Origin of the sequence: Arenimonas sp., from assembly GCF_044348765.1 — a bacterium.
In the GTDB taxonomy this organism is placed as follows: Bacteria; Pseudomonadota; Gammaproteobacteria; order Xanthomonadales; family Xanthomonadaceae; genus Arenimonas.
In genome coordinates this window covers 1-54,990 of record NZ_JBIKSE010000002.1, presented here as the reverse complement: position 1 = coordinate 54,990, position 54,990 = coordinate 1, and the positions used below count along the sequence as shown (strand labels likewise).

55 protein-coding genes, 11 tRNA genes, 1 other RNA gene and 1 pseudogene are annotated in these 54,990 nt (G+C 56.9%); 57 read left to right on the top strand and 11 right to left on the bottom strand.

The genetic code is table 11. The annotated features are described in order from the left end of the window. The first annotated feature begins 51 nt into the window (after window positions 1-51). The 6 genes from ileS to radA all read left to right on the top strand — a co-directional run bounded on the left by ileS (window position 52) and on the right by radA (window position 6,992). On the top strand, window positions 52-2,823 hold the full coding sequence (gene ileS, locus ACIQ0Q_RS00840; RefSeq protein WP_395771089.1) for an isoleucine--tRNA ligase: 2,772 nt from the start codon (window positions 52-54) through the stop codon (window positions 2,821-2,823). Beyond that, on the top strand, window positions 2,823-3,317 hold the full coding sequence (lspA, locus tag ACIQ0Q_RS00835; RefSeq protein WP_395771050.1) for a signal peptidase II: 495 nt from the start codon (window positions 2,823-2,825) through the stop codon (window positions 3,315-3,317). Before ileS ends, lspA begins: the two co-directional genes overlap by 1 nt. Further along, window positions 3,314-4,264: a 4-hydroxy-3-methylbut-2-enyl diphosphate reductase gene (gene ispH / locus ACIQ0Q_RS00830; protein WP_395771049.1), complete on the top strand. Its 951-nt coding sequence runs from the start codon at window positions 3,314-3,316 to the stop codon at window positions 4,262-4,264. The genes lspA and ispH overlap by 4 nt, the downstream gene beginning before the upstream one ends. A 44-nt stretch (window positions 4,265-4,308) precedes the next feature. After that, a tRNA-Thr gene (locus ACIQ0Q_RS00825) sits at window positions 4,309-4,384 on the top strand. 46 nt (window positions 4,385-4,430) lie between these two features. Further along, on the top strand, window positions 4,431-5,363 hold the full coding sequence (locus tag ACIQ0Q_RS00820) for a DUF808 domain-containing protein (protein ID WP_395771048.1): 933 nt from the start codon (window positions 4,431-4,433) through the stop codon (window positions 5,361-5,363). A 255-nt stretch (window positions 5,364-5,618) separates the two neighbouring features. After that, complete coding sequence (gene radA, locus ACIQ0Q_RS00815; protein ID WP_395771047.1) at window positions 5,619-6,992, top strand: DNA repair protein RadA; 1,374 nt, start codon at window positions 5,619-5,621, stop codon at window positions 6,990-6,992. Here radA and ACIQ0Q_RS00810 read toward each other — a convergent pair. Further along, on the bottom strand, window positions 6,989-7,780 hold the full coding sequence (locus tag ACIQ0Q_RS00810; protein WP_395771088.1) for an inner membrane protein YpjD: 792 nt from the start codon (window positions 7,778-7,780) through the stop codon (window positions 6,989-6,991). The genes radA and ACIQ0Q_RS00810 overlap by 4 nt on opposite strands. A gap of 90 nt (window positions 7,781-7,870) precedes the next feature. Between ACIQ0Q_RS00810 and ffh the strand changes: the two genes are divergently transcribed. From ffh to ACIQ0Q_RS00780, 6 genes are all read left to right on the top strand, one after another. Continuing rightward, complete coding sequence (gene ffh / locus ACIQ0Q_RS00805) at window positions 7,871-9,244, top strand: signal recognition particle protein (RefSeq protein ID WP_395771046.1); 1,374 nt, start codon at window positions 7,871-7,873, stop codon at window positions 9,242-9,244. 97 nt (window positions 9,245-9,341) lie between these two features. Then, window positions 9,342-9,596 carry a 30S ribosomal protein S16 gene (gene rpsP / locus ACIQ0Q_RS00800; protein ID WP_395771045.1) on the top strand — a complete coding sequence of 85 codons (255 nt, stop codon included), beginning with the start codon at window positions 9,342-9,344 and terminating at the stop codon, window positions 9,594-9,596. Window positions 9,597-9,612: 16 nt separating this feature from the next. Further along, window positions 9,613-10,137: a ribosome maturation factor RimM gene (gene rimM, locus ACIQ0Q_RS00795; protein WP_395771044.1), complete on the top strand. Its 525-nt coding sequence runs from the start codon at window positions 9,613-9,615 to the stop codon at window positions 10,135-10,137. Then, entirely contained in the window at window positions 10,137-10,904 is a 768-nt protein-coding gene (gene trmD, locus ACIQ0Q_RS00790; protein WP_395771043.1) for a tRNA (guanosine(37)-N1)-methyltransferase TrmD, read from the top strand. The genes rimM and trmD overlap by 1 nt, the downstream gene beginning before the upstream one ends. A gap of 82 nt (window positions 10,905-10,986) precedes the next feature. Then, window positions 10,987-11,346: a 50S ribosomal protein L19 gene (gene rplS, locus ACIQ0Q_RS00785; protein WP_297798873.1), complete on the top strand. Its 360-nt coding sequence runs from the start codon at window positions 10,987-10,989 to the stop codon at window positions 11,344-11,346. 60 nt (window positions 11,347-11,406) lie between these two features. Next, a complete protein-coding gene (locus tag ACIQ0Q_RS00780; RefSeq protein WP_395771042.1) occupies window positions 11,407-11,808 on the top strand; it encodes an RNA-binding S4 domain-containing protein in 402 nt (133 codons plus the stop codon). Window position 11,809: 1 nt separating this feature from the next. Here the strand turns inward: ACIQ0Q_RS00780 and mutS are convergent, their stop codons facing one another. Next, a complete protein-coding gene (mutS, locus tag ACIQ0Q_RS00775) occupies window positions 11,810-14,389 on the bottom strand; it encodes a DNA mismatch repair protein MutS (RefSeq protein ID WP_395771041.1) in 2,580 nt (859 codons plus the stop codon). 50 nt (window positions 14,390-14,439) lie between these two features. On the opposite strand from mutS, the gene ACIQ0Q_RS00770 reads away from it, so the two are divergent. From ACIQ0Q_RS00770 to ACIQ0Q_RS00660, 23 genes are all read left to right on the top strand, one after another. Then, window positions 14,440-14,946, top strand: a complete 507-nt coding sequence (locus ACIQ0Q_RS00770) for a CinA family protein (RefSeq protein ID WP_395771040.1) — start codon at window positions 14,440-14,442, stop codon at window positions 14,944-14,946. Between the two features lie 55 nt (window positions 14,947-15,001). After that, the gene (locus ACIQ0Q_RS00765; protein WP_395771039.1) at window positions 15,002-16,855 is read left to right on the top strand and encodes a glycoside hydrolase family 13 protein; all 1,854 of its coding nucleotides are present in this window, start codon (window positions 15,002-15,004) and stop codon (window positions 16,853-16,855) included. Window positions 16,856-17,012: 157 nt separating this feature from the next. Continuing rightward, entirely contained in the window at window positions 17,013-17,669 is a 657-nt protein-coding gene (gene lexA / locus ACIQ0Q_RS00760; RefSeq protein WP_395771038.1) for a transcriptional repressor LexA, read from the top strand. 149 nt (window positions 17,670-17,818) lie between these two features. Then, window positions 17,819-18,850, top strand: a complete 1,032-nt coding sequence (gene recA / locus ACIQ0Q_RS00755; protein ID WP_395771037.1) for a recombinase RecA — start codon at window positions 17,819-17,821, stop codon at window positions 18,848-18,850. Next, complete coding sequence (locus ACIQ0Q_RS00750) at window positions 18,850-19,341, top strand: regulatory protein RecX (RefSeq protein WP_395771036.1); 492 nt, start codon at window positions 18,850-18,852, stop codon at window positions 19,339-19,341. The genes recA and ACIQ0Q_RS00750 overlap by 1 nt, the downstream gene beginning before the upstream one ends. 72 nt (window positions 19,342-19,413) lie before the next feature. Further along, window positions 19,414-22,080, top strand: coding sequence for an alanine--tRNA ligase (gene alaS / locus ACIQ0Q_RS00745; RefSeq protein WP_395771035.1), 2,667 nt, complete (start codon window positions 19,414-19,416; stop codon window positions 22,078-22,080). Window positions 22,081-22,161: 81 nt separating this feature from the next. After that, the gene (gene csrA, locus ACIQ0Q_RS00740) at window positions 22,162-22,356 is read left to right on the top strand and encodes a carbon storage regulator CsrA (RefSeq protein WP_395771034.1); all 195 of its coding nucleotides are present in this window, start codon (window positions 22,162-22,164) and stop codon (window positions 22,354-22,356) included. A gap of 65 nt (window positions 22,357-22,421) precedes the next feature. After that, window positions 22,422-22,514, top strand: a tRNA-Ser gene (locus ACIQ0Q_RS00735). 115 nt (window positions 22,515-22,629) lie between these two features. Further along, the gene (locus ACIQ0Q_RS00730; protein ID WP_395771033.1) at window positions 22,630-24,399 is read left to right on the top strand and encodes a copper resistance system multicopper oxidase; all 1,770 of its coding nucleotides are present in this window, start codon (window positions 22,630-22,632) and stop codon (window positions 24,397-24,399) included. Then, a complete protein-coding gene (locus ACIQ0Q_RS00725; RefSeq protein ID WP_395771032.1) occupies window positions 24,396-25,208 on the top strand; it encodes a copper resistance protein B in 813 nt (270 codons plus the stop codon). Before ACIQ0Q_RS00730 ends, ACIQ0Q_RS00725 begins: the two co-directional genes overlap by 4 nt. A 97-nt stretch (window positions 25,209-25,305) precedes the next feature. Then, a tRNA-Arg gene (locus ACIQ0Q_RS00720) sits at window positions 25,306-25,382 on the top strand. Window positions 25,383-25,397: 15 nt separating this feature from the next. Beyond that, a tRNA-Pro gene (locus tag ACIQ0Q_RS00715) sits at window positions 25,398-25,474 on the top strand. Window positions 25,475-25,530: 56 nt separating this feature from the next. Beyond that, window positions 25,531-25,607: transfer RNA gene (locus tag ACIQ0Q_RS00710), tRNA-Arg, on the top strand. 12 nt (window positions 25,608-25,619) lie between these two features. Continuing rightward, window positions 25,620-25,696: transfer RNA gene (locus ACIQ0Q_RS00705), tRNA-His, on the top strand. Window positions 25,697-25,821: 125 nt separating this feature from the next. Beyond that, a tRNA-Leu gene (locus ACIQ0Q_RS00700) sits at window positions 25,822-25,906 on the top strand. An 87-nt stretch (window positions 25,907-25,993) separates the two neighbouring features. After that, entirely contained in the window at window positions 25,994-27,292 is a 1,299-nt protein-coding gene (gene tig, locus ACIQ0Q_RS00695; RefSeq protein WP_395771031.1) for a trigger factor, read from the top strand. Between the two features lie 36 nt (window positions 27,293-27,328). After that, a complete protein-coding gene (gene clpP / locus ACIQ0Q_RS00690; RefSeq protein ID WP_395771030.1) occupies window positions 27,329-27,952 on the top strand; it encodes an ATP-dependent Clp endopeptidase proteolytic subunit ClpP in 624 nt (207 codons plus the stop codon). A 77-nt stretch (window positions 27,953-28,029) separates the two neighbouring features. Further along, window positions 28,030-29,313 (top strand): ATP-dependent Clp protease ATP-binding subunit ClpX, encoded by a 1,284-nt coding sequence (clpX, locus tag ACIQ0Q_RS00685; protein WP_297798907.1) that lies wholly within the window; start codon window positions 28,030-28,032, stop codon window positions 29,311-29,313. Window positions 29,314-29,442: 129 nt separating this feature from the next. After that, window positions 29,443-31,905 (top strand): endopeptidase La, encoded by a 2,463-nt coding sequence (gene lon / locus ACIQ0Q_RS00680; protein WP_395771029.1) that lies wholly within the window; start codon window positions 29,443-29,445, stop codon window positions 31,903-31,905. A gap of 194 nt (window positions 31,906-32,099) precedes the next feature. Beyond that, entirely contained in the window at window positions 32,100-32,375 is a 276-nt protein-coding gene (locus tag ACIQ0Q_RS00675; RefSeq protein ID WP_188448939.1) for an HU family DNA-binding protein, read from the top strand. A 70-nt stretch (window positions 32,376-32,445) separates the two neighbouring features. After that, a tRNA-Val gene (locus ACIQ0Q_RS00670) sits at window positions 32,446-32,520 on the top strand. A 20-nt stretch (window positions 32,521-32,540) separates the two neighbouring features. Then, a tRNA-Asp gene (locus ACIQ0Q_RS00665) sits at window positions 32,541-32,617 on the top strand. Between the two features lie 101 nt (window positions 32,618-32,718). Further along, window positions 32,719-34,662, top strand: coding sequence for a SurA N-terminal domain-containing protein (locus ACIQ0Q_RS00660; RefSeq protein WP_395771028.1), 1,944 nt, complete (start codon window positions 32,719-32,721; stop codon window positions 34,660-34,662). Between the two features lie 59 nt (window positions 34,663-34,721). Here ACIQ0Q_RS00660 and ACIQ0Q_RS00655 read toward each other — a convergent pair whose 3' ends face one another. Next, the gene (locus tag ACIQ0Q_RS00655; protein WP_395771027.1) at window positions 34,722-35,489 is read right to left on the bottom strand and encodes a lytic transglycosylase domain-containing protein; all 768 of its coding nucleotides are present in this window, start codon (window positions 35,487-35,489) and stop codon (window positions 34,722-34,724) included. Further along, complete coding sequence (gene gloB / locus ACIQ0Q_RS00650; protein ID WP_395771026.1) at window positions 35,486-36,250, bottom strand: hydroxyacylglutathione hydrolase; 765 nt, start codon at window positions 36,248-36,250, stop codon at window positions 35,486-35,488. Before gloB ends, ACIQ0Q_RS00655 begins: the two co-directional genes overlap by 4 nt. 60 nt (window positions 36,251-36,310) lie before the next feature. Between gloB and ACIQ0Q_RS00645 the strand changes: the two genes are divergently transcribed. From ACIQ0Q_RS00645 to dnaQ, 3 genes are read left to right on the top strand one after another with little or no spacing between them, the layout of a single operon-like run. Beyond that, window positions 36,311-36,922 carry a class I SAM-dependent methyltransferase gene (locus ACIQ0Q_RS00645; RefSeq protein ID WP_395771025.1) on the top strand — a complete coding sequence of 204 codons (612 nt, stop codon included), beginning with the start codon at window positions 36,311-36,313 and terminating at the stop codon, window positions 36,920-36,922. Window positions 36,923-36,939: 17 nt separating this feature from the next. Further along, entirely contained in the window at window positions 36,940-37,374 is a 435-nt protein-coding gene (gene rnhA, locus ACIQ0Q_RS00640) for a ribonuclease HI (RefSeq protein ID WP_395771087.1), read from the top strand. A gap of 8 nt (window positions 37,375-37,382) precedes the next feature. Then, on the top strand, window positions 37,383-38,078 hold the full coding sequence (gene dnaQ, locus ACIQ0Q_RS00635) for a DNA polymerase III subunit epsilon (protein ID WP_395771024.1): 696 nt from the start codon (window positions 37,383-37,385) through the stop codon (window positions 38,076-38,078). Here dnaQ and ACIQ0Q_RS00630 read toward each other — a convergent pair. Then, window positions 38,075-38,737 carry a SpoIIE family protein phosphatase gene (locus ACIQ0Q_RS00630; RefSeq protein ID WP_395771023.1) on the bottom strand — a complete coding sequence of 221 codons (663 nt, stop codon included), beginning with the start codon at window positions 38,735-38,737 and terminating at the stop codon, window positions 38,075-38,077. The genes dnaQ and ACIQ0Q_RS00630 overlap by 4 nt on opposite strands. A gap of 114 nt (window positions 38,738-38,851) precedes the next feature. Between ACIQ0Q_RS00630 and ACIQ0Q_RS00625 the strand changes: the two genes are divergently transcribed. Continuing rightward, a tRNA-Ser gene (locus ACIQ0Q_RS00625) sits at window positions 38,852-38,941 on the top strand. 91 nt (window positions 38,942-39,032) lie between these two features. Here ACIQ0Q_RS00625 and ACIQ0Q_RS00620 read toward each other — a convergent pair. After that, entirely contained in the window at window positions 39,033-40,016 is a 984-nt protein-coding gene (locus tag ACIQ0Q_RS00620; protein WP_395771022.1) for a helix-turn-helix domain-containing protein, read from the bottom strand. A gap of 138 nt (window positions 40,017-40,154) precedes the next feature. On the opposite strand from ACIQ0Q_RS00620, the gene ACIQ0Q_RS00615 reads away from it, so the two are divergent. Genes ACIQ0Q_RS00615 through ACIQ0Q_RS00605 form a run of 3 tightly spaced genes read left to right on the top strand, consistent with a single transcriptional unit; the run spans window position 40,155 to window position 42,899 of the window. Then, window positions 40,155-41,105 (top strand): fatty acid desaturase, encoded by a 951-nt coding sequence (locus tag ACIQ0Q_RS00615; protein ID WP_395771021.1) that lies wholly within the window; start codon window positions 40,155-40,157, stop codon window positions 41,103-41,105. 13 nt (window positions 41,106-41,118) lie between these two features. After that, complete coding sequence (locus ACIQ0Q_RS00610) at window positions 41,119-41,283, top strand: rubredoxin (RefSeq protein WP_395771020.1); 165 nt, start codon at window positions 41,119-41,121, stop codon at window positions 41,281-41,283. A gap of 35 nt (window positions 41,284-41,318) precedes the next feature. Next, a complete protein-coding gene (locus ACIQ0Q_RS00605; RefSeq protein WP_395771019.1) occupies window positions 41,319-42,899 on the top strand; it encodes a hypothetical protein in 1,581 nt (526 codons plus the stop codon). Window positions 42,900-43,079: 180 nt separating this feature from the next. On the opposite strand, the gene ACIQ0Q_RS00600 is transcribed toward ACIQ0Q_RS00605, so the two are convergent. Beyond that, the gene (locus ACIQ0Q_RS00600) at window positions 43,080-43,871 is read right to left on the bottom strand and encodes a response regulator (RefSeq protein WP_395771018.1); all 792 of its coding nucleotides are present in this window, start codon (window positions 43,869-43,871) and stop codon (window positions 43,080-43,082) included. Between the two features lie 85 nt (window positions 43,872-43,956). Here ACIQ0Q_RS00600 and ACIQ0Q_RS00595 point away from each other — a divergent pair, with 85 nt between their 5' ends. Beyond that, on the top strand, window positions 43,957-44,643 hold the full coding sequence (locus tag ACIQ0Q_RS00595; protein WP_395771017.1) for a response regulator transcription factor: 687 nt from the start codon (window positions 43,957-43,959) through the stop codon (window positions 44,641-44,643). 168 nt (window positions 44,644-44,811) lie between these two features. Next, entirely contained in the window at window positions 44,812-45,210 is a 399-nt protein-coding gene (locus ACIQ0Q_RS00590; protein ID WP_395771016.1) for a DUF6165 family protein, read from the top strand. Window positions 45,211-45,221: 11 nt separating this feature from the next. Here the strand turns inward: ACIQ0Q_RS00590 and ACIQ0Q_RS00585 are convergent, their stop codons facing one another. Further along, entirely contained in the window at window positions 45,222-46,265 is a 1,044-nt protein-coding gene (locus ACIQ0Q_RS00585) for a glycosyltransferase family 9 protein (RefSeq protein WP_395771015.1), read from the bottom strand. Here ACIQ0Q_RS00585 and ACIQ0Q_RS00580 point away from each other — a divergent pair. From ACIQ0Q_RS00580 to ACIQ0Q_RS00555, 6 genes are read left to right on the top strand one after another with little or no spacing between them, the layout of a single operon-like run. Beyond that, window positions 46,231-47,013 (top strand): 3-deoxy-D-manno-octulosonic acid kinase, encoded by a 783-nt coding sequence (locus ACIQ0Q_RS00580; RefSeq protein WP_395771014.1) that lies wholly within the window; start codon window positions 46,231-46,233, stop codon window positions 47,011-47,013. The genes ACIQ0Q_RS00585 and ACIQ0Q_RS00580 overlap by 35 nt on opposite strands. Continuing rightward, window positions 47,010-47,765, top strand: coding sequence for an MBL fold metallo-hydrolase (locus ACIQ0Q_RS00575; protein ID WP_395771013.1), 756 nt, complete (start codon window positions 47,010-47,012; stop codon window positions 47,763-47,765). The genes ACIQ0Q_RS00580 and ACIQ0Q_RS00575 overlap by 4 nt, the downstream gene beginning before the upstream one ends. Continuing rightward, a complete protein-coding gene (gene moaA / locus ACIQ0Q_RS00570) occupies window positions 47,762-48,778 on the top strand; it encodes a GTP 3',8-cyclase MoaA (protein WP_395771012.1) in 1,017 nt (338 codons plus the stop codon). Before ACIQ0Q_RS00575 ends, moaA begins: the two co-directional genes overlap by 4 nt. Before the next feature lies 1 nt (window position 48,779). Continuing rightward, window positions 48,780-49,277 carry a cyclic pyranopterin monophosphate synthase MoaC gene (gene moaC, locus ACIQ0Q_RS00565; protein ID WP_395771011.1) on the top strand — a complete coding sequence of 166 codons (498 nt, stop codon included), beginning with the start codon at window positions 48,780-48,782 and terminating at the stop codon, window positions 49,275-49,277. Next, complete coding sequence (locus ACIQ0Q_RS00560) at window positions 49,274-49,510, top strand: MoaD/ThiS family protein (protein WP_395771010.1); 237 nt, start codon at window positions 49,274-49,276, stop codon at window positions 49,508-49,510. Before moaC ends, ACIQ0Q_RS00560 begins: the two co-directional genes overlap by 4 nt. Then, entirely contained in the window at window positions 49,511-49,921 is a 411-nt protein-coding gene (locus ACIQ0Q_RS00555; RefSeq protein WP_395771009.1) for a molybdenum cofactor biosynthesis protein MoaE, read from the top strand. It abuts the gene before it with no gap. 14 nt (window positions 49,922-49,935) lie between these two features. Here the strand turns inward: ACIQ0Q_RS00555 and ffs are convergent. Together ffs and ACIQ0Q_RS00545 are read right to left on the bottom strand one after the other, a co-directional pair. Continuing rightward, window positions 49,936-50,027: signal recognition particle sRNA small type (gene ffs / locus ACIQ0Q_RS00550), an RNA gene on the bottom strand. 38 nt (window positions 50,028-50,065) lie between these two features. After that, window positions 50,066-50,158, bottom strand: a tRNA-Ser gene (locus ACIQ0Q_RS00545). Between the two features lie 126 nt (window positions 50,159-50,284). Between ACIQ0Q_RS00545 and dnaX the strand changes: the two genes are divergently transcribed. From dnaX to ACIQ0Q_RS00525, 4 genes are read left to right on the top strand one after another with little or no spacing between them, the layout of a single operon-like run. Beyond that, window positions 50,285-51,904: a DNA polymerase III subunit gamma/tau gene (dnaX, locus tag ACIQ0Q_RS00540; RefSeq protein WP_395771008.1), complete on the top strand. Its 1,620-nt coding sequence runs from the start codon at window positions 50,285-50,287 to the stop codon at window positions 51,902-51,904. Window positions 51,905-51,911: 7 nt separating this feature from the next. Beyond that, window positions 51,912-52,232, top strand: a complete 321-nt coding sequence (locus ACIQ0Q_RS00535; RefSeq protein WP_395771007.1) for a YbaB/EbfC family nucleoid-associated protein — start codon at window positions 51,912-51,914, stop codon at window positions 52,230-52,232. Beyond that, a complete protein-coding gene (recR, locus tag ACIQ0Q_RS00530; protein ID WP_395771006.1) occupies window positions 52,229-52,828 on the top strand; it encodes a recombination mediator RecR in 600 nt (199 codons plus the stop codon). The genes ACIQ0Q_RS00535 and recR overlap by 4 nt, the downstream gene beginning before the upstream one ends. 8 nt (window positions 52,829-52,836) lie before the next feature. After that, window positions 52,837-53,181, top strand: coding sequence for a histidine triad nucleotide-binding protein (locus tag ACIQ0Q_RS00525; RefSeq protein ID WP_395771005.1), 345 nt, complete (start codon window positions 52,837-52,839; stop codon window positions 53,179-53,181). Window positions 53,182-53,197: 16 nt separating this feature from the next. On the opposite strand, the gene ACIQ0Q_RS00520 is transcribed toward ACIQ0Q_RS00525, so the two are convergent. After that, window positions 53,198-53,794 carry a hypothetical protein gene (locus ACIQ0Q_RS00520; RefSeq protein WP_395771004.1) on the bottom strand — a complete coding sequence of 199 codons (597 nt, stop codon included), beginning with the start codon at window positions 53,792-53,794 and terminating at the stop codon, window positions 53,198-53,200. Window positions 53,795-54,058: 264 nt separating this feature from the next. On the opposite strand from ACIQ0Q_RS00520, the gene ACIQ0Q_RS00515 reads away from it, so the two are divergent. From ACIQ0Q_RS00515 to ACIQ0Q_RS00505, 3 genes and pseudogenes are all read left to right on the top strand, one after another. Beyond that, the gene (locus tag ACIQ0Q_RS00515; protein WP_395771003.1) at window positions 54,059-54,571 is read left to right on the top strand and encodes a YceD family protein; all 513 of its coding nucleotides are present in this window, start codon (window positions 54,059-54,061) and stop codon (window positions 54,569-54,571) included. A 27-nt stretch (window positions 54,572-54,598) separates the two neighbouring features. Further along, window positions 54,599-54,796 carry a 50S ribosomal protein L32 gene (gene rpmF / locus ACIQ0Q_RS00510; protein WP_297798976.1) on the top strand — a complete coding sequence of 66 codons (198 nt, stop codon included), beginning with the start codon at window positions 54,599-54,601 and terminating at the stop codon, window positions 54,794-54,796. 87 nt (window positions 54,797-54,883) lie between these two features. Beyond that, window positions 54,884-54,990: pseudogene (locus ACIQ0Q_RS00505) on the top strand (3-oxoacyl-ACP synthase); the annotation flags it as partial.

The following is a 54,990-nucleotide window of genomic DNA, read 5'->3' as shown; positions in this document are numbered from 1 at the left end:
AACAGCAAGGACTACAAGCACACCATCAGTCTTCCGGAGACCGCTTTTCCGATGCGCGGCGATTTGCCGAAACGCGAACCGGCGATCCTGGCGCAATGGCAGCAGCAGGATCTGTATGCAGCGATTCGCGCCCGCAACACCGGAAAGCCGGTGTTTGTGCTGCATGACGGGCCGCCCTATGCCAATGGCAACATCCACATCGGCCATGCCGTCAACAAAGTACTGAAGGATGTCGTCGTCAAATCCAAACTGATGGCCGGTTTCGATGCTCCGTATGTACCGGGCTGGGATTGCCATGGTCTGCCGATCGAACTGGCAGTCGAGAAGAAACATGGAAAAGTCGGCGTCAAGCTTGATGCACGCGAATTCCGTCAGAAGTGCCGTGAATACGCAGCCGAGCAGATTGCCGGCCAGTCCAAGGATTTCCAGCGACTCGGCGTTCTGGGCGACTGGAAGAATCCGTACCGCACCATGGATTTCGCCTTCGAAGCAGAGATGCTCCGCAGTTTGGCCAGAATCACCGAGCGGGGTCATCTGGCGCGCGGCGTGAAGCCGGTGCACTGGTGTTTTGACTGCGGTTCGGCCTTGGCCGAAGCCGAAATCGAATATGCCGATAAAACCTCGCTGGCGGTCGATGTAGCTTATGTCACATTGAATCCGAAGGCGGTAGCGAATATTTTCGGCATTGAATCCACCGAGTCCATCGCGGTTCCAATTTGGACCACAACGCCCTGGACGCTGCCAGCGAGCATGGCGGTCACCCTCGGGCCGGAAGTCGATTATGTTCTGGTGCGGGGTCCCAACGGACTGCTGGTGCTGGCTGAGGTGCTTGCCGCCTCTGCCCTGGAGCGTTATGGCATGACGACAGTCGATATTCTCGGCCGCGCACAGGGAGCGGCACTTGAACATCAAGTTCTCCAGCATCCGTTCTATGCACGCCAGCTGCCGATTATCCTGGGTGAGCATGTCACCACCGATGCCGGTACCGGCGCCGTCCATACCGCTCCCGGCCACGGTCAGGAAGATTTCGCAGTTGGTCAGAAATATGGCATTGAAACGGTCAATCCGGTTGATGGCAAAGGCGTCTACCTATCCAATACCGAGCTTTTCGCCGGCCAGCATATCTGGAAGGCAAACGAAAGCATTGTCGAGTTGCTGCGCGAGCGTGGTGCACTGTTGGCTTTCTCCAAGCTCACCCACAGCTATCCGCATTGCTGGCGCCATAAAAGCCCGGTGGCCTTCCGTGCTACGCCGCAATGGTTCATTTCCATGCAGCAGGCCGGCTTGCGCGACGACGCTCTGAAAGCCATCGAAGGCGTGCGCTGGATTCCCGATTGGGGGCAGGCGCGCATCAAGGGCATGATCGATGACCGGCCGGATTGGTGCATTTCACGCCAACGTACCTGGGGCGTTCCGATCGCGCTGTTCATCGATAGAATCAGTGGCGAACCGCATCCGGATTCCGTAGCGCTGATGCGGAAAGTCGCGGATCTTGTTGCTGTGTCCGGCATAGATGCTTGGTTCGATTTGTCTCCAGAGTCTTTGCTGGGTGCCGATGCCGAAAATTACGACAAAATCACCGACATTCTCGATGTCTGGTTCGATTCCGGGGTAACCCACCAGGCCGTGCTGGCGGCACGTCCGCAAGACGGCCTGTCGAAGCCAGCCGACCTGTATCTGGAAGGATCCGACCAGCACCGGGGCTGGTTCCAGAGCTCACTGTTGACCGGCATAGCCATGGACGGCATGGCGCCTTACCGGCAAGTGCTCACCCACGGCTTTACGGTCGATGCGCACGGCAAGAAGATGTCCAAATCGATTGGCAACACCATCGAGCCGCAGAAGGAAATCGACAAGCTCGGCGCTGATGTGCTGCGTTTGTGGATTGCTAGTACCGATTACCGCAACGAAATGTCGATCTCCGATGACATCCTCAAGCGAAGTGCCGATGCTTACCGTCGTATCCGTAATACCGCTCGTTTCCTGCTTGGAAATCTGTCTGGTTTTGATCCATCTCAGCATGCGGTCTCGCCGGATGACTGTTTGTTGCTCGACCAATGGGCGATGGCGAAAGCCCGCCAGCTGCATGAGCGTGTTAACCAGGCTTATGCTGATTATGATTTCGCACGTGTCGTCACGAGCCTGCAGAATTTCTGCACCAATGAAATGGGCGCACTCTACCTCGACGTGACTAAGGATCGCCTGTACACGATGCCGGTGAACAGTCTCGGTCGCCGTTCGGCACAGTCCGCCATGCACGCCATCGTACAGGTGCTGGTCAGGGCTTTGCTCCCGGTGCTGAGCTTCACTGCAGAAGAAATCTGGCAGCATGTTCCTGGATCCGGACCCGAAAGCGTTTTTCTGCAGGACAATACCGCCATTGATGTGCTGTTGCCCGCTGATGGCCAATACCTGAAAGCCGATGGCGCCGATATGCAGCAGCTCCTGGCCATGCGTGATGCGGTCGGTAAAGTTTTGGAGCCGATGCGTGCCGACGGCAAGCTCGGCGCCGCCTTGCAGGCTGAAGTGACGGTCTATGCCGAGAATGATGTGATCTCTTCACTTTCTGATACTGGTGACGAACTGCGGTTCCTGTTTATCACTTCGCAGCTACAGCTCGCGCCACTGGCTTCTGCGCCGGCTGAGGCGATAGCCGTCGAGGGTTCGCCGTTCAGAGTTCTGGCCAGGGTGTCTGGACAAAGCAAATGCGTGCGATGCTGGCATTACAGCGCCAGCGTCGGCACTGATGATGAGGATCCGGAATTGTGCAATCGCTGCGTTGATAATGTCCGTGGTTCGGGCGAAACAAGGAGATTCTTCTGATGAAAGCACGAAAAAATGCCTTGCCCTGGCTCGGCCTTTCCGTTGCCATCATCGTGCTGGACTGGGTCACCAAACAATGGGCATTGTCGGTGCTGACCTACGGTGTGCCGCAGGAAGTGGTTCCCGGCTTCTGGAACTGGACGCTGGTGCATAATACAGGTGCTGCTTTTAGTTTTCTTGCCGATGCCGGCGGCTGGCAACAATGGCTTTTCAGTGCGCTGGCTGTAATCATTTCAGCCATATGCGTTGGAATGCTGGCAAAACAGCCGCGGGGTGATTGGCGCATGGCCTTGCCACTGGTGCTGATTATCGGCGGCGCGCTCGGCAATCTGATCGATCGCGTGCGTTTCGGCTACGTCGTCGATTTCGTGCACTGGTACTGGAATGACTTGCATTGGCCGGTATTCAATCTGGCGGATTCGGCAATTACCGTCGCTGCCGTACTTCTGATTATTTTCAGTTTCGTACCTGACAGTACGACGGAGTCGCCGTGAATATCATACTGGCCAATCCACGCGGTTTCTGTGCCGGCGTTGACCGCGCCATTGAAATCGTGAATCGTGCGCTGGACTTGCTCGGCGCGCCGATCTACGTGCGCCATGAGGTCGTGCATAACCAATTCGTGGTCAATGATCTGCGCGCACGCGGAGCGGTATTCATCGAAAGCCTGGATGAAGTCCCATCCGGTGCCACCCTTATCTTCAGCGCGCATGGTGTGCCGCGGGCGGTTCGCCGTCAAGCGGAAGCCCGCGGCTTGAAAGTATTCGATGCGACCTGTCCGTTGGTGACCAAGGTGCATATCGAGGTGACCCGGCACTGCCGTGCCGGCCGCGATGTGGTCCTGATTGGGCATGAGGGGCATCCGGAAGTGGAAGGCACTATGGGCCAGTGGCTTGGCCAGGGTGCGCGTGGCAACATCTACCTTGTGCAAGATGTCGAAGATGTGATGAGACTGGAAGTGTCTCAACCCGAGCACTTCGCATTCACTACCCAAACCACACTTTCGGTCGATGAAACACGCGATATCATCGCAGCCCTGCGGGCACGATTCCCTAAAATCGAAGGGCCGCGTCATGATGATATCTGTTACGCCACCCAGAACCGGCAGGATGCGGTGCGTGCGCTTGCTGGAAAATGCGATCTTGTCTTGGTACTTGGCTCGGTCAATAGTTCCAATTCCAATCGTCTGCGCGAACTGGCCGAAAAGAATGGCGCACGGGCTTACCTGATTGACGGTGTCGACGACATCCGTCCGGAATGGTTGGAGGGGGCGGTCTGCATCGGGATCACCGCCGGCGCTTCGGCGCCGGAAATTCTGGTGCAGAGCGTAATTTCGCATCTGCAGCAGTTGGGTGGCTGCGATGTCACTGAGCTCGACGGCCAGCCCGAAAATATAGTATTCGCGTTGCCGAAAGAGCTGCGCATCACCCTTCTGGACTGAGTTTCATTGCCTAAAGTTGGCAAAAACCGTAAAATCATATATCCGCCGGAATAGCTCAGTCGGTAGAGCGGCGCATTCGTAATGCGTAGGTCGGAGGTTCGATTCCTCTTTCCGGCACCATTCGAAAAACCCGCTCCGGCGGGTTTCCCTCTGTCCGGAGCGCCCCATGGCCGGTTCCAGTCTGCTTGCCCTAATCGATGACATCGCCACACTGCTCGACGATGTAACGGTGATGACCAAGGTTGCTGCCAAGCAGACCGCCGGCGTGCTCGGCGATGATCTGGCATTGAATGCGCATCAGGTCAGTGGCGTCAATCCCGACCGTGAACTGCCGGTGGTCTGGGCGGTCTGCAAGGGTTCTTTCGTCAATAAACTCATTCTGGTGCCGTCGGCACTGCTGATCAGTGCCTTCGTACCCTGGTTGATCGTGCCTTTGTTGCTGATCGGTGGCGCCTATCTCTGCTATGAGGGTTCCGAAAAGCTCGTGCATGAGTTTGGCGGGCATGCCAAAGCTGATTCGGAGTCGCATTATCAGGAGCTGATTGAAGCGGTCAGAAACGAAAAGCTCGATCTGGTGCAGTTCGAGAAGGACAAAATCAAGGGCGCCATCCGTACCGATTTCATCCTGTCTGCTGAAATCATCGTCATCACGCTTGGGGCGGTTGCCGGCAAATCACTGGGGGTTCAGATCGGCGCACTTTGCGCCATTGCGTTGCTGATGACTGTTGGCGTTTACGGGTTGGTCGGCGGCATCGTCAAGCTCGATGATGCCGGTCTGCAGTTGATTCGGAATCCGTCGGCTGGTCTGTGGTCGCGCTTCAAGCAGGCTTTCGGCGGCTTCCTGCTGTGGCTAGCGCCGAAGCTGATGAAGTTCCTGTCTGTCGCCGGTACCGCGGCGATGTTCCTGGTTGGTGGCGGGATCCTCAGCCATAACGTGCCTTGGCTTCACTATGCCGTTGAACGCATCGCCGGCATGCTGCCATCGCTATCCTGGCTGGTTGCGGCCTTGGTCAATGCTTTGTTCGGCGTATTGCTTGGCTTGACGGTGGTGGCGCTGGGCGCGTTGTATGGACACCTGTTCAGGCGCAACAGCGCTTAGACGTTTCCGCCTCGATTATACGTTGCAGTTGCACCTTCAGTCCGGCGCGCGGACTGCCGGGAAATCGATCTGGGCGCTCGGACTATCCAGTCCTTTGCAGCGCTGCCCTTTTCAATACGGTGCATGGTCAGATAAGGGCCGGCGACAACACAGGTCAGTACCACCAATCCCGCTGGACCGGCGAGCAGAAACCATTTCTTCATGATGCAGAGCTTTCCGATGCCTTTTGATTGCCATCAGGCTACACTAAGGGCCATGGCGATTTCAAAGAAAAGCAAATCCGCATATGTCTGCAGCGACTGCGGTGCATCCTATGGCCAATGGCAGGGTCAGTGCGGTGATTGCGGGCAGTGGAACACTCTGACCGAAGTGACGCTGGCCGCGACTGCGGCCAAACCGATGCGCACCGGTTATGCTGGCGCCGTCGAACCGAAAATCACTCCGATCAAACAGGTGTCCGGTGAGACCCAGGTGCGTGTCGGCACCGGACTGAACGAGCTGGACCGCGTGCTTGGCGGTGGTCTGGTTGAGGGCTCGGTGGTGCTGATCGGCGGTGATCCGGGCATCGGCAAGTCCACCCTGTTATTGCAGGCATTGGCCAGCATGGCGGCGCGTCAGCCGGCGCTGTACATCAGTGGTGAAGAAAGCCTCGGTCAGGTGGCCGGTCGGGCCCTGCGCCTTGGGTTGGATACCGAACATCTGCTGGCGCTGGCGGAAACTTCGGTGGAGAAGATCCTGCTGCACTGCCAGCAGGCCAAGCCGAAAATTCTGGTTGCCGATTCCATCCAGACCCTGTGGAGCGAGCAGCTCAGCGCCGCCCCGGGTTCGGTCAGTCAGGTGCGTGAATGTGCCGCGCGGCTGGTGCGCTATGCCAAGGAAACCGGCACCTCGGTATTTCTGGTCGGTCATGTCACCAAAGAGGGCGGCATCGCCGGCCCGCGCGTGCTCGAGCACATGGTCGATGCCGTGCTGTATTTTGAAGGAGAGAGCGGTTCGCGCTTCCGGCTGCTGCGTGCGTTCAAGAACCGCTTCGGTGCGGTCAACGAACTCGGCGTGTTCGCCATGGCCGACAAAGGCCTGAAAGAGGTCGCCAATCCGTCCGCCATTTTTCTTTCCGGCCAAAGTCAGAGTGCCCCGGGCAGTGTGGTGCTGGTCACCCGCGAAGGCACGCGCCCGCTGCTGGTGGAAGTGCAGGCCCTGGTCGATCAATCGTCCATGCCCAATCCGCGCCGGGTCACGCTCGGTCTGGAACAGAATCGTCTGGCCATGCTGCTGGCGGTCATGCACCGCCACGGCGGCATCGGCGTGTCCGATCAGGACGTGTTCGTCAATGTGGTCGGCGGCATCCGCGTTCAGGAAACCGCAGCTGATCTTCCGGTGCTGTTGGCGGTGCTGTCGTCACTCAAAGACCGTCCGTTGGTGCAGAAAACCGTGGCCTTCGGCGAAGTGGGGCTGTCGGGCGAAATCCGCCCGGTGCCGAACGGCGAGGAACGTCTGAAGGAAGCCGCTATGCACGGGTTCACACGCGCCATTGTGCCGAAAGCCAATGCACCCAAGCGCGGCCAGTTCGGCGATATGGAAGTGATTGCGGTAGATCGCTTGATGGATGCGTTGCAGGCCGCGTTTTAAGAATTCTGTAGCACCAGTTCCAGCACAAACTTCGATCCGAAAAATGCCAGAGCCAGCAGCGTGGCCGCGCCCAGAGTCCAATGCACGGCACGCACGCCACGCCAGCCGAAGCGGATGCGGCCGACCAACAGAATCAGCAAGGTCAGCCAGCTCAGCGCGGTTAGCACGGTTTTGTGCCAGAGATGCTGGGCCAGCATATCTTCCACGAACACGGTGCCGGTGGTGAGCGTGAGTGTGAGCAACAGCCAGCTGGTGCCGAGGGTTTTGAACAGCATCTGTTCGGTTTGTACCAGCGGTGGCAAGACGCCCAGCCAGGATTGCAGATGGCGCCGGCGTAGGGTGCGGTCCTGCAGCCAATACAGCAGGGCCAGTAGCGTGGCGATGGACAGGCCGGCGTAAGCCAGTAGCGCGAAACTGGCATGCAGTTTCAGGCGCCAGTCGAGAGCACTGGTCACATGCACGCCCCAGCGGTAATTCGCATACACCGACAGTGCCGCAATTGGATAAACCAGAATTCCGAGTGCCGATAGCGGTTTGCGGGCGGTCAGCACGGTGCTGATGACCGCCATGGTCAATGCGACCCAGGACAATGCAGCGAAGAAGTGCAGGTCGGGCCCTTGGGCCTGGTGCCAGAGCAGGCCCTGTGCCAGCGCATGAGTCGACAGTGCTAGCAATGCCGCAGCCTGTGCGAAAAGACCGTTGAGCCCGGTGCGCTGCCGGAAAATCCAAAGCGCAGCACTTAGCAGATAGGCAAAGAAGGCGGTATAGCTGGCAAATTCAACGGTCATTGCCACAGTTTGGCATATTCCGCGCAAAAATCGAGAGGCCGTGGTCAAATCCGCGCCGGCGTATAATGGGCGTCATACCGAGGATGCCCCATGTTTGAATCGCTGACCCAACGCCTGTCCGGAACCCTGCAACGCCTGCGCGGTGTCGGCCGGCTGACTGAAGACAATATCAAGGACTCCCTGCGTGAAGTGCGCATTGCCCTGCTCGAGGCCGATGTCGCCCTGCCGGTGGTGATGGCCCTGATCGAGCGCATCAAGGCGCGTGCGGTCGGCCAGGAAGTGCTTACCAGCCTCACTCCCGGCCAGGCCCTGATCAAAATCGTGCACGACGAGCTCGCCGCGGTGATGGGTGCCGAAGCCGTCGATCTCAATCTCAACGTCCCGGCGCCGGCCATCATCCTGATGGCGGGTCTGCAGGGTGCCGGTAAAACCACCACCGTCGGCAAACTGGCCAAGTTCCTGAAGGAAAAGCGCAAGAAGAAAGTCATGGTGGTCAGCTGCGATGTCTATCGTCCGGCCGCGATTGCCCAGCTGGACGCCTTGGCCAAGCAGGTGGGGGTGAATTTTTTCCCGAGCCAGGCCGATCAAGCCCCCGCCGACATCGCCAAGGCCTGCATCAGCGAAGCCCGCAAAACCTATATGGATGTGGTGCTGGTCGATACCGCCGGCCGCCTGGCCATCGATGCTGCCATGATGGCCGAAATCCAGCAGTTGCATGCGGCCCTGAATCCGGTGGAAACCCTGTTCGTGGTCGATGCCATGACCGGTCAGGACGCTGCGAACACCGCGAAAGCGTTCAGCGAGGCCTTGCCGCTGACCGGCGTGATCTTGACCAAAACCGATGGCGATGCCCGCGGCGGTGCCGCCTTGTCAGTCCGCCACATCACCGGTCAGCCGATTAAATTCGTCGGAGTCGGCGAAAAGCCCGAGGGGCTGGATGTGTTCCACCCGGATCGAGCCGCCAGCCGCATCCTGGACATGGGCGATGTGCTCAGTCTGGTCGAACAGGTACAGTCGCAGGTTGACCACGAAAAGGCCGCCAAACTAGCCCAGAAAGTGGCCAAAGGTAAGAAGTTCGACCTAAATGATATGCGCGAGCAGTTCCAGCAGATGCAGGCCATGGGCGGAATTTCTGGCCTGATGGACAAGCTGCCGGGCATGGCTCAGGTGCCGGACCACGTCAAAAACCAGGTCACCGGCAAGGAAATGCCACGCATGATCGCCATCATCAATTCGATGACCCCGAAAGAGCGCCGTAATCCCGGCCTGCTGAATGGCTCGCGCCGAGCCCGTATCGCCCGCGGTTCGGGCACCACGCCGGCCGATGTCAACCGCCTGCTCAAGCAATACCAGCAGATGGAGGGCATGATGGCCAAACTTTCCCGCGGCGGCATGAAAGGCATGATGCGTGGCATGAAAGGTATGCTCGGCGGCGGCTTTCCGGGCGGATTCGGTGGTCGTTAAGCTTCCGGCTTTCAATCAGGTCGGTTTGGGGCTATAATATCGGGCTACCCGAGGCTTCGGCCTTGATTCCAACCCGAACTACAGAGCAAACAACATTATGGTCAAGATTCGACTGACCCGCGGCGGCGCCAAAAAGCGTCCGTTCTACCACATCGTGGTGACCGATCAACGCAACAAGCGTGATGGCCGGTCCATCGAGCGCTTGGGTTATTACAACCCGGTCGCCCAAGGCAATGAAAAGCGCGTCGAGCTGAATACCGACCGCGTCAATCACTGGGTTTCCCAAGGCGCGCAGCTGACCGATAAAGTCCGCATGCTCGTAAAAGAAGCCTCGAGCCAGGCCGCTGCCTGAGCCCGTCCTCGCGGCCATGACGCGAGGACCCGACATCACTCCGGAGCGCCGCATCCTCATTGGCAGGATGGTCGGCGCTTTTGGCATTTCGGGAGAAATCAAATGCCAGAGTTTTGCCGATCCGCCCCAACAGCTGCTGAAATACAAGCCGCTGATTCTCCTGCATGAAGGCCGGGAGCAGGTATTGGATAGCCTGAAAGGGCGCATGACGGCCAAAGGGCCGGTCATTCGATTGCCGGATGTCGATGACCGCGATAGCGCCCAGGCCCTGCACGGTGCCGAGCTGTGGGTGATGCGCAGCCAGCTGCCGAAGGCCAAGCCTGGCGAATATTATTGGATTGATCTGGAAGGACTGCGCGTGCGCAATCGCGAGGGTACTGATTTCGGCAGGGTCTCGCATCTGTTCGACACGCCGGCCAATCCGGTCATGGTGGTCAGCGGCGAGCGCGAACGTCTGATTCCCTTCTTGCTGGACCGGTTCGTCGATGCTGTCGATCTTGACGCCGGTGAAATCCACGTGGACTGGGATGCCGACTTCTGATGCGTTTCGATGTCATCACCCTGTTTCCCGATTATTTCCGCCAATGCCTGCAGGTGGGGGTGGTCGGCCGCGCTTTCGAGCGCGGTCTGGCTGGACTGCATGTGTGGAATCCGCGCGACTTCACCCACGACAACTATCGCCGGATTGATGAACGTCCGTTCGGTGGTGGACCGGGCATGGTGATGATGGCCGATCCGCTCATCGAGTGTCTGGATGCCGTGGTACAGGCCGATGAGAGCCCTGCACATACCGTTTATCTGAGCCCGCAGGGTAGGCCATTTACCCAGATTAAGGCCCGCGAACTGGCTGCAAGGCCGCGTCTGGTTCTTCTGGCCGGCCGCTATGAAGGCGTTGATCAGCGCTTCCTCGATGCCCGCATCCACGAGGAGATCTCTCTCGGCGACTACGTGCTGTCCGGCGGCGAGTTGCCGGCAGCCACCGTCATCGATGCCGTGGTCCGGTTGCTGGATGGGGTCCTGAACGATGCCGATTCCGCCATTCAGGACAGTTTCGAAAACGGCCTGCTGGACTGTCCGCACTTCACTCGCTCTGAAATCTTGGGAACCGAGGGTGTGCCGGAGGTGCTGTTGTCCGGCAATCACGCGTTGATTGCCCGTTGGCGGCGTAAGCAAAGTCTGGGCCGGACCTGGCTGAAACGTCCGGATTTACTGGATGAAGGCCGACTGTCACAGGCCGACGCCTTGCTTTTGGCCGAGTTCAAAGCTGAACAGACCGGCCATCCCCCTGCTGATGACCGAAACCCCTAGTCAAAACCGTAGGTTTCGGGCTATAATAAGCGGCTAAACACGCCGCGAGGCGTCCCCCAGAACGACAGAATCGTGGTGTCCTATGAACCTCCTGCAAAAATTCGAAGCCGAACAAATCACCCGCAAGCTGCCTGACTTCGGTCCCGGCGACACCGTCGTGGTCAACGTCAAAGTCAAAGAAGGCAACCGCGAGCGCGTGCAAGCCTACGAAGGCGTGGTCATTGCCATCAAGAACCGCGGTCTGAATTCCGCTTTCACCGTCCGCAAGATCTCGCACGGTTTCGGCGTCGAGCGCGTGTTCCAGACCCACAGTGCCACCATCGACTCCGTGTCGGTCAAGCGTCGTGGCGATGTCCGTCAGGGCAAGTTGTATTATCTGCGCGACCTGGAAGGCAAGAAAGCCCGCATCAAGGAAGATCTCAACTACGGCAAAAAAGCCTGAATTGATGTCTGATCCGTTGCACGCACGGCCGCTTATCGCGGCCGTTTGCATTTAAAGCGCATGAACAAAGACCCCCTCACCGAAGTCCGTGCCGATATCTGGCTCTGGGCTGCGCGATTCTTCAAGACCCGCAGCCTGGCGAAGCAAATGCTGATCGGCGGCAAAGTCCAGATTGGCGGCCAGGCCATCAAACCCTCACGCATGCTGCGCAGTGGAGATATCCTGCAGGTCAATCGTGCCAATGAACTTTATGAAATCAGCGTGCTCGTGCTGAGCGAGCAGCGCGGCCCTGCGGCCGTGGCACAGACCCTGTATTCCGAATCCGAGGCATCACGCATGAAACGTGAAAGCGAGCGCGAGATGAAGCGGCTGGCTAATGCCGGCTATAGGGCGCCGCTGACCAAACCTGACAAGCGCGCCCGACGTCTGATCCAGGCGCTCGGCGACATCGACGCACTCTGAATCAACGCAGCTGCTTCAGACGATATAGCGCCTCCAGCGCCTGCTTCGGCGTCAGCTCATCCGGACTCAAAGCGTCGACGGCATTGGCTAAGGCATCCTCGGCAACGAACAGTCCGATTTGCGCCGGCTGCTCCAGGGTCTGCGGATTCAGACTCAGGGGTTGTTGCGGTTTGTTTTCTAATTTCATCAGTACTTGCTTGGCACGCGTAAGCACCGGCTTGGGAAGGCCGGCCAATGACGCCACCTGCAGGCCGAAGCTTCGGTTGGCGGGACCGTCTTTCACTGCATGCATGAAGACCAGTTGATCGCCGTGCTCCACTGCGTCCAGATGCACATTGCGGATGCCGGCATGGCTTTCTGGCAGCGCGGTCAGTTCGAAGTAATGAGTGGCGAACAGACAGTAGGCACGGTTGCCGTCGCATAGCGCTTCTGCGCAGGCCTGCGCCAATGCCAGGCCATCATAGGTTGACGTGCCACGGCCGATTTCATCCATCAATACGAAGGACTGCGGGCTGGCGTTACGCAGGATGAAACTGGTTTCCGCCATTTCCACCATGAAGGTGGACTGTCCGCGCGCCAGATCATCTCCGGCACCGATGCGGGTCAGAATGCGGTCAATCGGACCGATTTCAGCAGATTCCGCTGGAACGAAGCTGCCGATGTAGGCGAGCAGGATGATCAGTGCGTTCTGCCGCATGTAGGTGGATTTGCCACCCATGTTCGGACCGGTAATCAGCAGCATGCGCTGTTCGCCACCAAGGATGAGATCGTTCGGTTCGAATGCCTGTTCGCGTACCTGTTCCACGACGGGATGCCTGCCGCGCCGGATGCGGATACCATCGGTATCCGAAAACTGCGGACGGCACCAGTTCAGTGCCTCGGCGCGTTCGGCGAATGCCGTCAGCACATCGCATTCAGCCAATGCCTGGGCGCAGGCTTTCAGGGTCTGCAGGTCGTTGTTAAGCCGGTCGAGCAGCTGCTCGTAGAGAAACCTTTCCCGCGCCAGCGCGCGTTCGCGTGCCGACAGCACCTTGTCTTCGAAAGCTTTTAGTTCCTCGGTAATGAAGCGCTCGGCACCGGTCAGTGTCTGCCGACGCGTGTAGTGCGCCGGCGCCTTTTCTGCCTGGCCTTTGCTGATTTCGATGTAATAGCCATGCACTCGGTTATAACCGACTTTCAGTGTGGCAATACCGGTAGCGGCCTTCTCACGTACCTCCAGATCAATGAGAAATTGATCGGCATTGGTGGAAAGCACGCGCAGTTCATCCAGTTCGGCATCAAAGCCGGTGGCGAATACTCCGCCATCGCGGAGTAATACCGCAGGCTGTAGCATGAGCGCCTGTTGCAGATGCGCTGCAAGATCCGGGTGCCGACCCAATGCGGTGCATAATTCATACAGACGTGGCGCATTGGCCGCCTGCAATATCGCTTCGATTTCGGGCAGCCTTAGCAATCCATCGCGCAGTCCGCTCAGGTCCCGAGGCCGCGCGCTACGCAGGGCGATGCGGGTCAGCATGCGTTCCAGATCACCGATGCCGTGGAATACGGCACTTAGCGGCCCGATCATTTGCCGATCAATCAGTTCTGCTACCGCTTGATGTCGCATACGGATGATCTGCGAATCCCTCAGTGGCCGGTGCAGCCAGCGCCGCAGAAGACGCCCGGCCATTGGGCTGCAAGTCGTGTCGAGTACGCCCAGCAGAGTGTGCTGCGATTGGCCGTCGAAGCGTTCGTCCAGCTCCAGATGCCGGCGGGTGGCGGCGTTCATGGCGATGGCGTCGGCGGCGGCTTCCCATTGCAGCGAGCTCAGATGCGGCAGGCGTTGCTTCTGGGTCTCTTCCAGATAACCGAGCAGTGCCCCAGCGGCCGCAATGGCTGCAGCATTGGCCGGTGATCCATCATTCAATCCGAAACCGCTGAGGTCTGCGACACTGAAAAACTGCAGCAGCTGGCGGGTGCCGGTTTCGGTATCGAAATACCACACTGGCCTTCGGCGCAGGCCCTTGCTGCTTTTCAGGATATTGGCCAGTTCGTCGCTATCCGGAATCAGGATTTCAGCAGGATCCAAACGTGCCAGTTCTGCGCCCAGTTGTTCGGCATCATCAGCAAAGCTGAGCTGGAAACGTCCGGCCGCGACATCCGCCCAGGCCAGTCCATAGCCCAGTTTGGTCTGCGAAACCGCCAGCAGCAATTGTTCGCGCCGGTGATCCAAGAGGGCCTCATCAGTCAAGGTGCCGGGCGTGATCACGCGTACGACTTTGCGTTCGACCAAACCTTTGGCCAGGGCCGGGTCGCCGATCTGCTCGCAGATGGCCACCGATTCACCGAGTGCGACAAGCCGCGCCAGATAACCGTCGGCGGCGTGGTAGGGCACACCCGCCATCGGAATGGCATTGCCGCCGCTTTGGCCACGCTGGGTCAGAGTGATGTCAAGCAGGCGAGCGGCTTTGCGGGCGTCGTCATAGAACAGTTCGTAAAAATCGCCCATGCGAAAAAACAGCAGCACATCGGGGTATTCGGCTTTGGCGCTGAAGAACTGCCGCATGAGCGGCGTGTGCTGGGAGAAATCGTTCGAAGACATGGGGTTTTCGCTTATGCTATGGCCATAGTCTAACCCGAGGCAGGCCCTGCTTGAACGCTTTCGTTGATGGATCCGATACCGCCCTGCAGCAGGCCGCGAAGCAGCTCGGCGACCGCTTGTTGGCGGAGCACCTGACCCTGTGTACCGCCGAAAGCTGTACCGGCGGCTGGATTGCCAAAATCCTGACCGACATCCCCGGCAGTTCGGCCTGGTTCGACTGCGGCATGGCCGCCTATAGTTACGAGGCCAAGCAGGCCCTGTTACGCGTGCGTCCGGAAACCCTGATGGAACATGGTGCGGTCAGCAAGGAAACGGCGCTGGAAATGGTGTCCGGCGCACTCATTACTTCCGGCGCCAATCTGGCCGTTGCGGTCACCGGTATTGCCGGCCCGGGCGGCGGCTTGCCGGGCAAGCCGGTCGGCACGGTCTGGATCGCCTGGAAGCGGCGGGGACAGTACCCGGGTGCCGAAGTATTCCATTTCGAGGGTGACCGCGAGGCCGTGCGCCGGCAGACGGTGGCGGTAGCCTTGCATGGACTGATGCCACTGATAAAGTAGTCTTCGTTATTGGCCGCTCGGCTTGCCCTGTATACTCAAGCAAGGACTTAAGGAAATGCGTGTAATCAAACCGCTTTTGGTCATTCTTCTCGCTAGTGCAGCAGCTCAAGCATCAGCAATTCCCGCCGCCGAGTTTGTCCCGCAATGGGCCAAATCGGCCGTGTGGTACCAGATTTTCCCGGAGCGCTTCCGTAATGGCGATCCGGGCAATGATCCGACCGTCGCCGATATCGCCGGCGCCGATCCGATGGAGCCGCCGAAACAATGGCGAGTGCATCCTTGGGGCAGTGATTGGTACCAGTTGCAGGATTACGAAAAAGCCAACGCCGAGCCGGAACTCTGGAAACACATGCAACGCCGACGCTATGGTGGCGATCTGCAGGGCATCATCGACAAGCTCGATTACCTGCAGGACCTCGGTATCACAGCCATTTACCTGAATCCTGTATTCGAAGCGCCTTCAAGTCACAAGTACGATGGCGCCAATTACCACCATATCGACCCGAATTTCGGACCCGATCCGCAGGGTGACCGGGCCTTGATGGCCAAGGAAAATCCCGGTGACCCGAAAACCTGGGTCTGGACCAAAGCTGATGAGTTGGCCTTGAAGCTGATTGCTGAAGCCCATAAGCGCGGCATCCGCATCATTTTCGATGGCGTGTTCAACCATATGGGCTTCAATAGCTTCGCCCTGCAGGATGTCCGCCGTAATAAGATCAAATCGCCGTATCTGAACTGGTTCACCATCAAGAATTTCGATGATCCGGTCTCCGGCATCACCTTCGATTACGAGGGTTGGTGGGGTAACAAATCGCTGCCGGAGCTTCGCGAAGACGCCAAAGGCATCGTGCCCGGTCCCAAAGCCTACATCTATGCCGCTACCGAGCGCTGGATGAATCCGAAAGGAAAGGGAGTGCAGCACGGCATCGACGGCTGGCGTCTTGATGTGGCCTATATGGTGGCGCATCCGTTTTGGAAAGATTGGCGACGTCATGTCAAGGCCATCAATCCGGAGGCCTATCTCACTGCCGAAATCGTCAATACGCCCGAGGTGGTCAAGCCCTATCTGCAGGGTGACGAGTTCGATGGCGAAATGCATTACAACTTCGCGTTCACTGCAGCCGAATTTCTGTTCAACGAGGGGAAATATCGCATTACGGCCCGTGAATTCGACCGTAAACTGGCCGAGTTACGGTCGATGTATCCGCCGGGCGTGGCCTATGTGAACCAGAACCTGTTTGGAAGTCACGATACCAATCGCATTGGGTCCTACATCGTCAACCGATGGCTCGGTAACTTCCGCGACTGGGGGAAATGGTTCCAGATGTCGCAGCCGATCAATAATCCCGAATTCAACGTTCGCAAACCGAATGCTTCGGAACTGCAGCTGCAGAAACTGTTCGTGGTCCTGCAGATGACCTACGTCGGTGCGCCGATGGTGTATTACGGCGATGAAGTGGGCATGTGGGGCGGCAATGATCCGGACGACCGCAAGCCGATGATCTGGCCGGACATCGTCTATGACAAAGAGCGTGTGCTGCCCCGGCAGAACCTGCGATCAGAATCCGAGGCCGATACGGTGGTGCAGAATCTGGAATTGCACGCTTTCTACAGGAAGCTGATCGGCATCCGAAATGCCCATCCGGCCCTACGCATCGGCAGTTACCGGACCCTGCTGGCCGACAATAGCGACGAGGTGTTCGCCTATGAACGGCAGGCCGGCGGCGAAGTACTCTGGGTGATTCTGAACAATTCAACCAGCGAACGACGCGTGCGCTTACCGCGCTCGGATTTCGATGAGTTCCGGGATCTGCTCAATGACCGGATCTATGCGGGCCAGCGCCCAGAGGTGGAGTTCACCGTGCCGGCCAAGCAGGCGGCGGTTTTACGCGCTACCCGGTTGCGATGAATGCCCTGTATGGCGTTGAACTACCAAGCCCTTTATCGTTTCCTTAGGCGCCATCCCTTGGTTAATATTCCTATTGAATCAAATGCTTGGGACTGTATCAGGAATTATTATTGAAAAGGGCTTGACAGGCCGAATTTAGTTAGTAGTATTACTACTAATGAACATTTCTGACAACCAACAAGCCATACTCACCTTCATCGCTCAGTGCATCGATGAACAGGGTGTGCCGCCCTCACAGACCGAAATTGCCAACGCACTCGGTTTCCGCGGCGTTCGCGCCGCCCAATACCATTTAGATATTCTCGAACAAGCCGGATACATTCGCCGCCTGCCCGGTCAGGCGCGCGGCATCCGCCTGTGCCACCCGCAATCCGATGAGGATGTGGAGATTCCCCTGCCTCGAACCCGGGTGGAATCGGCCGGCGATGCTCTGCGTCTGCCTGTATTGGGGCGGGTGGCGGCCGGTCTGCCCATCGGCGCCGATATCCCGTCCGACGACTTCGTGCTGCTGGATCGGGCGTTTTTCTCCCCGGCCCCGGATTATCTGCTGAAAGTGAAAGGCGACTCCATGCGCGATGACGGCATTTTCGACGGCGATCTGGTCGGCATTCATCGCACCCAGCAGGCGCTTTCTGACCAAATCGTCGTCGCTCGCATTGATGATGAAATCACCATCAAGCGCCTGAAAATCGGCAAGCATGGCATCCGCCTCCTGCCTCGCAACCCGGATTTCCAGCCGATTGACGTCCGCCCGGACCAGGATTTCGCTATCGAAGGCCTTTACTGTGGACTGATCCGGCCTACCGGAAAATGAGCATGTTTATTCTGACGCCTGTCGACGCCATTGTTTGACTGCCATGAAAGCGAACCCGGGCCACACTGGTTTCGCGGCAGTCTCAAGTTCTGCGACAGCCGTCTTTTATGATTCAACTACCCCAACGAAACAACCCTGAGGAACCGACGATGGATGAGAACAAAAAACGCGCGCTGGCTGCGGCCTTGGCCCAGATCGATAAACAATTCGGCAAAGGTACCGTGATGCTGATGGGCGATAAGAGCATCGAAGCGGCCGAAGTGATCGGTACCGGTTCGATCATGCTTGATCTCGCACTGGGAATTGGTGGTCTGCCAAAAGGGCGTGTGGTTGAAATTTACGGTCCGGAATCTTCCGGCAAAACCACGCTGACCTTGCAGACCATCGCACAATGCCAGAAAGCCGGTGGAACAGCGGCCTTCGTCGATGCCGAACACGCCTTGGATCCGGGCTATGCCCAGAAGCTCGGCGTCAATGTGGATGACCTCTTGATTTCGCAGCCGGACACCGGTGAACAGGCCTTGGAAATCGTTGACATGCTGGTGCGTTCGAACGCCGTCGACATGGTCGTGGTCGACTCGGTCGCCGCGCTCACGCCACGCGCCGAGATCGAAGGCGAAATGGGTGAAATGCAGGTTGGGCTTCAGGCCCGACTGATGAGCCAGGCACTGCGCAAGCTAACCGGCAACATCAAGCGAAGCAATTGCATGGTCATTTTCATCAACCAGCTGCGCATGAAAATCGGCATGATGATGCCGGGCCAGAATCCGGAAACCACCACCGGCGGCAATGCCCTGAAATTCTACGCCTCGGTGCGTCTGGATATCCGACGTATCGGTGCGGTCAAAAAGGGCGATGAAATTATCGGCAATGAGACCCGAATCAAGGTGGTCAAGAATAAAATGGCCCCGCCTTTCAAACAGGTCATTACCGAAATCCTGTATGGCGAGGGCATTTCCCGCGAAGGCGAAATTCTCGATCTGGGCGTTGATGCCAAGTTCGTTGAAAAATCGGGCGCCTGGTACAGCGCGCTCGGTGAACGCATCGGACAGGGTAAAGAAAATGCCCGCCAGTATCTGAAAGACAATCCGAAGATGGCCCTTGAGCTTGAAGCTAAAATCAAGGAAAAGCTTAAGCCGGTCATCGTGCCGAAGAAGCCGATTGAAGATATCGAAGCCTGATGCGGAGAAAAACCTCGGATCTCCCCGCTTACCAGCAGGCCATGGGCCTGCTGGTTCGGCGCGAGCATTCACGTCGTGAGTTGAAACAGAAGCTCCGGCAGCGGGGAAAAGAGTCGGATGAGATCGATACGGCACTGGAATCGCTGTCCCGGCAGGACTTTCAGAACGATGCCCGGTTTTCAATGGCTTTGGCCCGGTCCCGCCAGGCAGCGGGATACGGCCCCGTCCGGATCCGGGCCGAATTGGCACAACACAGCCTTGATGCCGAGGTGATTGCGGAAACAATGGCGTCCTTGTCCGAAGACTGGCTGGAGACCGCACAGGGTCTGGTGGCAAGACGCTATCTCCGAAAAATCCAGGCTGATCCGGCACAAAGCCGAAAAGCCGTTGATTTTCTGCTGCGTCGGGGATTTGACCAAAAAACCGCTTTTACCGCCGTTAAAATACGTGAATGGCCGGTATCGCCGGATTTAATCGACGAAAGTCCCTAAAATCGGATGCAAATGGTTTAAAATCAAAGCGTAGCGGCGCATTTGGTGCCGCATCTACGCTTCAGGTTGACCATGACACAGATGACGTCGCGCTCGAGTGCGCAGATTCGCCAGGATTTCCTCGATTTCTTTGCCAGTAAAGGCCATGCCGTAGTGCCCAGCAGCCCGCTGGTTCCAGGTAATGATCCGACTCTGTTGTTCACCAATGCCGGCATGGTGCAGTTCAAGGATGTGTTCCTCGGTGCCGAGAAGCGCAGTTACACCCGTGCCGTCAGTTCGCAACGCTGCGTGCGGGCCGGCGGCAAACACAATGACCTTGACCAGGTCGGCTACACCGCCCGCCATCACACTTTCTTTGAAATGCTGGGGAACTTCAGTTTCGGGGATTACTTCAAAAAAGATGCCATTCACTACGCCTGGGAGCTGCTGACCGAAGTCTGGAAGCTGCCTAAAGACCGCCTGTTGGTGACCATCTACCATAGCGACGACGAGGCTTATGCCATCTGGCATACGCAGATCGGTCTGCCGGCTTCGCGGATTATCCGAATCGGGGATAACAAGGGCGCTCCGTTCGCTTCTGACAACTTCTGGCAGATGGCTGATACCGGGCCTTGCGGGCCCTGCACCGAGATTTTTTATGATCATGGCGACCATATTGCTGGCGGTCCCCCGGGCTCTCCGGATGAAGACGGCGATCGTTTCATCGAAATCTGGAACAACGTGTTCATGCAATTCGATCGGCAGCCAGATGGCACCTTGCTGCCACTTCCGGCCCCTTGCGTGGATACTGGCATGGGACTTGAGCGCATTGCTGCGGTGCTGCAGCATGTCCACAGCAACTATGAAATCGACTTGTTCGATCACCTGATTCGCTCGGCAGCCGCGATGACCGGCACCGTTGATCTCGGCAACAAATCACTTCGGGTCATCGCTGATCATATCCGTGCCTGTAGTTTCCTGATTGTCGATGGTGTATTGCCATCCAATGAAGGTCGCGGTTACGTGTTGCGGCGCATCATCCGGCGTGCTGTCCGCCACATCTGGAAGCTTGGTGCTCTGCGTCCCGAAGGCCTGTTCTGGCGCATGCTGCAGCCCTTGGCCGAGAAAATGGCCGGCGCCTATCCGGAACTGGAAAGCAAACGTGCACTGATCGAGCAGGCACTGAAAGCCGAAGAAGCGGCCTTCGCGACCACACTCGATGCCGGTATGATCCGTCTGGACGGCATGCTGGCTGAAGGTGACAGTGCCGTCAGTGGCGAACAGTTGTTCCTGTTGCATGATACTTTCGGCTGTCCACCCGATCTGATCATCGATATCCTACGGGAGCGTGGCCTAGACCCGGCGCCGGATGCGATGGAACATTACGAAACCCTGATGGATCAGCAACGGGAACGTGCCCGCGGCGCTAGCAAGTTCGCCGGAACGCTTGGCCTGCCCGCCGAGTTGGTCACTAGTCTGCATGCCACTGAATTCAAGGGCTACGAAAAGCTCGAATGCGATGGCTGCCGCGTGGTAGCACTGCTCCGTGACGGCAATCCGGTTGCGGCACTTGAATCTGGGCAACGCGGAATTGTTCTGCTCGATAAAACGCCGTTTTATGCTGAATCTGGCGGTCAGGTCGGTGATGCCGGCGTGCTTTGCAGCTCCACCGGTGTGCGTTTCTCGGTCGAAGACACTCAGAAACTGTCTGCCATCTTCCATGGTCATGTCGGGGTGCTTGAGAATGCTCGAATCACCATCGGTGAAAAGCTTTCCGCCCGTGTCGATGCCGACCGCCGACAGTCGACAGTCATCAATCACTCGGCGACCCACCTATTGCATGCGGCACTGCGCAATGTGCTCGGCGAGCATGTCAGCCAGAAGGGATCACTGGTGACGCCGGAGCGCACGCGCTTCGATTTTTCCCACTTCCAGGCGCTCACGGCCGAGCAGCTGCAACGTATCGAAGATCTGGTCAATGCCGAAATCCGCCATAATGCCGAAGCCGAGGTCCACCATATGGACATGCAGGAAGCCCTCGATTTTGGCGCGATGGCACTGTTTGGTGAAAAATACGGTGAGCGCGTGCGTGTTCTTCGCATGGGTGATTTCTCCACCGAGCTCTGTGGCGGTACCCATGTCCACCGCACCGGTGATATTGGCGTTTTCAAGATCCTGAGCGAGGCCGGCGTGGCCGCCGGCGTCCGGCGGATTGAGGCGACCACGGGCGCCCATGCCGTGGCGGCGTACAAACACAGCGAATCGCTATTGCAGAAAGCCTCGGACCTTATCGGAGCCCGAGGCCATGATGTCCTCGATAAACTGAACCAGCTACTTGATCGTCAAAAGAAGCTCGAGCAGGCGCTGGATGCTTTTAAGGCCAAGGCGACATCCGGTCAGAGCGCTGAATTGGCCGCTCGGGCGACCGAGATTTCCGGCATTAAGCTTGTTAAGCTCCGTATCGAAAGTGGCGATCCCAAAGGGCTCCGGGAACTGGTCGACAATCTCAAGGTTCAACTTCCGGATTCGGTCATTGTTCTGGCTGCCGCGCAGGATGGCAAAGCGTCACTCGTTGCCGGCGTGCAGGGCAGGGCGCAGGCCAAGCTGAAGGCCGGTGATGTGTTGGCACATATTGCCGGCCAAATCGGCGGCAAAGGCGGTGGCCGTGCGGATTTTGCCCAAGGTGGCGGCGAGGATGGTCCGGCGCTGCTCAAGGCCATGGCCGAGCTGGATGAATGGTTGGCCGGCCGTTTAGCCTGAGTCATTTGCCCTTGGCCCGAATGTGGTCTAGGATTTGCTTGCGACAATGGAATATGGTTGCGCGACAAAAGGAGTAGGTCCATGTTAATCCTGACCCGACGTGTCGGAGAAACGCTGATGATCGGTGATGAAATTACCGTGACCGTGCTCGGCGTCAAAGGCAATCAGGTCCGTCTGGGCATCACTGCGCCCAAGGATGTCGGCGTGCATCGGGAGGAGATTTACCAGAAAATCGGCCGGGATTCCGCCGATAACACCGAACCGAAAGCAGATTGAGGTTTACCGGAACGGCCAAAAGCCGTATCATGGTCAACCTGTGCGGCCTTGCCGTTTCAGACCCCGGAGAGATGCCCGAGAGGCTGAAGGGGCTCCCCTGCTAAGGGAGTATAGGGTCAAAAGCCTTATCGAGGGTTCGAATCCCTCTCTCTCCGCCAAATTACGAAACCACCCTTGCGGGTGGTTTTTTCTTGCGATATTCACATCAATTGGACTCATGGCCCTTGCTTGCGGCGTTATGATGGTTCTCCATCATCGCTTACCGTCAACAGTATGTCCTCCCTCGATCCAAGCCGTCGTCGTTTTGTGCAGGGTCTTGCAGCCGGCGGAATTATGGCCGGTTTCGGCGCCTGGCCAGTGTCGGCGCGCGCAGGGCAAGGCGCCCCGATACTGCGCAGCACCGATCTGCATCTGCGCATCGGCGAGATGCCGGTCAATTTCACCGGAAAATCCCGAACGGCAGTGGTCGTCAACGACAGCCTGCCGGCCCCCGAAATACGCTGGCGTGAAGGCGATACGGTTACCGTGCGCGTCGACAATCTGTTGCCGCGCGGGTCCCTGTTCGGCGACACCACTTCGATTCACTGGCATGGCATTTTGCTGCCGGCCAATATGGACGGCGTGCCGGGCATGAGTTTCGATGGCATTCATCGTGGTGAGTCGTGGCTTTACCGTTTCCAGCTCAAACAATCCGGCACCTACTGGTATCACAGCCACTCCGGGTTCCAGGAGCAGGCCGGTCTCTATGGCGCCTTGATTGTCGAACCGCTTGAACCCGAACCGTTCCGCTATGACCGCGACTATACCGTGCTGCTCAGCGACTGGACCGACCTGTCGCCTGCGGACCTTTTCAAGCGTCTCAAGCAGATGTCAAGTTACGACAATTATGGCAAGCGCACCGTTTCCGACTTCCTGCGCGATACCGAGAAGCAAGGGCTTGCCGGAACTTTGGATGATCGCGGCGCTTGGGGACGCATGCGGATGACCCCGACCGACCTCTCCGACGTCAATGCCAACACCTACACCTACCTGATGAACGGAACCACCGGCTTGGGCAACTGGACCGGCTTGTTCAAACCGGGAGAGAAAGTGCGCCTGCGTTTCATCAACGGCTCGGCGATGACCTATTTCGACGTCCGCATTCCGGGCCTGAAAATGACCGTGGTCGCCGCCGATGGGCAGAATGTACATCCGGTCACGGTCGATGAGTTCCGTATCGCGGTGGCTGAAACCTTCGATGTCATCGTCGAACCATCCGGGCAGGACGCATTTACTGTTTTCGCGCAGGACATGGGGCGGACCGGCTTCGTCAGCGGCACTTTGGCGGTGAGGGAGGGGCTGCGTGCGCCGGTTCCGGCAACGGACCCCCGGGTGATTCTTACCATGGAGGATATGGGGCATGGGGGCATGGACCATGGCGCCCACGGCGCAGCACCCAAGGCCGCTTCCTATGAAGGTATGGATCACAGCGGCCATGACATGGCATCTATGACCGAAATGGATCATGGCGGGCAGACCATGCAGCGCCATCCAGAGAGCGAGGCCGGCAACCCTCTGGTCGACATGCAGACCATGGCGCCGGTGCCGAAACTGGATGATCCGGGCATCGGTCTGCGCGACAACGGCCGGCGTGTGCTTGCTTACGCCGATCTGAAGAGCAGTTTCGAAGATCCTGATGGGCGATGGCCGAAGCGCGAAATTGAACTGCACTTGACCGGACACATGGAAAAATTCGCTTGGTCGTTCGATGGCATCCCCTTTGCTGGATCTGAGCCGCTCAAGCTGAATTACGGCGAGCGCGTCCGCATCGTGCTTGTCAATGACACCATGATGACCCACCCGATTCACCTGCATGGACTCTGGAGCGATCTGGAGGACGACAAGGGCGGCTTCATGGTGCGCAAGCACACCATCGACATGCCGCCCGGCAGCAAGCGCAGCTATCGGGTGCGTGCCGATGCCCTGGGCCGCTGGGCCTATCACTGCCACCTGCTGTATCACATGGAGTCGGGCATGATGCGCGAAGTGCGGGTGGTCGAATGATGCGCTTCGCGCTGATTTTATCCCTTATCCTCGCATTGCCGGCGATGGCGCAGGAGGCCACGGAATCCGAACCGGATGATTTCTGGAACATGGATACGCCGAAAACACCGATTCCGCCCGTGACCGACGCCGACCGTGCCGCCGCATTTCCGAAGTTGGCTCATGATCATGCGCATACCCCGGAATGGCAAAGCAAAGTGTTGATGGAAAAGCTTGAATTCTGGGATGCCGAACATGGCACCGGTATGGCGTGGGAAGGCAAGGCATGGGTCGGATCCGACATCAACCGGCTCTGGCTGCGCAGTTCCGGAGAGCGGGTGGCCGGCGAGACCGAGTCCGCTGATTTAGAGTTGCTCTACGGTCGCGCGGTTTCGCCCTGGTGGGATGCGGTCGTAGGACTGCGTCACGATGAAAATCCCGGGAGCTCCCAGGACTTTTTGGCCTTCGGATTGATCGGGCTGGCTCCCTATAAATTTGAAATCGAGGCGACCGCCTATCTTGGCCAGAACGGACAGTACGGTCTGCGACTCGGTGCGGAGTACGAGACGCTCCTGAGCGGACGCTGGATACTGCAGCCGGCGCTTGAAGCCGAGCTGTACGGAAAATCCGATCCGCAGCGCGGATTGGGAGAGGGTCTGAATACGCTCGAAGCCGGCCTGCGTCTGCGTTATGAATTCAACCGGAAGTTCGCGCCTTACATCGGATGGAGCCATGTCCGTTATTTCGGAGAAAGCGCTGATTGGCAACGTTTGGAGGGCGGACCGGGGCATGAAAACCAGCTGGTTCTGGGCCTCAGGGCCTGGTTTTAAGGGCGGAATGCGGGTTTCGCGGACTTAACCTCCGATGACTTGATGGAATTTTCGGTTGACGGCAAAGCTGATTTCATTCATAATTTCATCCCTCAGCGCGCCCGTAGCTCAGCTGGATAGAGCAACAGGCTACGAACTTGTAGGTCGGGAGTTCGAATCTCTCCGGGCGCGCCATTTTTATCAGCCCGTCGGGGTTTAGCGCAGTCTGGTAGCGCATCTGGTTTGGGACCAGAGGGTCGGGGGTTCGAATCCCTCAACCCCGACCAATCTGATGCACGAAAAGGCTTCCCTGAAACCCTATCGTGGTGCAGAATCCCCTTGAGCGCCTGTAGCTCAACTGGATAGAGCAACGGACTTCTACTCCGTTGGTTGGGGGTTCGAGTCCCTCCGGGCGCGCCAGTTTCTTCAGTGGTGGATGTAGCTCAGTTGGTTAGAGCATCGGATTGTGATTCCGAGGGTCGCGGGTTCAAATCCCGTCTTCCACCCCAGTTCAAATTACGGCATAATAGCGGCAGTCCGTTGTTGTAACGAAACGGTGTAGGTCTGCGCTTTGCGAGCCCCGGCTGCCCGGGAACTCAAGCCGTCCAACATCCGTATCATCTGCTCGGTCCATGCGAAAGTGGCGGAATTGGTAGACGCCCTGGATTTAGGTTCCAGTGGGGCAACCCGTGAGAGTTCGAGTCTCTCCTTTCGCACCATCTGCATGGAAGGGTGCTTCAGTCGTCAAGCCCGCTTCCCGCGGGTTTTTTCATTTTTAGCTGCGCGATGCGCATGTAGGAGTTGTAATGCAAATTTCAGTCGAAAACACCAGCGCGCTTGAACGTCGGATGACCGTCTCCATTCCCGCCGATCGACTGTCCTCGGTGATTGACGGCCGGCTGCGCGATATGGCGAGCAAGGCCAATCTGAAAGGGTTCCGTAAGGGCAAAGTGCCGACCAAGGTGATTGAACAGCGTTTCGGTCCGCAGGTCCGATCGGAAGCTTTCGGTGAGCTAATCCGTGCCAGTTTCGATCAGGCCGTGCGTCAGGAAAACGTCCGTATCGCCGGCCAGCCCAGCATCGAAGCCGAGCCGACCGAAGCCGAAAATGAAATCCGCTATACCGCAACCTTCGAAATTGTCCCCGATTTCGGCAGCATTGATGTCACCCAGCTGCAGATCACTCGCGTTCACGCCAAGGTTGCCGACGCCGATATCGACCACATGATTGATACCCTGCGCCAGCAACGCCGTACCTGGGAACCGGTCAGCCGCGCCGCCCAGGTGGGCGATCTGGTTGCCGTGGAAACCTTCGCCAGTACCGCTTCGGCACGCGTGCCAGAAGAAGGGGCCGAAAAGGGCGCTACCGTGATCGGTTCGGGCGTGATGTTCCCGGAATTGGAAGCCCAGCTTTCGGGTATGACCGCTGCTGATGAGCGTTCTGTGGAAATCACTTTCCCCGCCGACTGGCGTGTTCCGGCACTGGCCGGCCAGGCCGCCAAAGTCACCATCAAAGCCACCCAGGTCTCCGAGCCGCGCATTCCGGAAGCCGACCAGGCCTTCGTCAAGAGTTTTGGTGTCAAGAACGGCAAGCTGGAAGTGTTCCGCAATGAAGTGCGCGCCAATCTAGAGCGTGAACTGAAAGGCATGTTGATGAGCCGCCTGCGTGCCGAAGTCGCCCAGAAACTGGTCGCTGCCTACAGCCATGTCGAACTGCCTGTGAAGATGATCGAACAGGAAGCCCGCAAACTGGCTGCCAATGCCCAAGAGCAAGCCCGTCAGCAGGGGCAGATCGATGCGGTTTATCCGTTTGATCAGTTCATGGTACCGGCACGCAACCGCACTGCCGCCGGTCTTTTGGTCGGTGAAATCGCACGCCAGAACGGGTTGCAGCTGGATTTCAACCGTGTCAAGGAAACTCTGTCGCTGATTGCTTCGACCTACGAAGAGCCAAAGCAGGTCATTGAATTGTACCGAAACGACCCCAACTTAATGTCAGGGCTGCAGAACCGCGTGATGGAAGAGCAGGTCATCGACTGGGTCGCCGAGCGCGCACAATCGACCGGTCAGGAACTTTCGTTTACCGAAGCGATGCGTCCGGTTTAATCTTACCCTACCACTGCGCATTTGAAGGAGATCGTCATGGCCGTTACCGAAGGACTCAACCTGATTCCCATGGTGGTCGAGCAGACCCCGCGCGGCGAACGTTCGTTCGACATCTACTCACGCCTGCTGAAAGAGCGCGTGATTTTCCTGGTCGGCCCCATCGACGACTACATGGCCAATGTCGTGGTCGCCCAGCTGCTGTTTCTGGAAGCCGATAACCCGGAAAAAGACATCAGCCTTTACATCAACTCGCCCGGTGGCGTGGTCACTGCGGGATTGGCGATTTACGACACTATGCGTTTCATCAAGCCGGATGTTTCGACCATCTGCGTCGGTCAGGCCTGCTCGATGGGTTCGTTCCTGCTGGCTGCTGGCGCCAAGGGCAAGCGCTACATTTTGCCGAATTCACGCGTGATGATTCACCAGCCCTCCGGTGGCACCCAAGGCCAGGCCAGTGATATCGCCATTCAGGCTAAGGAAATCCTGTATTTGCGTTCACGCCTGAACGCCGAACTGGCCGCCAATACCGGTCAAGCCATTGAAAAAATTGAGCTTGATGTCGAGCGCGACTACTTCATGGCGGCCGAAGAAGCCAAAGCCTACGGTGTCGTCGACGCCGTCATCGATCGACGTCCGTCAGACAGCATCCAGCCGGCCTGATCCCTTTTTTCGGGTACCTTGCCCCTGAGTCGCTTGTGATATGCTCAGAGCGAGTGTCCTCTGCCGAACACAGACCTATGACCGACGACCGTAAAACCCGCTCTGGTGATACCACCAAAATCCTGTATTGCTCGTTCTGCGGCAAGAGCCAGCATGAAGTCACCAAGCTGATTGCCGGCCCGAGCGTGTTTATCTGCGATGAATGCGTGGCGCTCTGCAATGACATTATCCGCGAAGAGCTTCAGGAAAAAGCCGGATCGGCACGCAGCCATCTGCCGAAACCGAAGGAAATCCTCGAGGTCTTGGATCAGTACGTCATCGGCCAGCCGCGCGCCAAAAAAACGCTGTCCGTGGCCGTATACAATCACTACAAACGTATCGAATCGCGCGCTAAAAACGACGATATCGAGCTGTCCAAATCCAACATTCTTCTGATTGGTCCGACCGGATCGGGTAAGACCCTGCTTGCCGAAACACTGGCCCGATTGCTCAACGTGCCGTTCACCATCGCCGATGCCACGACTTTGACCGAGGCAGGGTATGTCGGTGAGGATGTCGAGAACATCATCCAGAAATTACTGCAGAAGTGTGATTACGATGTCGAAAAAGCGCAGTCCGGCATTGTCTACATTGATGAGATCGATAAGATTTCACGCAAGTCGGAAAACACCTCGATTACACGCGATGTTTCCGGCGAAGGCGTGCAGCAGGCATTGCTGAAGCTGATTGAGGGTACCGTCGCATCGGTACCGCCACAAGGCGGTCGCAAACATCCACAGCAGGAATTTCTGCAGGTCGATACCAAGAACATGCTGTTCATCTGCGGCGGGGCGTTCGCCGGTCTCGACAAGATCATCCAGCAGCGCAGCACCGAATCCGGCGGCATCGGTTTCGGCGCCAAGGTCAAGTCGTCCGAGCGCAAGATGGACCTTTCCAAACTGCTGCATGACGTCGAGCCGGAGGATCTGATCAAGTTCGGTCTGATTCCCGAGTTCGTCGGCCGTCTTCCTGTGGTCGCTACGCTTGAAGAGCTCGACGAGGCCGCTCTGGTCAAGATTTTGACCGAGCCGAAGAATGCCATCAGCAAGCAATTCAAGAAACTGTTTGAAATGGAAGGCGTCGAGCTGGAAATTCGGCCGGATGCCTATGCCGCGGTGGCCCAGAAGGCGATGAAGCGCAAAACCGGCGCCCGAGGTCTGCGCACCATTCTGGAGTCGGTCCTGCTCGATACCATGTACGAATTGCCGTCCTTGGAGAATGTCAGCAAGGTCGTGGTCGACGAGTCGGTCATTAACCATCAGGCCGAGCCCTACCTGATTTACTCGAACAGCAGCGCACCGAAAGCCGCTTCCGGGGAATAAATCAGACCCGACGGCATGGAAACGAAACGGAGTCTGGCGGCTCCGTTTTTTTTGCTTAGATGCACTTGCAAGATGCCCGGAAAAGCCCCATAAAGGAAGCATGGCGGGAATTTCCGCATTGGAGCTGATATGGATAAAAAACTGGCAAACGCTACCCTTCTGCCCGTGCTTCCCCTGCGCGATGTGGTGGTGTATCCCAATATGGTGATTCCGCTTTTCGTTGGTCGCGAGCGTTCAATGAAGGCGCTTGAGCTGGCAATGGAAACTGCCGACAAGCAGATAGTGCTATTGGCCCAGCGCAGTCCAGACATCGACGACCCAAAGGCTGAGGATCTCTATGATATCGGCACCGTTGCCACGGTCATCCAGTTGCTCAAACTCCCGGACGGAACCATCAAGGTGTTGGTCGAAGGATTGCAGCGTGTCCGGGCATCAGGTATTGCCTTGAACGACGACACCCTGATGGCGAACACGGTATCGCTCGAAAGTGATGCTGTAAAAGACGCGCGCGAGGCGGAAGTGGCGCAACGTAGTCTGCTCAATCTGTTCGAGCAGTATGTGAAATCAAACCGTAAACTACCCCCCGAGTTGCTGGCGACGCTCGCCGGCATTGATGATCCGAGCCGCTTCGCCGATACGGTAGCGGCGCATCTGAGCGTGCGCCTTGCTGACAAGCAGCGGCTGCTGGAGACGGTTTCGCCGGATGCTCGCCTTGAAATGCTGATCGGTCTTGTCGAAGGCGAGATCGATGTCCAGCACATCGAAAAACGCATCCGTTCGCGCGTGAAAACGCAGATGGAGAAAAGTCAGCGCGAGTATTACCTCAACGAGCAGATGAAAGCCATCCAGAAGGAGCTCGGTGATTCCGAAGATGCACCCAATGAGCTTGAAGAGCTGGTCCGTAAGATTGCCGAAGCGAAAATGCCGAAAGCGGTTGAGTCCAAAGCCAAAAACGAGCTCAATAAACTCAAGCAGATGTCGCCGATGTCCGCGGAGGCTTCCGTGGTCCGCAATTACCTCGAGTGGTTGGTCGGCGTGCCCTGGGAAAAGCGTACCAAAGTACGCAAGGACCTCAAGCTTGCCCAACAGGTGCTCGATGAAGACCACTACGGGTTGGAAAAGGTCAAAGACCGGATACTGGAATACCTGGCGGTACAGGCCCGTGTCCAGAAAATGAAAGGCCCGATTCTCTGTCTGGTCGGCCCTCCGGGTGTCGGCAAGACCTCGCTGGGCCAAAGCATCGCCAAAGCCACCAACCGAAAATTCGTTCGGATGGCGCTCGGCGGCGTCCGCGATGAGGCCGAAATCCGGGGTCATCGCCGGACCTACATCGGCTCAATGCCCGGCCGCATCGTACAGAACCTCAACAAGGTCGAAAGCCGAAACCCGTTATTCGTGCTCGATGAAATCGACAAAATGAGCAACGATTTCCGCGGCGATCCGGCGGCCGCGCTGCTTGAGGTGCTTGACCCCGAGCAGAACCATAATTTCAACGATCATTATCTGGAAGTCGACCTGGATCTGTCCGAGGTCATGTTCATCTGTACATCGAATTCCATGAATATTCCGGGGCCGCTGCTTGACCGCATGGAGGTTATCCGCATCCCGGGATATACCGAAGATGAAAAGCTCAACATCGCCTCGCGTTACCTGCTTCCGAAGCAGTTGAAAGCAAGCGGACTCAAGGACGGCGAGCTGCGGGTCGACTCCGAAGCAGTTCGCGACATCGTGCGCTATTACACGCGCGAATCCGGCGTGCGCTCGCTCGAGCGTGAACTGGCGAAAATCTGCCGCAAGGTGGTCAAGGAAATCGCGCTGGCGGGGCCTGCCAAGAAATCGAAAGCCGCTGGCAAGACCAAGCCCTCAAAAGTTGCAGCACTGAAGAAGGTCGGATCAGCCAATCTCGGCCGCTATCTCGGCGTGCGCCGGTTTGATTTCGGCCGTGCCGAAGAACAGAGCGAAATCGGGCTGGTCACCGGACTTGCGTGGACCGAGGTTGGCGGCGAACTGCTGCAAATTGAAGCAACACTCATGCCGGGTAAGGGTCAGCTGATACTGACCGGTCAACTCGGTGATGTGATGCAGGAATCCGTAAAAGCCGCCTACACGGTCGTGCGCGCACGCAGTCTGCAGCTCGGACTGGATGTTGATTTCCACAACAAGTTCGATACCCACGTGCATGTTCCCGAAGGCGCGACTCCGAAAGACGGACCGAGTGCGGGTATCGCCATGGTGACCGCTTTGGTTTCTGCGTTGTCGAAAGTGCCGGTTCGCGCCGATGTCGCCATGACCGGTGAAATCACATTGCGCGGCCGTGTCTTGCCAATCGGTGGATTGAAGGAAAAGCTTCTGGCTGCGCTGCGTGGCGGCATCCGCACGGTTCTCATTCCTGAAGAGAACCGCAAGGATCTGGCCGATATCCCCGAGAACGTCACCCGCGGCCTGGAAATCATTCCGGTCAAGTGGATCGATCAGGTGCTCGATATTGCCCTGGTCAAGCCGCTTTCGGAACCGCAGAAAGTCCCTGCTGTCAAGAAAAAGATCGCGAAATCGCGTTCAAAACAATCGCAATCCGGCGTGCGTCCGCACTAAGTCACAAAAAACCCTGCAAAGCCTGCAAATAAAGGTTTGCAGGGTATTGCGCATATCCATATTCACTGGTATAAATTGTTGCAACCGGGCTCAAGACCGTAATTTCTAGGGTTCGGCGATATGGTTAGGTTGTGGACCTGCCGCGACTTAATTTCTAATTTTTCGCGAATAATCGCATTGGGAGATTTATCAAAATGAATAAAGCTGACTTTGTTGCTGCCGTAGCCGAAAAGGCCGATCTGTCCAAAGCCGCCGCCGCCGGTGCCGTTGATGCCGTCATCGAAGTAATCACCAAAGCCCTGAAGAAAGGCGATACCGTGACCCTCGTCGGCTTCGGTACGTTCTCGGTGCGCAAGCGTGCTGCCCGTCAAGGCCGTAACCCGCAGACCGGTGCTACCATCAAAATCAAAGCCTCCAAGAACCCGGGCTTCAAGGCGGGTAAAGCACTGAAAGACGCCGTCAACAAGTAATCCGGCGGTTTTCCGCCGATTTCAGTTGTCAGCCGGCGGAAAAATGGTGTATGCTACGCATCCTGCTTGAGGGTGCTTAGCTCAGCGGTAGAGCGTCTCCCTTACACGGAGAGGGTCGGGGGTTCGAAACCCTCAGCACCCACCAGCGCTTCAAGCACATGAACTGGAGTGGTAGTTCAGTCGGTTAGAATATCGGCCTGTCACGCCGAGGGTCGCGGGTTCGAGTCCCGTCCACTCCGCCACTGTATGAAAAGGCACCTTCGGGTGCCTTTTCTTTTTCGTGCGTTCCGGTGTCAAAAGCTTCATAATAGAGGCCTTGCCCAATCCGGTTCCGCGCCCCGCCATGCTTCAGAATATCCGTGAAAATTCCACAGGTCCGATCGCCAAGCTGATCCTGGTCATGATTATTGCCGTCATGGCACTTTTCGGTTTGGAGGGGCTGAACGCCCCCGGAGCCGGCAACTACGTGGCCAAAGTGACCAAACCCGGAAAACTACTGGGCTATGGCGAAGATTCTATTGAGGTCTCGGCTGCCGATTACAGTCGCAGGGTCGATCAGGTCCGCCAGCAGCAGCGCCAGCAACAGGGAGAGGCCTTCGATGCGGCTGCATTCGAAAAGCCTGAGAACAAGCGCCGTATTCTCGAACAGTTGATTGACGAGGCTGTTCTGCAGCTCGGTGCTCAGCAGGCGGGCATCCGGATTTCGGATGCGATGATCCGCGATGAGATTCTCAAGATCGACGCCTTTACCGTGGATGGCAAATTTGACCAGTCCCGTTATCAGTTGGCCATCCAGCAATTGGGCTATACGCCTGTCCAGTTCGAGGAGCGTATCCGGCAGGATCTGATGACCCGCTTCATTGCCGATGAGTATGTCAGCTCGGGAATCGCCTCGGACAGCGATGCTATCGCCATGCGCAAGCTTTCCGAACAGAAACGTGATCTGGGCTATGTCGAGGTCCCGTTGCCGGCACTCGACCCAAAGGCAACCGATGCCGAACTGACGGCCTGGTACAACGGCCATAAATCCGATTACCGGACCGAGGAAACCGTCACAGTAGAGTATGTGGAACTGGAGCAGAGTGCCGTCCAGACCGACATCACCGTCGATGAGTCAGTTCTGCGTTCACGTTACGAGGACCAGAAAGCCCAATACGGAACACCTGAACAGCGTGTGGCGTCGCACATTCTGGTTGAAGTTCCGGCCGGCGCTTCTGCCGCCGCCGAGGCTGCGGCCAAAGCCAAGGCGCAGGGCTTCGCCAAGCAGGCTCAGGCCAAACCGGGCAGTTTTGCCGAATTGGCCAAGGCTTCTGATGATCTTGCCAGCAAAGATGCCGGCGGCGATCTCGGGCCGGTTGAGAAGGGTATCTTCGGCGATGCCTTCGACAAGGCGTTCTTTGCCTTGAAGCCCGGTCAGGTGTCCGAGCCGGTCCGCCTCGAGGATGGCTGGCATGTGTTGTATTACCGTGAATTGATCGCCGGTACCGCCAAGCCCTTTGAACAAGTCCGGGGCGAAATCGAAGCCAGCTACCTCAGCTCCGAGATCGAGCGTCAGTTCAATGATCTGGCTGGAAAGATGATCAATGCCGTGGGTGAAAACGCCAGCTCGCTGGAGCCTGCCGCCAAGGCCGCCGGCATTCCCCTGCTGCGAACCGCCGCTTTCACCCGCCGCGGTGGCGAGGGCATCGCGGCCCTTGATCCGGTCCGTAAAGCAGCATTTTCAGATGATGTTCTGGTCGAGCGCCGCGTCAGTGAGCTCATTGAATTGGAACCCAATCATGTCGTTCTTCTGCGTGTGATTGACCACAAGCCCGAAGCCGTGCTGCCGTTCGCGCAGGTCAAGGATGTGGTGCGTCTGGCCTTTATCCAAGACCGTGCCGCCAAGCAGGCCGAAAAAGAAGCCAAAGCGCTACTGGAGCGTTTGAATCAGGGTGAAACCTTGGAGCAGGTTGCCGCATCGTTAGCGCGTCCGATCATTCCCGCGCTTGGTGTCGGGCGTCAGGCGCCCGTACCGCAGCTGCAGCCGGTGGTCCAGGAAGCTTTCCGCCTTGCACGGCCGAAGAACGGCAAGCCTGGTGGTTCCGGTATCGCGAAGCTACCGGACGGCGCGTATCTGTTGATGCAATTGAAGTCCGTGAACGAGCCGGATCTGTCGGGGATATCGGCGCTGGAACGTACCGAAATGACCCGCTATCTTGGTCAGGTCCGCGGTGCCCAGCAAGTCGCGGAGTATATCCAGGCCCTGCGCCGCAGCTTCAAGGTAGTAGTTGCCGAAGACCGTCTCTGAACGCAAGTATCAAATGATGTGATTTACTGACGCCCGGCATCCCGGGCGTTTTCACGCGTTCAATTGCCGTTATCCGGCACTGGTGCAATGGGGTCGGTATCGGTTTCCAGTGGCGTGAATACGGCCTCATTCGGCAGATTGACCCCGAAACTGGCCGGATTGAACATGAAACAGCTCAGCGCCCTGATTTTCTTCACGTACGCATAAGTGTGGGGAGCCAGACCGGTGGGCAGGCGCTTATCAGCATCCGCCTTGGTCAGTCCCTGGCGTCTCAGGCTGCCACGCAGCCGGCTGTCGCCGGCATTGTAGGCCATGATGCCGGTTTGCCAATCATCGAACATGGTTTGCAGTTTCTGCAGATAGGACAGCGCCGCATCGGTTGAGTGGATGACCGAGAACCGTCCGTCTTTATTTCCTCCGATCTTGAGACCGTAGTAGCGGCCGGTTTCCGGCATTATCTGCCAAAGTCCGGTCGGACCGCCTTTGGCAACCGCCTTGGGCTGGAAGCGGCTTTCAACGAAGGGAATCAGTGCATATTCCATCGGCAGGCCGCGTTTCTGGGTTTGGTAGCTGACGTGGTCAAGAATCGGCAGCATGGCAACCAATTGCCTCTCGAAGCGTTTTGGGTCATGGATGTAATCTTTCATCCATGTACTCTTGGCGGCACTCTCGCTACAGGACGCGGGATCCAGTGCGCCACTGATGCGTTCGAAGACAACCGTGCCGCTGCGTTCGAATGCCGCCAGTTTAAGCGTGTCCTGGGCCGCAATATCCGATCCGGTAGAGCCCAAAGTCGCAATCAGCATGCAGGACAGCCATCGGCTCATTGGAATTGATCCTTCCATGCGCGCAAGGCCGCAAAGCGGGCCAGGCGTGTTTCGGGCATTCGGCCCAGATGCTGTTTCAGACCGCCGAGTTGCTCCGTTAAATCTGTGCGTAGGAACGGATTGCAGGCTTTCTCGATGCCGATGCGGGAGGGCAGACTCGGCCGCCCTTGCAGGCGTCTGGCCTTGATATCCTCAAGCCAGCGGTCACGTTCGGGGTTATTCGGTTCGGCGGCAGCGGCAAAGCGGGCATTTGCTAAGGTGTATTCATGCGTACAACAGACCAGGGTCTTGTCTGGCAGCGCCGCCAGACGATCCAATGAGGCCAACATCTGCTCGGGGGTGCCCTCGAATAGTCGACCGCAACCAAGGCTGAACAGGGTGTCGCCGCAGAACAGAACGTCCGAATCGGTATAGGCGATGTGGCTGAGCGTGTGGCCAGGCACCGCCAAAACCTGGAATGGCTGAAAACCCGGAACCTGCAGGACATCACCATGGTGGACAATGCGGTCAATGCCGGGGATGCGGTCATCCTCCGGTCCGAACACGGGGCCGCTGAAGGCGGCCCGGAGCGTATTCAGTCCACCGATATGGTCATGATGGTGGTGGGTGATGAAAATCGCCTCAATGCGCAGGCCGTCGGCAACGGCGGCAAGCACAGGGCCGGCATCACCCGGATCAACTACGATGCTGCCCCCTTGGCTGCTACGGTAACACCAGATGTAGTTGTCTTCGAAAGCAGGCAACGCGTGCAGAACTGTCATGGAAGGTGACCGTGGCCGTCATTTGACGCACAATAGGCGTAGTTTAAACGGTGTCGGCGCATGACGGGCGAAAACAACTGGTTCGAGACCGACAAAGGCCAGGCGCTGGCCACCCAGGGTGTTTCAGCTTGCGCCACTTGGCTCTGGCCGCTGTGCGGCCACAATGCCCTGGTGTTACAGCCCTGCGCTCAGGGCTTGCCATTGCCCGAGCTGCAGTGCGCTCCCGTTTACCAGCTGCAGCGTGCACAGCGGCGCTTCTACGGGGATGTCATCGCCGAAGACGCCCGATTACCGCTGGCTAATGAATGCATGGCATTCGTGCTCGCAGCTTTCGTCATGGAAACCGCAGGCGATCCGGAGGCGCTCATCGCCGAATGCGAACGCGTGCTGGTTCCGGAGGGACATTTCGCACTGTTGACCCTGAATCCGTTTACGCCCATGCGCCTGACCGGCATTTGGTCGGACATGCACATCGCAACGGCCGCGGCATGGTCGGCAAAACTCCGTCAGTCCGGGTTGGATCTCATTCGCCATGAGCGGCTCGGCAATACTCGACCGCCGGCACTGCGTTCGGTAAACTTCCAGCTGTTGCGGAAACGCAAAGCCGCATTGACCCCTTTGCGGAAAAATGCCGCGGCCGTTGCCCTGGCCCGTGAACGAACACCGATATGAAAGACGCCATTGCCAACCTGCCGCATATCGAAATCCACACCGATGGTGCCTGTTCCGGAAATCCCGGGCCGGGTGGATGGGGTGCCTTGCTGCGTTATGGCCAGACCGAGAAGGAGCTTTCCGGAGGAGAGATCCATACTACCAATAACCGCATGGAGCTTCTTGGTGCCATCTGCGCGTTGGAGTCGCTGAACCGCCAGTGCCGCATTGATCTGTACACGGATTCGCAATACGTGCAAAAGGGTATTACGGAATGGTTACCGGCTTGGATCAAGCGCGGTTGGAAGAATGCCAAGGGCGAGCCGGTCAAGAACCAGGATCTGTGGCAGCGCCTGCACGAGGCTAATTCCAGGCACAGGGTGCATTGGCATTGGGTCAAGGGTCATGCCGGTCATGCTGAGAACGAGCGTGTTGACGAGCTCGCACGTCTTGCCGCTGAAACCTTCAAATAGGAGAATGTATGCGACAGATCATACTTGATACCGAAACCACCGGGCTTTCCTGGGAGAAGGGCAACCGGATCGTCGAAATCGGTTGTATTGAGCTCATCAACCGCCGCCCCACCGGCAGAACATATCAAAAGTACCTCAATCCGGGCCGGGATATGGAGCCGGGCGCGGCCGAAGTCACCGGCCTGACTCTGGACTTTTTGGCAGACAAGCCGCGCTTCGAGGATGTCGTGCAGGAATTTCTGGAGTTCATCGCCGGCTCCGAGCTGGTCATCCACAATGCCGAATTCGATGTCGGTTTTCTGAATTATGAGCTCGGCCTGCTTGGCCCAGCATTCGGTCGCATTGACCGTCACGCCGGCGTGCTGGACACGCTCAAGATGGCGCGTGAATTGTATCCCGGACAGCGGAACTCCCTGGATGCACTCTGCAAGCGTCTCGGAGTCGATAACAAGCACCGGCAGTTGCATGGCGCGCTGCTGGACGCGGAATTGTTGACCGATGTCTATCTGGCCATGACGTCGGGTCAAACCGGATTCGGGTTTGAAGAGGCTTTGCCGTCAGCGGATATGGCAGCTACGGAAGTCGTCCTTGCGGTTACTGCATCAGCATTCATACTGCATGCTACGCCACATGAGCTTGAGATCCATCAGTCCCGGATTCAAAAAATCGCAGATAAGTCCGGAAAAGAGTTTTGGTCGAACTAGGATAGGCGAAGCAGCAGCGCGGTCATGTTGTTGTTTGCTTCTCCGCGCAAAGCATGCATCAACAGCATCTCCACCGACTCCTGGGCGCTGAGGCGCGAGTCGCACAGGCTGCTCTCCAGTATGGCTGCTGTGCATGCCTCAAGCATTCCATCGGTACAGAACAGCACGGATTCCCCACGTTTCAAGGTGAGGCGTGCCTCTGATATGCAGAGTTTATCGGTTGTAGTGACGCCGAGCGCCTGGATAGCATTTGCTGTTCCGGATTTCAAAAGTCCTTTGGTCTCGGCATCAGATACAATGTTGCGGTACTGTCGGCCATCTGAAAAAATCGCTCTGCAGGTACCGATCCAGGCCAAATCCAGGCCTTTATCGGAAAAGCAGGCGACTATGGCGCTGGCACCACTGGGAGAAGCACCCTGCTGGGGACGCTGAATGCGCAAGGCCTGGCCGGCATTACGCAGCGCATCACTGGGACTGTCGCCCTGCAGTAGCGCTCTACGCAAATAGTCCCGTACAAAGGCTCCGGCGACATCACCTCCATCCAATCCTCCCATGCCATCGACAACTATGGCCACATCCGCGCTCGCATCAAGGTCGTATGTGTCCTCGTTCAGCAGGCGCTTCCTGCCGGGATGGCTGATTTGGCCGATTTCAAACATAGCGTAAATGATTGTTGGACAAGATGTCATTATGAACGGTTTGTGCCGATTCGGGGAAATACGTCTAGCCAAAAAGCTGTTGAAACCGCTATAATTACCCCCTACCGCAACGCCGGAGAGGTGGCAGAGTGGTCGAATGTACCTGACTCGAAATCAGGCGTAGGTGTGAGCCTACCGAGGGTTCGAATCCCTCCCTCTCCGCCAGTATATTAAATAAGCCCCTGAATTCAGGGGCTTTTTTCGCATCATCAAGCCTGCCGTTTGCAAATTGCATATGCGCGACCTCAGCGTTATGTTAAAGCTTTACTGATTTTCGGAATTGCAAAGGCGTCATGTTGCGCCATCGCCGAAAACTACGACTGAAATTAGTATCATCAGAAAAGCCTAGTCGCTCCGCAACAGCGCTCACCGGCAATGAAGTCTTTTTTAAATACCAACAGGCCATCTCGCTCCTGGCATCGTCTATCAATGACTGGTAGGTCACACCTGCGGCCGCTAAATGCCGAATCAAGGTTCGAGGTGACATGGCTAAGCGTTCTGCTGAATTTTTAAGAGTCGGCCACTCTTGCTTATCATCAGGCATGCTAACTCGCAAACGTGAGATCAAGTTACCGTCAATCGCAGAAAGCTCTTCTTCGCAGGATCGGCATGCATGGGCATATAACTTCTCGTCGGAGGTTGGGTTGGCCCTTCGAGCTATTTCTGTAGGTACCCGCAAAGCAGTATAGGGTTGTGAGTAATTCATGACCATGGGTACAGACAGTGAGACCAAGCCTTCCCAATGGGCCTCAAAAACCATTCTCGATGCTGCTTCATCGCCGGCCACCCCCTGAATCATTTTAAAAATCGAAACTGCTGTACCGATTTCACAGAAATTTTGAAATACACCTAAAGGCATGCGTGGCAAAAGAATCAGGCGTGTTTCATGCGCGTCACTTTGACAGGTGTATTGAAAAAAGCGATTACGCATCGAGGCATACCGTGCCAGCGTATGCATGGCCTCACCTACCGTCGCGCTGGAAACGACAGCATACCCCATTGCGCCATGTGCAGATGCAGGGATTAGGCTTCCCAGATCAATCCCTAAATACGGGTTAACCTCAACATCGAGTTTTTCGAGTAGAGGTTGCATGTCCATCAAAGTGACCATTCGGCTTGTATCGGGCATGCGAACGTCTACTCGTAAACCCAGCCGTTCGGCCAAGACAAGTGCGATGCGTACATAGGCCGGATGTATCACGCCTTCACGCCAAGCCGGTGGTGGTGAGATCTCTTGCATTGGCGAATATTGTCACCTAAAGAGGAGTTTTTGTCACCAGCTGAGCTTCAAAAAAGAAATATCGTATTCAGAATTCAAGAGTATCAACCATAAGCCCTCATGGCGAGAACTTTAGGGGCAGAAAAAGAGGAAAAAGACATGTCATCGAACGCATCGTCAAAAACCCCCATCCTAGTACCTGCGGAGAAGAAAGCCGAGCTCTATCGGTTGACTAATCCGCCAGTTATCGCCTGGCCGACTATCGGGATCCTGGTTTTCATTGTTGCAGGAATTTTCACCGTCGACAGTTTAGCGCTGCGTGGCCATTTGCCCTTATGGGTTGCGGGGCTGTGCAATGTGCTGCTTATGTATCCGGTCTTCCATGTAGCACACGACGCAACACATGGCGCTGCGTCCTCAAATATCACCCTGAATGACTGGATGGGTCGTATCGCATTACTGATGATTGCGCCTCAGGTATCGCTAAGTACTTTCAGATACTCGCACATGGTTCACCACCGATTCACCAACGGTCCCAAAGATCCAGACCACTACGTGCATGGGCCTTGGTGGAGTATTGTTTTGCGTTGGATGACTTTTGATCTGTCCTATGCGTTCTATAGCCTGCGCTCAGGTGATCCAAGGGGCATCAAAACGTTAAAGGATACGATTCCATTGGCAGTGTCGACACTGGTGGCGATAGGCCTGTTAACTTATTTAGGCTATGGCCTTGCCGTCGTAATGCTTTGGCTAATTCCTGCACGTATCACGACAGCGTTGATTGGATTTGTGTTTTTGTGGTTACCACATCTCAATGGCGATGAGCACGGCCGGTTACAACAGGTGAATACTGATGAATCTGCGACCTATAACCTAACCGCAGGTACTACTATAAGAATGGGGCATGAGCCGCTAATGGATGTGCTTATGCAGTGGCACAATTATCACTTGATTCATCATCTATGGCCGACCACTCCCTCTTATAACCATCGCAAAGTCTGGCGCTTGATGGAGGGTGAGCTGCGCTCGCGAGATCTTCAAATTCAGCATGGTTTTGCCTTAATTCCTAAATTTCATCCCGGTGGTACCACTACTGCAGGTTCCTACTAAGAGGCAGGCTCTCATGAGAAGATTTCGTTGCGCTTACTGCGCCCATGTTTACGATGAGGCTTTGGGTGATGTAGAGTCGGGAATCCCGCCAGGGACACTATTTGAGGACCTGCCAGAGGATTGGTGTTGTGTCGAATGTGGTGCAATTAAATCAGATTTTCAACTAATTGTTGATTGATATATAGCCTTTCATTAGAAAATAGCGAGGCAAAAATGAAGAATTTCCTGAAATTTTCCGGTGTCATCTTGACACTTCTGATAGTTCTTCTTGTTGTCGCCCTGATGTGGGCCACATCTCGCCTAGCAAAAGATGATCCCGCTGTCATTCGTCCAAGTTACAAAAATTATGAGATGGGCAAAGGTGCGGCAGATGGTTCGCTAAAACCTAATGCGGTGGGCTACATTGTCGATAGCGCAGGGCGTGGGCGCATAATGCCACCTATGCCTGCCGAAAAACCTATGGATATTCATACTTCGGCTAACCAAGAACACAACATGAGTCTGCGTTCTTGTTTTTGGCCTGGGCCTCGCGCCCGTAATGGGGTATTCACCAACGATGCCAATTCTTTTTCATTGGAAAACCAGTTTCCTGACACAGGCACCACCTATATACCCACAGCGCTGAAACTACCGGAGGGCGCTAAGCTGATTGTTCAGGGGGATTTTCCATATATGCGGCATTGGAATTTCAACATCTACAACTCGCGCGGCGAGCCATTGGACTCGCTAAATGATATAGACATTCAACCAGACGAGGGATCAAAAAATCCATTTCGACCTGGTGTACGCCGCGATACGAAAAACCGCAAATATACGTTCACTATTTTGAACGGAAAGCCCCCTTTGCCTCGGCCGGCCAATACGCTTTATACCCATGCCGATGCCGGCAGCGAAGTCTTCATGTGGATGCGAAACTACGTTCCAGATCAAAGTATTAACTATCTCGGGGGCGTGGCCTTGCCGAGGGTGAGCATGGTCTTAGCTGATGGAAAAAAATTAGAAGGTGATGCCGCTTGTCAAGCCAGTAACTCTCCCATGCGTGGGAAGCAGCTGCCTAGCTCGGTAGACGAGCGTGCGTGGGTCTTACTCACGCATTTGCCCTGGGTTGATACGAACAACGTTGGTGCCAAAGATGTCGAAGCACGACCGTTGCAGGCTTTCTTCAGCCGCAGGCAAGTAGTAACTGATTTGTTTTTTCCTTTGTTCAGCGCCAGGCAGTCTAAGTTGGTTGGAGGTTGGTGGAGTAATAAAGCTACACGCTATGGATATACTTATTTAAGTCGTAACTATGGGCGAGTTTATTTGATGACAGCCAAGCTGCCACGCACACCTAAGAACTGGCATGGTGAAAACGATAATCCAGAAATCTATGATATGCGCTACACATCGGTATGCACGGGAGGATCTTTAACGGCTGCTAGCACAACAGACTGCATTTACGACGAGCAATTGGCCGCCAGCACTGATGGTAGTGGTCGTTATGCCTTGGTTATTTCGCGGCAAGAAGACCGACCAGTCAATGCCACTACCTCATGTGGAGTGGCTTGGATCGACATGGGTAATGGTGACGGCATGGTCAGTGGCTCACCTAACTTCGTATCGCTCATCAATCGTCACACACAAGTCCATGCCAATTTCAAGCACAGCTGGTTTTCCGTCACCCAGCCCGGTCATGAAAAGGAGGCTATGGGTGATTACTTGCCTTATGTGCTCAACCTGAAAGAAAAATCTCGTTTTGAAGCTTTAGGCTGTCCAGTTAATAAATCCAAACTCTGGGCCATGTTGCCCAAGTGATAGGTGCGAACTGTATTCTGAGGACTTATATGCCGAAAAGCTTCTAGATACAGGCTGTTGAAGATTACAATCTGGTTCGGTGGTTCTTTGGATGTTAAAGGTAGTCGGACATCCTCTGCGCCATCTGTCCGAAGCCCCCTGGATGCAGGGGGTTCTTCATTCAAGAAGCCAGTGGGTCGGTTACGAACATTCCACCAGATGCACCAGCTGGTTATCTATCCAGTGAATCAGCTGTAACAGATCCTCTCTGGAAGCCTGCATCTGGATCTTCTTTTCCAATGCCAATGCCAGTTTTGATAGAGCGTCCAGGCCAATGGTTGCTGCCGATCCATTTAGGGTATGTGCAAGATTCGCCATATCCCCGTAATTGCCATCGGCAAGCATACTTTGTAATCGCAGACTGTCGTCGCGATGGCAGGCAATGAAGATCTCGCGTGCCCGTGCGAGAGCATCGGCATTGTCCAGAAAGCGCATTTCGGCAGATGTATCGTCGGTGTCATCATCGGATTTGATGCCATGTCCTGGCTCTGCGGATGGGCTCAGCCAGCGTGTCAGACAGCCCCAGAGTTCATCGGCATCAATCGGTTTTGCCAGAAAGTCATTCATGCCCGCATTCAAACAGGCATTCTGATCAGTATTGCGGCTCGCTGCCGAAAGCCCAACAATCGGCTTGGAATAGCCGGCCATGCGCATGTGGCGGGTCGCTTCGATACCGTCCATGTCGGGCATCCGGACATCCATGAATACCAGATCGGGATTGGCGACCGCCAAGGCTGCGCAGGCTTCTGCGCCAGTCCCGGCCAGAACGACGTCAATACCCGCCATTGCCAACCATTGCTGGATGACTGTTCGATTAGACGCATTATCCTCCGCGACCAAAATGCGGCGGTTACGGAACTCCAAGGGAGGGGCAAGGGAATGCATTAAGTGCATGATTCGGTTGGTGGTATTGATCTCATCTGATTCTAGCATGGGGGTATTTGCTTACCCAAAGCATATAGATCTAAGAATTTACTTTAGAATGGACAGGGACAAAACGGCGCGGTTCTAGCCAAGAATGCATATCGGGATCCTTGAAGACGAGATTACCCAACAGGAGATGTATCGCCTGTGGTTCAATGTGGCCGGATTCAGCTACGACTTTTTCGCGACCACACAGGCATTCACTGAAGCCCTGCGCACCCAGAAGTACGACATCCTGATTATCGACTGGATGGTTCCAAACGGTAATGGTGTCGATGTGCTGATCTGGATCCGTGAGAACATCGGCTGGGACATCCCTGTGATTTTCATCACGGCAAAGGAAGCAGAGCCAGACATCGTGTCCGCTCTCAAAGCTGGCGCCGATGACTATGTCGTCAAACCAGCTAAGAATTATGAGCTGATGGCCCGCATCGAATCGCTTGCCCGTCGGGCAAAGCCGTTACAGGTTCTCAATTTCGGCGACTACCGGGTCGACCGCCACCGACGTTGCATTGAGGTTGATGGCAAAGCGGTCGAGCTTACCCAAAAAGAATTCGAGTTGGTCTGTCACATGTTCCAGAGCCCTGGCGTTCTGCTCTCGCGGGTTTTCCTGCTCGAAAAACTTTGGGGTTTGAATGCCGATGTCGATACCCGCACCATCGATACCCATGTGAGTCGGATCCGGCGGAAGCTCGATATCGGTCCGAAGCATGGCTGGCAGATTTTTCCGGTCTATGGGTGGGGATACCGCATCGAGAAAGTCGATAAAATCCCCGAGTGATTGACTTAGCATTCAATCAAAATGCGTACCTGCACTGGAGGCTGTTCGAAACCATGCTGCGAGGTGAGCCGGCTCAGAATTTTCCGGTTATGCCCACTTTCCTCAAGTCACCTGCTTATCTCTGGCATAGACTATAATCCAAAAACCTTAATTGCTTACGAGCCCCCCATGTCCGAAATCCTTGCACCTGTCTCCTTCGGTGAACTGCTTGATAAAGTGACCATTTTGCAGATTAAGTCTGAACGCATGAGCGATGCGGTCAAAGTTGCCAATGTTCGCAAGGAGTTAAGCGCTCTAGAACAGACCTGGGCGGCGCATCCGGCCTCGGCTACAGATATCAGTCGTCTGATGCGGCAGCTGAAGGCCGTGAATGAACGTCTCTGGGTCATTGAAGACGACATCCGTATCCTCGAAAAATCCCAACGTTTCGATGCCGAGTTCATCAAGCTGGCGCGTGCGGTTTATTTCGAAAATGACGAACGTGCACGAATCAAGAAAGACATCAACATGGCCCTCGGTTCGGCCTATGTGGAAGAGAAATCCTATCAGGATTACCGCACACCCTGAGCCCTTGTGCGTCAGGCTTTATCAGCGCAATAGCGTTCGAAGCACGCGATGACATCATCTATGCGGATTGATTCCATCACTCCGGGGAATTCGACGCGCTTGCCCCAGGGCAGGGCGGCAGCCGGTTTGTCCAGAAACTGCATGGCGGCCTCCGGATAACGATTGACCGTGTAGCGCAGATCCGAATAAGGGCCGGAGCGGGTACCGTCGGTACAGGCATACAGACCGAGCACTTTGCTACCCATGGCGTTGGCCATGTGTGCCGGCCCGGAATCTGGGGTCAAGACCAAATCGGCGCGTGCCAACAGGGCCAGCAATTGTTTCAGGGTGTCCTTGCCGATCAGATCAATCGGTTTGTCCGGCATTGCGGCGATGATGGCATCGCCCATGTCACGCTCGAGCGCGCTCCGGCCTCCACATAAAGCCACCTGCCAGCCTTTACCCATGGCATGTGTAGCCACGGCCGCATAACGTTCGGGCAGCCAGTTGCGCAAGGCATGGCTGGAACATGGCGAGATCAAAAGCGTCGGCTTGTCGGCAGTCCATTGCGCGGCAGCCCAGGCATGAGCTTCCGGCGGCACCGGCAAATCCCAATGGACTTCCGTTTGTCGGAATCCCAGTGGTTCGACGAACAGGCCGAACACGTCGAGCACATGATGGCCTCCGCGCCGGATGCGTTCGTTGACAAATAAACCGTGGCCTTCTTTAGCCCGGTCGCAATCATAGCCAATCCGGCGTTTTGCTGAAATCGCGGCAGATACCAGATTCGCGCGCAGGGCCAGCTGCATCTGCAGCAGGACGTCGAAGCGCCGACCGTCCAGGGCCTGGGTCAGGTCTTTCAGGCCTTGCAGCCCGGCTTTCTTATCGAACGCGATTAGTTCGACGCCATCAAGGCCTTCCATCAGCTTGGCTTCACCCTTGCCCAGTATCCAGGTGATACGGCATTCGGGCAGGTTCTTCTGCAGGGTTCGGATCAGCGGCAGGACATGCGTAGCATCACCGAGAGCCGATAATCGCAAAATGCACACGGTTTTTACGGCAGCAGCTGGGTTCACTTGGTACACTCTTGCAATGATTGAACAGGATGGCCAAACTGAATGCGTCCACTTCAACGGTGCAGATGGCCTCTGCACCGTCCTGTATGCCTCCAAGCAATTGCCGGCTCCGGATGTCTGCCAGTTTAACGCAAGTGCTTACCTCTCGGCACGGCTGGTTTCTGGGAAGGGTGGCCGCGGAGGGGCTTGGTTTGTGCAAACGTCAGCCGGGGATGCTGTTCTGAAACATTACCGGCGTGGTGGCCGTGCCGCCTTGCTGTCCGAGGCTTCCTATCTCTATACCGGGCTTGCACGTGTGCGCAGTTTTGCCGAATACCGATTGCTGTCAGTGCTGCGCCGTCATGGTCTGCCGGTGCCCGAGCCGTTGGCGGCTTTTTGTCTGCGGTCTGGAATGACTTGCCGGGCGGCATTGCTGACCCGCTGCATCCCCGAAGCCCAGTCCTTTGCACTCCGCATCCGACAAGGTGATGCGCCCTGGGCGGAAGTTGGCGCATTACTTGCTCGTTTCCATGGTGTCGGCGCCCGGCACGCCGATCTGAATGCCAACAACATCCTGTGCAATGCCGATGGATTGCATGTCATCGACTGGGACAAAGGTCGTTTGTGTGCTCGGGCTGGAATCTGGACCGGGCGTGTGCTGGCACGTTTGCAGCGCTCGATTGATAAAGAATGTCCGATGGTCGATGTTTCCGAACGTCGAGCCGGATTCCAGCGCCTACTTGCGGCGCACAACGAGGGCCTGGTATGAAGTGGCAACTGCGCTTTCTCGGCGTCGGTAATTCACAGTCGGCTCCGCTGCTGGGCTCAGCCAGTGCCGTGTTGGAGCGTAATGGCGTCCCGCAGCTGCTGATTGACTGTGGCCAGGAGACACTGACTGCATATCTTGCCTGCTATGGGCAGGCTCCGCAGGCTATTTTCATTACGCATCTGCACCTGGACCATGTCGGCGGTTTGGAACGGTTGTTCTATACCGCCTATTTCGATGATGCCCTGCGCGGAAAAATCAAACTGTTGGTGCCGGCATCAATCGTACCGGCCATGCAATCCCGATTGGCGGATTATCCGGGCGTGCTCGCCGAGGGCGGTGCCAATTGGTGGGATGCCTTCCAGCTGATTCCGGTCAGCGCCAGTTTCTGGCATGCAGGTCTGCATTTCAGCGTATTTCCGGTCCGCCATCATCTGCCGGATTCCGCCTTCGGACTGCGACTGCCCGGAAGCTTCATCTGGACCGGCGATACCCGTCCGATTCCGGAGCGGCTTTCCGATGGCGTACAGGCCGGTGAATTGATTGCGCATGACTGTGGTTTGGTCGGCAATCCCTCGCACACCGGTCTGGCTGATATCCAACGAGAATACCCCGCGTCATGGTGGCCATTGCTGGTGTTATATCACTACGCATCGTCCGTAGATTCTGAGCTCATGCAGGCGCAGGGCTTCCGGGTCGCGGTGGCGGGTCAGGCTTTTGATCTGTCGGCGCCAGAACCAGGGCCGTTGGCATGAGGACACAATTGCAGGCCATCGCCCCCTCTCCTGTGGTCGATGCCCTAGGGCGGCCGTTGCGTGATCTGCGCATATCGGTCATGGAAACCTGCAACTACCGCTGCCCGTACTGCATGCCGGAAGGCTCTGTGGATGAGGCCTCCTTGGGTGCAAAACAGCGCCTGGATTTTGATGATATCGTGCAGATCGCGGCAGCATTTGTTGCTCAGGGTGTTCGTAAAATCCGCTTGACCGGCGGCGAGCCATTGCTGCGCCGCAATCTTCCGGAATTGATCGGCTTGTTGAAGCGGATTGATGGGCTCGAGGATCTGGCCCTGACCACCAACGGATCACTGCTAGCCACACAAGCCCAAGCATTGCGCCAGGCCGGACTCGACCGGATTACGGTCAGTGTGGATGCCCTGGATGAAACGCTGTTCCGGCACATGAGTGGAGGGCGTGGCAGTCTATCCCAGGTTTTGGAGGGTGTCGCCGCCGCCGAACGTGCCGGGTTCGGACCGATCAAGATCAACTGTGTGGTACAGCGAGGTCTGAATGAATCCCAGATTCTGCCTTTGTTCGAATTTTTCAAAAACCGCGGTCATGTCATGCGTTTCATCGAATACATGGATGTCGGTAGCTGCAATGGATGGCTGAGTACTGATGTGGTTCCTGTTTCGGAGATTCTAGCCTGCCTGCAGTCCAGATATGTATTGACGCCGATGGCGCCTACAGCGCCGGGTGAGGTCGCCGCGCGCTATGCCGTTTCCGGTAGTGGCGAGGTCGGGTTCATTGCTTCGGTCAGTGCGCCATTCTGTGGGGACTGCAACCGTGCGCGCCTCTCGGTGGACGGAAAGTTGTTTACCTGCCTGTTCGCCAGTGCCGGCTTCGATCTGAAACCGCATCTGCGTTCGGCTGAAAGACTGTCGACCGAAATCAGTACCCTGTGGCGGCACCGCACCGATCGCTACAGTGAAATTCGCCATGCCGCTGATGCCCGTAAAAAAATCGAAATGTTCTTCATCGGAGGCTGATATGGCCGAAAAGAAAAGTGGCAAACCGCAATTGACCCATATTGATGTCGCCGGCCGCCCGGCCATGGTCGATGTCGGTGACAAGGCCTTGACCGTCCGCACGGCCAGTGCCAGCGCCGATGTCCGTTTTCCAAAAGCCGTTGCCGAGCGGCTGCGCGAGCAGGACATGCGTAGCACGAAAGGCGCCATCATCGATACCGCCGTCATCGCCGGTACCATGGCGGTCAAAAACACCGCGCAGTGGATCCCGTTCTGCCATAGCCTGGCCATCGAAGCCTGTGCGTTCTGCATCGATTGGCAGAACAAACAGACCCTGCGCATTCTCTGCACCGTACGTGTCACTGGCAAGACCGGTGTCGAGATGGAGGCGCTGACCGGCGCATCGGCCGCCGCTCTGACGGTATACGACATGTGCAAAGCGCTCAGTCACGCCATCGAAATCGGACCGGTGAAGTTGCGTGAAAAGCAGGGAGGTAAACGTACGGTGTCCCTTAAATGAGCGTGACCGTCCTTTATTTCGCGGTATTGCGGGAAGCGGCTGGCGTCAGCGAAGAACAGCTGCCAGTTCCGGGCTCCCTGAGCATGCTATATGCGGCACTGCAAGAACAGTACGGCTTCAAGCACGCCCAGAATCAGCTTCGGGTGGCCTGCAATGGTGCCTTCTGCGATTGGCGATACCAACCGGTGGATGGCGATGTCATCGCCTTCATCCCACCGGTATCCGGAGGCTGAATGCATTTCCGCATCACCGATTCGGCAATCGACAACCGCGTCTGGCGCGAGACTCTCACCGATGCGCGCTGCGGCGCCTATGCGGCCTTCGAAGGCTGGGTGCGTAATCATCACGCCGGTAGGACGGTACTCGGCTTGCATTACGACTGCTATGTAGAACTGGCCGAACATGAAGGGGAGCGCATTCTGGCGGAAGCCCTGGTCCGTTTCGACATCATCGATGCTCGCTGTATCCACCGGACCGGTAACTGCAGCATCGGTGACATCGCGGTCTGGGTCGGGGTCGGCGCCGCCCACCGCGAGACGGCATTTGCCGCCTGCCGTTGGATTATCGATGAGGTGAAATCGCGGGTCCCGATCTGGAAGCGCGAAATATATGCCGATGGCGAGACAGCTTGGCGGGACGGATGAGGGTGGCGGCCCCTGCCGGTTGACCTCGTCGCCCGAATCAATCAATACCGTTGCTGCCTTCCGGCCCTGGCGGGGTTTTCAATCTATCGTCGCGAAGGCCGACAGGGGCCACCATTGAAACGCGGCGCTTGGCCGTAACAGAAGTGGCGGAGAGAGAGGGATTCGAACCCTCGAAACGGGGTTTAGCCGTTTACACACTTTCCAGGCGTGCTCCTTCGACCGCTCGGACATCTCTCCGCAGATGTAAATCGCCTGATGTGAACAGCAAATTATACGCGAGCATGGTCCTTTCCACAAGTTGCAGGCCGCTGTTCCGGGCCGGCCCAAATATGGCAAAATGAGGCTCTCAATACGGGAAAGCCCATGTCTTATCTGGTTCTAGCACGAAAATGGCGTCCAAAGCGTTTCGCCGAGCTGGTCGGACAGCAACATGTGGTGCGCGCCCTGAGCCATGCCCTGGAAACCGGCCGCGTGCACCATGCATTCCTGTTCACCGGTACCCGCGGTGTCGGCAAAACCACCATCGCCCGTATTTTTGCGAAAAGCCTGAACTGTGAATCCGGGACTTCGAAGGACCCGTGTGGGGTCTGCGGCACCTGTACCGATATCGACAACGGCCGCTACCCCGACCTGATTGAAATCGATGCCGCCAGCCATACCGGTGTCGACGATGTCCGTGCACTGATTGACAATGCCCAGTACATGCCCTCGCGCGGACGCACCAAGGTCTATCTGATCGACGAAGTGCACATGCTTTCGAAAAACGCCTTCAACGCCCTGTTGAAGACATTGGAAGAGCCACCCGAGCATGTCAAGTTTCTGCTGGCCACCACCGATCCGGAAAAATTGCCGGTGACCGTGTTGTCACGTTGCTTGCAATTCAATCTGCGCCGATTGGAACCCGAACAGATATCGGGGCAGATGGAGCATATTCTGTCTGCCGAAGCCATTGGCTTCGACGCCGAATCCATCGCCTTGCTAGCCGATGCAGCCGATGGCAGTCTGCGCGATGGGCTGTCCTTGCTCGACCAGGCCATCGCCTATACCGGCGGCAGTCTGCAGGCTGAATTGGTGCAGTCCATGCTCGGCACCGTCGATCGCAGCCAGATCGAACAACTTCTGAGTGCGCTCGGCGCCCGTGATGGCGAGGCGCTGATGGCGGCCATCGAACAATTGGCGTCTTTTGCGCCCGATTTCGAACAGGTGCTCGATCGCCTGGCGCAGGCCCTGCATGAAATCCAATTGGTACAACTGGTCCCGAGTTACCGGCCTTCGCTGCAGCGCGTGTCCATCACGGCGTTTGCCCAGCATCTTGATCCCCAACTGGTGCAACTCTGGTATCAGATGGCGGTGATGGGGCGCCGTGACCTGCATTTCGCACCGGGAGCACGGGTCGGATTCGAAATGGCCTTGTTGCGCATGCTGGCGTTCATGCCGGCTGTAACTGATGCGCCGGCCGCCGTGACGCGACCGGCCCCTGCAGAACAGACCGCCGTCCGTCCGTCGCCGGCCAAAGCGCCCCGTGATGTGTCCATAGCGCCGGCCCCGGAAAAATCGGATCCGGTCACCGCAGCCGTGCCTGTGAATCTTCCGGATACGGCAGATCATTGGCTGCAGTTGTTGGCACGTCTGGCGCTTAAAGGCCCGCTTGGACAGCTCGGAGCCCACAGTGGGTTTGTTGCCCGTAACGGCACACAGCTGCTGCTGTCGTATCCAGCCGATTTGTACCATAGTCTCAGCCCAAGTCTTTGCGAACGCTTTCAGAATGCGCTCAGTGAAGCCTTCGGCAGTCCGGTGCAACTCAAATTCGAAAAGCTACACGATGCCGTGGCCGAAACCCTGCATGGCCGGCAAACCGAATCCAAACTCAATCGGCAGAATCAGGCCGAGGCCGAGTTCCAGAACCATCCGGTGGTGAACGCCCTTCTGGCTGAAGGTGCGCAGATCGTTCCGGATTCCATCCGTCCTTTGGAATTGAAGTGAGAATGTTATGAGAGGCAATATCGCCCAGATGATGCAGAAAGCCCAGCGCATGCAGGAAAACATGCAGAAAGTGCAGGAAGAGCTGGCGCAGATGGAAGTAACCGGCCAATCCGGTGGCGGCGCGGTGAAAGTGATCCTGACCGGAAAGTTCGACGCCCGCAAAGTCGTTATTGACCCCAGCGTTCTGACCGATGCCGAGATGCTCGAAGACCTGCTGGTCGCTGCCATCAATGATGCCGTGGTCAAGGCCAATGAGGAAAGCAATAAACGCATGGCTGCGGTCACCGCCGGCATGCCGCTGCCTCCGGGAATGAAGTTACCGTTTTGAGCCAGAGCGACCTGCTAAGCCAGTTGATGGAATCCCTGCGCTGTCTGCCTGGCGTGGGCCAGAAGAGCGCCCAACGCATGGCCTACCATCTGCTAGAGCGTAATCGCGAGGGCGGCATGCGTCTGGCCAGCGCTTTGCAGGAATCCCTGAAACGCATCGGCCATTGCGCGCAATGCCGTGATTTCACTGAGCAGGAATGCTGCGCAATCTGTGCCAGTGCCGCCCGTGATACTTCACTACTGTGCGTGGTGGAAACGCCGGCCGACCGACTGGTCATCGAACTGGCCACCGGTTATCGCGGCCTCTATTTCATCCTGCAGGGGCGGCTATCGCCCTTGGATGGGGTCGGCCCACGTGAGCTCGGTCTCGACAAGCTGGCCAAGCGCCTTGCCGAGGGCGCGATTAACGAAATGATCATCGCGACTAACCCGACTGTGGAGGGCGAGGCGACCGCGCACTATCTGGCGCAGCTGGCCCGACAGCTCGAGGTCAAGCCGTCCAAACTCGCGCATGGCGTACCGATCGGCGGTGAGCTGGAATACGTTGACCGTGGCACGCTGGCGCATGCTTTCGGTACCCGCATTGACATGCCCTGAGAATGCCCATGAGCGACAGCATCTTCGAGAAAATCATCAATCGCCAGATTCCCGCCGATATCGTTTTCGAAAGCGATGACCTCATCGCTTTCCGCGATATCGCGCCACAGGCCCCGGTGCATGTGCTGTTCGTTCCGAAGCGTCGCTTTCATACACTCAATGATGTTCCGGATTCGGAAGCGCAATTGCTCGGCAGGCTGGTATTGGCAGCACGCGCCTATGCCGCATCCATCGGCATCGCAGAAGACGGTTACCGTCTGGTGATGAACTGCAACGCCCATGGCGGCCAGACCGTATTTCACATTCATGTGCACTTGCTGGGCGGTATTCCGCTTACCGGCGGCTTTGCCTGAGCAAGGCAGGGCCAAATCAGTCCGAGTAGCCCCAGGGTGTCGGTGGCGCCGGGACCGGTTTGGTTAGATCGAAATCCACCCGGAACTCACGGCCTTCGCGGGTCAGACGGTAAGTGAATTTTTCCGGATACACATACATCTGCCACGTGTTGCCGTTGGATTGTGGATTGCCGGCCGCAGCGAACAACTCCTTCGAATACTGATCTGCCGGAAACGACTGTACCGTCGTCCAACCGGCATCATGGGTATGACCGCCGTACATCGTTGACTCATCGCTGCTGCCATCCCGATGGCGGTGGTCATGTTTGAGCTGAAGGCCGGAGCCGGTCTTGCTGAGTACCCACGTACGTGAACGGTCCTCACCGACATGGAATGGAATCTGGAGCTGGAAATCGGTGCATTTCCGGACATGCATGACCAGCCGGCCTTCAAAGCCAGGCGAGGCCGGATTATCGATGCTGACCTTGCCTTCGAAGGCTTTTCCGCAGTGGCGACGGATAGCGTTAAAGAATGCGTCATGGGTTGGAATTGACACGTGAACCGTCGCGGGTATCGAGCTTGCCGAAGTGGATGCAGGCATCAGTAGCGCGAGCAGGGCGGTGTGACGAAACATGGCGGGCTCCCAGAATGGTGATTCTGATTACTATAGCCGGTGGCAGCTCTGGATTCCGACGTCCTTTTGATTTTCCAGCATGCTATGTGATAGCCATGATTCGCAAGAATATCGTTGATATATAATAAATTCATATAGATACATTCTCATCGCGGCCAGGGAAAAGCCTTCATGCCGTGGCTGGAAAGGCTTTGGAAGAGCCCTGAAGTCCCAATTGGACGTTGATTTGACTCAGGTCGATGAATCCATTAAAATTTAGCGCTTATGTCTGTCACCTTGCCCCCGCAACTCGATGTTTGGCGCATGGTGGCGAACCAGCGTCGCTTCGAAGGAAGCCTGCCTTTGGCGCAGATGCCGCGCCTGGCGGCTGTTCTCGCGGATGCCGAGGGCGACTGCCGGTACGTGGTGGAGTTTTACCGCGATCCGCTGAAATTGGATGTCATGCACATTCAATTGGATGCGGTGTTTCACCTGATCTGCCAACGCACGCTCGAGCGCTTCGCGCTTCCGGTAGAAATCGACCAGCGGCTCGGATTGATCAGCGATGAAGCGCAGGAAGCTTCCCTGCCGGAAGACATGGAAGCGGTATTGATTGAGGGGCATGGTGAAGTTTCGCCGGCCCAACTGATTGAAGACGAGCTTCTGCTCGCGGTGCCGTTGGTACCGGTCAATCCGGACGCTTCAGACCTGGATCCGAAATGGAGCGGGGATGAGGCGATCGAGCAAGAAAAAAGCAGTCCTTTCGCGGCCCTGAAGGCCCTGAAAGACCACACGTAACATCAGTATTTCGTTTGGAGTCTTACCATGGCCGTTCAAAAATCCCGTCGTACCCCGTCCACCCGCGGCATGCGTCGTTCGCATGATGCGCTGTCCGCTAAGCAACTCGCCACCGATCCGACCACCGGTGAAACCCATCTGCGTCACCATGTGACCAAAGACGGGTTCTACCGCGGCCGTAAAGTGGTCGACGTCAAGTCGGCCGTCGAAGAAACCGAAGAATAAGGCTTGCCCGCCTGTCGGGTATGCTCTAAGGTATTTAAGGCGAGCTTCGGCTCGCCTTAAGCTTTTCTGAAACAGGACAACTATTCCATGCCTACATTTTCGCGTATCGCCGGTACCGGCAGCTATTTGCCCGAGCGGATCCTCACCAATGCCGATCTGGAAAAGATCGTCGATACCAGTGATGAGTGGATCGT

What these genes read in the sequence shown, in the direction of transcription:
- ileS (WP_395771089.1), top strand. Translation starts at nt 52, where the DNA reads ATGCGCGGCGATTTGCCGAAACGCGAACCGGCGATCCTGGCGCAATGG.
- lspA (WP_395771050.1), top strand. Translation starts at nt 2,823, where the DNA reads ATGAAAGCACGAAAAAATGCCTTGCCCTGGCTCGGCCTTTCCGTTGCC.
- ACIQ0Q_RS00820 (WP_395771048.1), top strand. Translation starts at nt 4,431, where the DNA reads ATGGCCGGTTCCAGTCTGCTTGCCCTAATCGATGACATCGCCACACTG.
- radA (WP_395771047.1), top strand. Translation starts at nt 5,619, where the DNA reads ATGGCGATTTCAAAGAAAAGCAAATCCGCATATGTCTGCAGCGACTGC.
- ACIQ0Q_RS00810 (WP_395771088.1), bottom strand. Translation starts at nt 7,780, where the DNA reads ATGACCGTTGAATTTGCCAGCTATACCGCCTTCTTTGCCTATCTGCTA.
- ffh (WP_395771046.1), top strand. Translation starts at nt 7,871, where the DNA reads ATGTTTGAATCGCTGACCCAACGCCTGTCCGGAACCCTGCAACGCCTG.
- rpsP (WP_395771045.1), top strand. Translation starts at nt 9,342, where the DNA reads ATGGTCAAGATTCGACTGACCCGCGGCGGCGCCAAAAAGCGTCCGTTC.
- rimM (WP_395771044.1), top strand. Translation starts at nt 9,613, where the DNA reads ATGACGCGAGGACCCGACATCACTCCGGAGCGCCGCATCCTCATTGGC.
- trmD (WP_395771043.1), top strand. Translation starts at nt 10,137, where the DNA reads ATGCGTTTCGATGTCATCACCCTGTTTCCCGATTATTTCCGCCAATGC.
- rplS (WP_297798873.1), top strand. Translation starts at nt 10,987, where the DNA reads ATGAACCTCCTGCAAAAATTCGAAGCCGAACAAATCACCCGCAAGCTG.
- ACIQ0Q_RS00780 (WP_395771042.1), top strand. Translation starts at nt 11,407, where the DNA reads ATGAACAAAGACCCCCTCACCGAAGTCCGTGCCGATATCTGGCTCTGG.
- mutS (WP_395771041.1), bottom strand. Translation starts at nt 14,389, where the DNA reads ATGTCTTCGAACGATTTCTCCCAGCACACGCCGCTCATGCGGCAGTTC.
- ACIQ0Q_RS00765 (WP_395771039.1), top strand. Translation starts at nt 15,002, where the DNA reads ATGCGTGTAATCAAACCGCTTTTGGTCATTCTTCTCGCTAGTGCAGCA.
- lexA (WP_395771038.1), top strand. Translation starts at nt 17,013, where the DNA reads ATGAACATTTCTGACAACCAACAAGCCATACTCACCTTCATCGCTCAG.
- recA (WP_395771037.1), top strand. Translation starts at nt 17,819, where the DNA reads ATGGATGAGAACAAAAAACGCGCGCTGGCTGCGGCCTTGGCCCAGATC.
- ACIQ0Q_RS00750 (WP_395771036.1), top strand. Translation starts at nt 18,850, where the DNA reads ATGCGGAGAAAAACCTCGGATCTCCCCGCTTACCAGCAGGCCATGGGC.
- alaS (WP_395771035.1), top strand. Translation starts at nt 19,414, where the DNA reads ATGACACAGATGACGTCGCGCTCGAGTGCGCAGATTCGCCAGGATTTC.
- csrA (WP_395771034.1), top strand. Translation starts at nt 22,162, where the DNA reads ATGTTAATCCTGACCCGACGTGTCGGAGAAACGCTGATGATCGGTGAT.
- ACIQ0Q_RS00730 (WP_395771033.1), top strand. Translation starts at nt 22,630, where the DNA reads ATGTCCTCCCTCGATCCAAGCCGTCGTCGTTTTGTGCAGGGTCTTGCA.
- ACIQ0Q_RS00725 (WP_395771032.1), top strand. Translation starts at nt 24,396, where the DNA reads ATGATGCGCTTCGCGCTGATTTTATCCCTTATCCTCGCATTGCCGGCG.
- tig (WP_395771031.1), top strand. Translation starts at nt 25,994, where the DNA reads ATGCAAATTTCAGTCGAAAACACCAGCGCGCTTGAACGTCGGATGACC.
- clpP (WP_395771030.1), top strand. Translation starts at nt 27,329, where the DNA reads ATGGCCGTTACCGAAGGACTCAACCTGATTCCCATGGTGGTCGAGCAG.
- clpX (WP_297798907.1), top strand. Translation starts at nt 28,030, where the DNA reads ATGACCGACGACCGTAAAACCCGCTCTGGTGATACCACCAAAATCCTG.
- lon (WP_395771029.1), top strand. Translation starts at nt 29,443, where the DNA reads ATGGATAAAAAACTGGCAAACGCTACCCTTCTGCCCGTGCTTCCCCTG.
- ACIQ0Q_RS00675 (WP_188448939.1), top strand. Translation starts at nt 32,100, where the DNA reads ATGAATAAAGCTGACTTTGTTGCTGCCGTAGCCGAAAAGGCCGATCTG.
- ACIQ0Q_RS00660 (WP_395771028.1), top strand. Translation starts at nt 32,719, where the DNA reads ATGCTTCAGAATATCCGTGAAAATTCCACAGGTCCGATCGCCAAGCTG.
- ACIQ0Q_RS00655 (WP_395771027.1), bottom strand. Translation starts at nt 35,489, where the DNA reads ATGAGCCGATGGCTGTCCTGCATGCTGATTGCGACTTTGGGCTCTACC.
- gloB (WP_395771026.1), bottom strand. Translation starts at nt 36,250, where the DNA reads ATGACAGTTCTGCACGCGTTGCCTGCTTTCGAAGACAACTACATCTGG.
- ACIQ0Q_RS00645 (WP_395771025.1), top strand. Translation starts at nt 36,311, where the DNA reads ATGACGGGCGAAAACAACTGGTTCGAGACCGACAAAGGCCAGGCGCTG.
- dnaQ (WP_395771024.1), top strand. Translation starts at nt 37,383, where the DNA reads ATGCGACAGATCATACTTGATACCGAAACCACCGGGCTTTCCTGGGAG.
- ACIQ0Q_RS00630 (WP_395771023.1), bottom strand. Translation starts at nt 38,737, where the DNA reads ATGTTTGAAATCGGCCAAATCAGCCATCCCGGCAGGAAGCGCCTGCTG.
- ACIQ0Q_RS00620 (WP_395771022.1), bottom strand. Translation starts at nt 40,016, where the DNA reads ATGCAAGAGATCTCACCACCACCGGCTTGGCGTGAAGGCGTGATACAT.
- ACIQ0Q_RS00615 (WP_395771021.1), top strand. Translation starts at nt 40,155, where the DNA reads ATGTCATCGAACGCATCGTCAAAAACCCCCATCCTAGTACCTGCGGAG.
- ACIQ0Q_RS00610 (WP_395771020.1), top strand. Translation starts at nt 41,119, where the DNA reads ATGAGAAGATTTCGTTGCGCTTACTGCGCCCATGTTTACGATGAGGCT.
- ACIQ0Q_RS00605 (WP_395771019.1), top strand. Translation starts at nt 41,319, where the DNA reads ATGAAGAATTTCCTGAAATTTTCCGGTGTCATCTTGACACTTCTGATA.
- ACIQ0Q_RS00600 (WP_395771018.1), bottom strand. Translation starts at nt 43,871, where the DNA reads ATGCTAGAATCAGATGAGATCAATACCACCAACCGAATCATGCACTTA.
- ACIQ0Q_RS00595 (WP_395771017.1), top strand. Translation starts at nt 43,957, where the DNA reads ATGCATATCGGGATCCTTGAAGACGAGATTACCCAACAGGAGATGTAT.
- ACIQ0Q_RS00590 (WP_395771016.1), top strand. Translation starts at nt 44,812, where the DNA reads ATGTCCGAAATCCTTGCACCTGTCTCCTTCGGTGAACTGCTTGATAAA.
- ACIQ0Q_RS00580 (WP_395771014.1), top strand. Translation starts at nt 46,231, where the DNA reads ATGCACACGGTTTTTACGGCAGCAGCTGGGTTCACTTGGTACACTCTT.
- ACIQ0Q_RS00575 (WP_395771013.1), top strand. Translation starts at nt 47,010, where the DNA reads ATGAAGTGGCAACTGCGCTTTCTCGGCGTCGGTAATTCACAGTCGGCT.
- moaA (WP_395771012.1), top strand. Translation starts at nt 47,762, where the DNA reads ATGAGGACACAATTGCAGGCCATCGCCCCCTCTCCTGTGGTCGATGCC.
- moaC (WP_395771011.1), top strand. Translation starts at nt 48,780, where the DNA reads ATGGCCGAAAAGAAAAGTGGCAAACCGCAATTGACCCATATTGATGTC.
- ACIQ0Q_RS00560 (WP_395771010.1), top strand. Translation starts at nt 49,274, where the DNA reads ATGAGCGTGACCGTCCTTTATTTCGCGGTATTGCGGGAAGCGGCTGGC.
- ACIQ0Q_RS00555 (WP_395771009.1), top strand. Translation starts at nt 49,511, where the DNA reads ATGCATTTCCGCATCACCGATTCGGCAATCGACAACCGCGTCTGGCGC.
- dnaX (WP_395771008.1), top strand. Translation starts at nt 50,285, where the DNA reads ATGTCTTATCTGGTTCTAGCACGAAAATGGCGTCCAAAGCGTTTCGCC.
- ACIQ0Q_RS00535 (WP_395771007.1), top strand. Translation starts at nt 51,912, where the DNA reads ATGAGAGGCAATATCGCCCAGATGATGCAGAAAGCCCAGCGCATGCAG.
- ACIQ0Q_RS00525 (WP_395771005.1), top strand. Translation starts at nt 52,837, where the DNA reads ATGAGCGACAGCATCTTCGAGAAAATCATCAATCGCCAGATTCCCGCC.
- ACIQ0Q_RS00520 (WP_395771004.1), bottom strand. Translation starts at nt 53,794, where the DNA reads ATGTTTCGTCACACCGCCCTGCTCGCGCTACTGATGCCTGCATCCACT.
- ACIQ0Q_RS00515 (WP_395771003.1), top strand. Translation starts at nt 54,059, where the DNA reads ATGTCTGTCACCTTGCCCCCGCAACTCGATGTTTGGCGCATGGTGGCG.
- rpmF (WP_297798976.1), top strand. Translation starts at nt 54,599, where the DNA reads ATGGCCGTTCAAAAATCCCGTCGTACCCCGTCCACCCGCGGCATGCGT.